We start from the raw sequence: 52,897 nt of genomic DNA on the forward strand, positions 1-52,897 counted from the left end.
GATTGCAAAGACATACCGGAGCGCATTCATCCGGAGGTGCTATATCGATGCGAAGAACAAGTCCCGCATGGGGGAACCGTACTACGAAACGACAGTTCGTGATTACGAAGATGCCATGAAGTACATCGAGAGCTGGGTTCCTTAATGCTCGTATGACGGATACACCGGAACAAAAGCCTATATCAAGTATCTGAACGAAATGAGGAACGCGTGATGATCTACTGCAATTTATCTGATGGCAGCAGACAGACGAAGCTCGAGATCAAAGGAATGGGATCAGATATACGCGATGAGCTGACAGCAATCTTCACCGAGCTGGAGAAAACCGATGCGGGAGAGTCGCTGATCTACGCCGCATTAGTGCAGAGTGTGGATCCGGAATGGAAAGAGAAGTACGACAACGAGATCCGGCAGTTCCCGGATCCGAATAGGAGAAAAGCATGAACACAGAAATCACAGATAAAGACGCCAGGCTGATCATGGCAATGGCTATCATCATGATCCCGCTGGTCATTGATGCGACCATGCGGCTCGCAGAGCTGGGGAGGATGATCGGATGACTGAGAAATGGACCAAAGCCCGCTGCGAGCGGGAACTAAAGAACCCAGCGAACTGGGAAATCGATTTCGCAGAACGATATATCGTGGAGTCATCGTTTGAGTTCTACTCCCTGCGTTTCGTGAAATCCGTGATCAAGAGATCTAATTCTGACTGGTGCCGGAACAGCAGAGGAGCATACCTGCCCGTTGCAATGCATGGATATGAATACGATGAACGCGATCTCTTCGTTGTCATGCATGGCGAAGACGACACCACAGCACTGACAAGGATCGGAAAGGCAGACGCAGTGGAGATGATGATGGACGCTCTGAAGAAAGAAGGCTTATCTGTATGATATGGCATAAATGCAAGCCGGATAAATCGGGGCTCTATGCGGTAATCATTGACAACGACCGTCGCGCATATACCATGCTGCGGCAGAAGCGCAGTGTGCGGAAGGCACTGGGAATGGCAGATCAGCTGAACCTATTTGACCAGCTGGACCAGGAGGATCAGGGAGAAAAACGAGCATGACATACGTCAGAAGATACAGCTGCAAGACTCATTGTTACGAGAAGCCTGAAGAGCTTCCGAAGAACTGGCATACACCGCTGATTGCAGACAGCTTGAATGAGATCATCAACTGTGCATGCTGCGGCAAAGAGCTGAAATTCGGAAACTGTTTCACTTCAATGATCATCTGCGACATGAGCGGGGCATTTGGATTTCCGGTTTGTGAAGAATGCTACCAGAAAGAATGGAAAGACCGGAGAGATGCACAGATCTTCGAGAACACAGAGGATCAGAAACCGATTGAAGCCGATATGGTAAGTGAGCTGGTGGGCAAAGATGCTAACTGATTACAACCTGTTTGAGTATGCATTGGAACAGGATCAAGAAAAGAAGCATCCTGAATCAAATACAAGATCCATCATCTGGAAATGCAGGTCATGCGGATCTGAAACTACTGAACGGAACCTGGGCGTAAAGAGATACAGAAATCGTTTCAACGGAAGAGTTTATCGGGAGGCAGCGTGCCCGATCTGCGGGTCTATGGACGTTTATCCGACTAGGAGACATGAGAAATGATGGCTAGAGAAGAAACCTTGAACAGAATAGCAGGGAAGATCTATGAGCTCCTACGAAAGAATGAGGTCAGTGCAAATGAATTCAGTCATATTTTCCAAATTGTCAGAAAGGAAGTGATGAACAGTGCAAAGCTCAGAAATCACGCTTGATGATTGGAATGCTGCGCTAGATCGATGCATCCGGTTTGTGAATGAGAACAGATGCTTTGAGGAAGCATTTGACCGGCTGCCATGTTCTGAAACATATGTTCTGGAAAGCCTGATCAAGGAATTCCAGAATGGGAACCGCAGCCGGAAGCTATACGATCAGATGCTGAAGTACACGGCCAGGAAGGAAGACTGAAGAATGGGAGAGAATCGCAGATTTTACTGGATCAAGTTAAAATCAACATTCATGTCCAGCGATGCTGTTGATTTCCTGATGGGGCAGAAGAATGGATCACAGTATGTTGTTCTGTATCAGATGCTCTGCCTGATGACCATTCACAGCAACGGCAGGTTGGAACGTCAGCTTGGAGAAGTAATCATTCCATACGATGCCGAGAAAATTCAGAGAGACACGAAGTATTTCAGCCTTGATACCGTCAGAGTTGCACTTGAACTCTTCAAAAAGCTTGGTTTGATCTACCAAAATGAAGAAGATGGATGCTTATCAATTTCCGGATATGAAGAACTTGTTGGCAGTGAAACACAAAGCACAATTCGCTCTAGGAATTCAAGAGAGAAAACAAAGGCGTTGCAATGCAACGCTGAATGCAGCGCTGATGCAACAATATCGCATCAGATTTGCAACACAGATATAGAGATAGAGAAAGAGATAGATAAAGACTTAGAAAAAGAAAAAGATAAAAAAGAAAAAGCTTCGCCTGCTGAAGCAGTCGAGAGTGTTTCTCCTGAAGAAACACGAAGAACCACAGAGGCATCGGAGACGAGAGGACACAAAGATGGCTCTACTATCGACATTGAGCAGGCATTCGATACGTTCTGGCACGAATATCCGAGGCACGATTCCAGAAAAGCAGCGCTAACGGCATTCCGCCATGCGTGCACCAGCTCAAAGGTGCTTGGGGAAATCATGCGCGGCTTAAGGTTCCAGAACCGAACGAAATTTTCACGCACTGAAAAACAATTTGTTCCGTATGCATCAACCTGGCTACATCAGGAGCGATGGAAAGACCCTGTTGAAGATCCTGCGGCCAGAGCGGCACCAAAAGCGTGCATTGCAGAGGCAGATAGTCTTCAGAAAACAAAGATTGTGGACCAGCTTACCGGAGAGCTGATTGAAGTAACCACAGTGGGGCCGATGAAGTGATATGCCCATGCAGGTAAGCCAGGAGGCTTCGTTCAACCAGGCGTGGATCATCTCAACGATATTCCTGAGAAATGCGTATATTCCGAAACTCAGCATTCGCCCGGAGATGATGGATTATCCGTATAGCAAGTTCCTGCAGCTGTGCATCAAGTCCTACGAGCAGAAACAATACCTGGATCTGGACTATGTGCTGCAGAATCTGAATCCGCAGGAATCGTCAGATTTCCTTGGAGTACTCCAGGCATGCCCTAATGACGCGTATCCGGCATTCGTGCATTACGAGAAATCCGTCTATGAGAGCTACATCAAGCGGACGATCGACAAAGAGTGCGAGCGCTGGAAGAACGGTGAAATCTCGCTGGATGAATTCCGAAGAGAACTGGATCTGCCGGCTGCCTATGACACAGATGTTCTGAACTTCGATGACCTCAAGAACACGCTGACCACAGAGCAGAGAGCGCTGAAGCTAGTCGGATATACGAACATCCGGAACATGGCTAACCTGAAGGAAACAGATCTTCTGGTCATCGGAGCATGTACCGGCAAAGGAAAATCTGCCTTGGCTCTGAATCTGCTGGAAGATCTCAGCCGGAACTATCCATGCACGTACATCAACATGGAAATGGGCGTGGCAAGCGTTCATAAGCGGATGATCGCTATTCACACGGGTATTCCGATCGACGAGCTGGAACGGTTCAAATATCTTCCTCCAGTGAGGCAGGATGAGATCCTGAAGGCATCTAAGTTCATTAACGAGCGGCATATTACCCTGGTGAATTCCAGCCAGAATATCAATTCAATCCGGGAGATTATCTCTTCTCACAACAATGAGCATCATGTGATCTTCGTGGACCACATCGGACTGATCAGATCTCCTGGAAACAGTCTCTACGAGCGGATGACGTATACGGCCAAAGAGCTGAGAAAGATGAGCCTGGATTACAACGCGACGATCATCGCTCTATGCCAGCTGTCACGGCAGGCAGCACAGCAGAAGAAACCAGATCTGAACATGCTGCGGGATTCCGGAGAAATTGAGCAGTCCGCGACAAAGGTAATGCTGCTGTATTCGGAGGATACCGGATCAGGAGAGAAATACTACATCGACATCGCAAAGAACCGTGATGGACGGACCGGAACGATTCCGATCACATTCACGAAGAACAACCAGAAGATCATTGATGACTAAGCAGAAAGGAATGGTGAACATCATGAAAAAACAGAACAAACCAGCATGCATCTTCAAGAAAGCCAACAGAGGAGCGAAGGTATATCTTCCGAGAAGAGCAACTCCAGAATCTGCGGGGTACGACTTCTTCCTTTCGAGAAATCTGACAATCAAGGCAGGAGAAACGGCAACTCTGTCCACAGGCATCATTGCAGATCTCGCACCTGGATATGTGCTGATGCTGTTTCCGAGATCTTCTCTGGGAATCAAAGGACTTGAGATCACCAATACCGTCGGAATCATCGATGCAGATTTCAAGCTTCCGATCGCGGCTTTTCTGAGAAACAACGGAAACAACGATATCGTCCTGAAGCACAATGACAGATTCATGCAGGGAATCATTGTTCCGTATGGCATTGCCGGGAACGATAAACCGATTTCAGAGAAACGGACCGGAGGCATCGGGAGCACTGGAAGATAATGCCGAGACATTACAACACCTACGGACCTAACGCAAAGCATGGCCAGGAAGTCGTGCAACCGTTCAAATTCAACGATTGGCAGAAGATGGAGCAGATAAGCCTGATGGAGAAAGAAGCGGCTCCAGCAGGCTCTCTGGCCTATTATCGGGCATACAGAAGCTACATCCTTCTGCTGATCGGAGTAAATGTAGGCGCTCGAATCTCGGATCTGATCGAATTCACGCCTAGAACGTTTGCCGGAGGCAGATGTGAATTCCGGGCTCATAAGACCGGAAAGCTCGTTAGATATGAAATCGATCATGAGATCTATTCGGAGATCCAGAAATACGTGGATGAGTTCCATATCAGCATCAACACGTTTCTGTTCAGATCGACTTCCGGAAAAGAGATCATCAGTGACCGGATTTCCAGGCAGATGGCATGGAGAGAGATCCACAGGCTTGCAAAGCTGGCCAACGTGGAATACTGCGTCGGAACTCACAGCCTCAGAAAGAGCTATGCACGATGGCTGTATGATGCCGGAATGAATCTGTCAGATGTTGCAGCGCTTCTCCAGCACGAGGATCCAATGACTACGCTGAGGTACATCTGCATCGATTCCGAGTCCACAAAGGACAAGAGAGAGCACATCAGATTTGTTCCGAAATTCCGGCCCTAGTTAACATATCGATTTAAGTATAATGGCCGTTTCTGGAACGATACGATCAAAAATCGCCGTAAACCGCATCAGAGCATGCGATGCGGCACATCATACCCACCCGGAAACGCCTGGAAATCACGGTTAACATAGCCTATATTTCGTTAACTGGTCGCGAAAACATACATGCATGTGATTTTAGGAGGCTAAAATGACGAACTACGAGAGAATCATGAATGAAATGACACCGGAAATGTTTGTCGAAATCCTGGATGGAATGACAAACCCATGTCTCATGTGTTCATACCGGAAACAAGCGCACTGTCCGCGCCGCTGCCAGGAAGGTATCGAAAAATGGCTGAACCAGGAGACAGACAATGACTAAGGGAAAATGGATTTCAGCCAATGACCAGTGGCCAGACGATGATCGAGAGGTTCTTGCAGTAAGCGATGGGAGAGTGCTGATTGCCAATTATTTGGACGGATGGTTCAGATACATTGAAGATGAATGCGGCGATATGGTCCCTACTGATGACATTGATGTTTCTTACTGGATGGAATTGCCGAAACCGCCGGAGGAGGCAAAAGATGCTGTTGATTGACCCGAAAGAGACCGAGGTTGAATATGGAAAATGAAGCGAAAGACAGAATTCGTGTGTTAGAAATCAAAAATTCTGAGCTTTCCGAGAAACTTCGGATCGCTCAGGACATGAATCTCGAACTTTGGAAGCTGTACCAGAAATCATCTAAGCGGCTCCATGTGCTGGAGAGTTTATTGGAGGGCAATGAATGACGAACTACGAGAACATGATTCGTGATATGACACCAGAGAAATTGACAGAAATCTTGGACGGAGTTACAGACCCATGTCTCACGTGCGCATACCGGGAGAAAAAAGACTGTTTGTTCCGATGCATTGACGGTATCGAAACATGGCTGAAGGAGGAGGCAAAATATGAAGCTAATTAATCCGAATGATATCAGGTTTGCGATGGTTCCGATTGCCCCGTTTCTCGTAGGACATTCCGTACACTACGAGTGGGTGGCATTTCGGGATGAAGTAAATCAAATCCGGAGAATTGAAGCAGAACCGGTGAAGCATGCGCACTGGATAGAGCACAGAACCAGCAGCGGAAACGTGCATAATGTATGTTCGTGTTGTGGGAAAGAAGTGTCGTATCCGTATGCAAAAAAGAGGTGGAAATATTGCATAGAATGTGGCGCAAAGATGGATGAAGAAATAGAAGGAAAGAGGAAGAAATGAAAATGGATGATAGAGCACTTGAAATCGTAAGGAATTACATCATGGAGCATCTGGATAAGTCTGACCCGACGCCAGACTTTCAAGTATTTACCGTATGGAAGTGCAAAACTCTGCAGAACTGGAAGTACCTGCTTAGTTCAACTCTTTTTGATGGTATGTACTATGAACTGACATACAACGGTGATAAACGCGAGTGGTATCTTGATGCCTATAAGAAGTTCCAGAATGTGCTGGTGAAATAAGCAATGAATAAATATAACGACATTGAGATTCAGACAGCGCAGAACCTGCTGAAAGAAGGCTATAAGTGGATTACAAGAGAGAAAGACAGCAAGATTTGGGCATATAAAAATAAGCCACATAGAGATAAGGACCAACTTTATTGTGCATGGAATTACAACGGAGACTATTTTCAGATCTGTACAAAACATGTTCCTATTTTCCTAAATGTTACGTGTGCTGATAAAGAGCCTGTCAGCCTTGAGGACATCGTACATCCGCAGGTCCTTGATGATGCGGAAAAGCGGTATCTCAGTGCGGTCATTAGGCCGTTCAGAAAATCTGTTAATAGCATAAGAAAAGCANAAGTTTGCGGAGGCGATGAAGCTATCTGCATTGATACAGAAAAAAGGTATATGGTATTCCCACCGTTTGAAAAAGGAACCATGTACAAGGGAATGGAGGCAGGCAAGAGGTACACGCTTGAGGAGCTGGGGCTATGAGGGGGATTGATGACAATTGATGAGCTGGAAGAGCTGCGCTACCTGAATTCCGAGATCAGGGCTGTGCAGCAGGAAATCGAAGGCATGTACAACACCTACAGGTCCCCGGCATTTGAGAAGATCGGATCATCTCCACAGCTCGCTGGAGATCCGACTTCAGAAGCGGTGCAGAAGATCATGGCACTGCAGCAGAAGTACAACCGGATGCTGAACGACATGGCGGATCGGAGAGATCGTGTCAATGCCTGGCTGGTGTCTCTGGATACCGGCGAGATCAAGAGTATCATCCGGTGGCATTATCTTAACGGCAAGAGCTGGAAGCAGACATCAGGGCTGGTGTACGGCGCAAATAGCTATTACAACGCCAGGAAGGCGCTGATGCGGTGGTTTGGAAAGGAAAAATAGGGATTGACGGGAAAAGAAAATTTAGTAACCCGTATGCAATTTGTTTGAAAAGGCATTTCACTGGACGCTATAATTCAATAGGAGCAGGAGGGCGTCATGACAGAGCAGAATTATGAATACGTTAGATACGGCATGAAATACCCAAATCTAATGAATAAAAAAGTTCAATACATTGTTCCAAAGACTTCAACTGTCTATGAGGCTTGGAGAAGAACTGGAAAGAATTTGAAAGAAGCAATGGATGAATATGGCAAACAAGTCGAAGCATCCCGTAGTAAAGAACGATAACAATGTTCCAGAAAGTAATACGCAGGCAACTCTTGTTGCTCAGCAATACACAGGGCCAATTCCAATGGCTTCTGAACTCGAAAAATACGAACAAGTATTGCCTGGTGCCGCTGACAGAATTCTTAAAATGGCGGAAAAGAATAACGAGAATGAGATTGATTTGAGAAATAAAACGTTGAAGTACCAGGCAAGAGATACACTGCTTGGAACAATATTTACTTTCTTTACTGTTTTCGCATTCCTTGCGGTTGGTGTGTACCTTGTATCAATAGGTAAAAACGTTTCCAGTTTAGGAGAATGGGTTTCTCTTATTGCAGGTGCTGGAACTATTGCATCCAGTTTTCTTGAAATACACAGATTTCTTTTTCCAAAGAAAGACAAAAGCGATAGTGAATGAAAAAGCGGTTGGCTATTTGCCTTCCGCTTTTCTGATGGTCTCTTCCATTGCTGCCCTGATCACTTCAGACTGTGAGACACCGAGCTTCTTACAGGCTGCTTTGAATTCATCGACGAACTCTGTCTTGTAGGATCCTCCTACCTGTTTCATGTTTTGCTTCTTCCAGTCGTTCTGATACTTGATCTGGTTAAACTCTCCGGATGCTTTTCTTGACATTTTACTTCTTCCTAACGGAACTAATAAGACTTATTACGGCAAGAACTAGCGCAGTAATTGAGATGATAAGCGTGATCCAGTTAATTGTGTTCATTGAATTATTCCTCCTTCACTGATAATATGTAAATGCATTCGAAGCAGAGGAGCTTTCGCTCCTCATGCTGGTTAGCTCTTCTTAGATGATTTCAGCAGAACTATCGCTGTGGCTAGCTGGATAATTGCTGTGGTCATCTCAAGCAGGGCTTTTAATATGTTCGGGTCCATTGCTTGCGTTCCTCCTTTCTTTACATTGATATTATAGCATACTCACTATAATATGCAATAGATTTCCGCATATTTATGCGGTTTTCTGTGCTTTCTTTAATCTCGTCCAAATTGTCCAAATTGGTTCTGCTATATTGATATCGTGAAGAACGGCGGTCAGAAAGATGGCTGCCGTTTTTCTATGAGACCGGGTCCTCCTTCTTCTTAATTGCCAAAATGCCGCTGGCTGGCATCTGTTCATATTCCCGGTCTCTTTCTTTCGGAGAAAACTATGGACGACATCGACAGAGATCATGATCTATCACACATGACACGAGCTCAATACCTGGAAGAGATCAGGCATATTCAGCAGCTTGCTACATGTCCGTGTACAGAGTGCGAGAGCCGGTGCTGGTCCACGGATGAGATAACTGACTGCGATCTTTACCGCCGATGGTGGGACAAGCAGAATGGGATTATACGGTAATGGGACAGGGTAAGTACAAGCGAAATCGTCCTGATAAAGACGGGCACTTCCGTGCAGCATTTGACAAGAACAAGAAGATAATCTATGCGACGCAGACAGTATGTGCGATCTGTGGAAAGCCCGTCGATTTCTCACTGAAGTTTCCGGATCCAATGTCACCGACGATTGACCACATCATCCCGATTGCAAAAGGCGGACATCCTTCTGATCTTGCAAACATGCAGCTTGCCCATCTTGCCTGCAACCGAGCAAAATCAGACAAAGTGATTAACAAGAAGTATATCCCCGAGCAAACCCCGGATAACCGGGTGTTGCCACAATCGATGAATTGGGCACAATACAGATCTTCCTGATCTTGCTATTGAACAGGGGCGGGAGGGACCCCTGCCCCAGGGGTGGCTCGCAACAGCGCCCGATAACTGCGAATATTTCTCGCTGAGTTTTCATTCATTTACATTTTCGTTTTTCTGGCCGCTGTTTGGCGGCCTTTTTGCTGGAGGTAATAGCTGATGGATAAACAGTATAAAGGGATCGCTTATCTGCGCAGAAAGCTGTCAGTAAAGCGTGGGCGTGTACTGATCAGGTACAAGTACTATGAGATGAAAGACAGCCACCAGCCGCGCAATCTGATGGTTCCTCCGGCACTGAGAAACAAATTCAGATTTGTTTCCGGCTGGTGTGCGAAGTCGGTTGATTCTCTTGCAGATCGGCTGCAGTTCAGAGGTTTTGACAATGATAACTTCGACATGGGGACAATCTTCCAGATGAATAATGCCGATGTTCTGTTTGATTCGGCAATTCTTGGAGCTCTGATTTCTTCATGCGATTTCATTTACATTTCTCAGGATGAATTCGGAAACCCTCGGCTGCAGGTCATCGATGGAGCTAATGCAACTGGCATTATCGATCCGATCACCAACATGCTGGAGGAAGGATATGCAGTTCTGCAGCGTGATCCGGATACCGATAAGCCGATCCTGGAAGCATACTTTGTGGCTGGCGAAACCGTGATCTATCAGAATGGGAGGAACCCTTATTCGGTAAGCAATCCAGCTCCATATCCTCTGCTGGTTCCGATTATTAACCGCCCTGATGCAAAGAGGCCATTCGGACATAGCCGTATCTCAAGAGCCTGCATGAGCTACCAGGACAACACAAAGGATGCACTGATGAATATGTGCATCTGTTCGGAAGTGAATTCATTCCCTCAGAAATATATCCTGGGCATGGATCCGGATGCGGAGCCAATGGATGGAGAGAAAGCGTCGATGACCAGATTCCTTCAGATCTATCGAAGTGATGATCCATCTGCTCCGAACCCTTCCATCGGTCAGTTTGCTCAGGCTCAGATGACTCCATACATTGATGAGATCAAAACCTATGCGTCTCTGTTTGCTGGAGAGACCGGATTAACGACTGATGATCTTGGATTTACAACTGTTAATCCTTCAAGCTACGACGCGATCAGAGCATCACATGAAAGTCTCAGACTTGCAGCAAGAAAAGCGCAGAGATCTCTTGGAATCGGATTTATCAATGCCGGATATCTTGCAGCATGCCTGAGAGATAACTATTCATACAAACGGAATCAGATCTATCAGACAAAGCCATTGTGGGAACCTATCTTTGAACCGGATGCATCCGCTATCGGTCTGATCGGAGACGCAGCAGCGAAGGTTAACCAGGCTGTTCCAGGATATTTCGGCAGCAAGAATCTCAGAAATCTGACAGGAATGGATGCGGATAGCAGCGGATCCGGCGGTAGCTTTTGATGGATGTTAAAGATATTCAGGAATCATACCGACGCAGGCTTCAGAATGACAGCCAGATCAATCAGATCCGTAAGAAGGTGGCAGATGGTGATCTGGCTGCTCTGCAGAAATACAGTACGCGTGCTGGCAAGCTTTCTGTTGACTTACTGCAAGAGAGTTTTTCCGATGGAGATCAGGATGATATCAGGCAGGCATTAGAGGCCGTATTTCAGGCAAACTACCAAGCTGTGGCAAATGCATCAAAGGCTGCACAGAAAGCCGCAAATCAAGCCGCTGGACTTGGAATCCAGGCATCTGTGAGTGACTACGAAGATATTGCAGATGACATTGCAAACAAACTGGCCGGATATGAGGATGTCAGAGAAGGACTGGATAAGGTTGCCAAGGATATTGTGCTGCAGTCTCAGAAATATGCTGATGACAGTGAAAGGAAAAGCGCTTCTTTTGCGAATGATTCCGGCTTGGAAGTTCTGGTAAGTCGTGAATATGACGATGTAGGAGTGCATACCACGGATAAAGGTGGCGGTCAGCCGTGCCAGTGGTGCCTGGATCGCTGCGGCACAGATGTCCCGTATCAGGAAGCCTATGACAGAGGCATGTTTGAGCGCCATCCGGGATGCGGGTGCATCATTACCTACAAGACCAAGAGAGGGGTTTTCCGGCAAGGTAAAGGAGACTGGGAGAATAATCAATGGGCGGAGGAATCGGATCGGAAGCGTGAAAAACTGATTTCAAGCGATGAAAAAAGTAACAGCCCTGAAGATATCAAGAAACAGCTTGAGTATCGGAAAGCATACAGCATTGCTGGTGATCTAGTTACTCAGGCGTCTCAGAAAGAAAAAATAGTTACAGAAGATCTGAAGCAGGCTGTTTCGCAAGGAACAGGACATCTGGAAGGATTGCAGTACAGACTAAAAGGTGAGGAATCATTAGCAAGAAAACTTGTAGATAAATCGGCATCAAAAGGAATATCTATTGAAGAGTATGCTGGTAAGGTAACAGATGTTTTGAGGTATACAAGTGTCTCAGATAAAGAATCATTAACGAATGATTTTTTCGTTACTGAAGATAATCTTGGGAAAAATGGTTATACTGTAATTGAAGTCACAAATACATTTGCCCTAAAGAATGTTCCATACAAAGGAATAAATACTCTCGTTAAGGACAAAGAAGGCTATGTGTTTGAACTTCAGTTCCATACTCCGCAAAGTTTAGAGGTAAAAGAGTCAAACCACAAGCTTTATGAAGAGGTTAGACTCGCAGAAACCTCAAAAGAAATGAATAAAAAACTAACTAACCAAATGATTGAAAATGCCTCGAGTATTGGCGTGCCTAATGAAATTGAGCGTATAAAGGATGTGGTCAGATGACAGATTATAACTATTGTTTAGCCTATGACGACGGTAATATTCTCATTAGATATGCTTATAATAAACCTATTCAGCGCTATGATAGGCTGAAAGAGAAATGGGTAACGGACTGGGATATGACAGGGATTTTTTCGGGTGATATTCCTTGCAAAATGTTGACTGAACAGGAGGTTAACAAGCAGATCAGAAATGAGCAATATTCTTGAGAAAGCAAAAGAAATTGCCAGAAAAGCTCATCTCGGGCAAAAAGACAAAGCGGGAGAAGATTATATTTATCATCCGCTTTGGGTGTCTGCGCATGTTGATGGAGAGAAAACAAAGACTGCTGCACTTCTGCATGATGTGCTTGAGGATACATCAGTAACATCTAAGGATCTTCTCAATCAGGGAATTCCAAGGGAAATTGTCAATTCGGTGATTGTGCTGACACGCAAATCAGGAGAAGACTATTTTGACTATATTAAGCGGGTAAAAAAAGATCCTGTAGCGAGACAAGTAAAAATTGCTGATCTGAAGCACAATATTGATCTAAGCAGGTTACCAAAAGTAACAGAAGAAGATATTAAGCGCAACAAGAAATATCGGAAAGCACTTGAATACTTGGAGAATTGAGCACCTTCGGGTGCTTTTTCTATGGAGGAAGTGATAATGTCAGATACAATTTATGTTCTGAAATTAGGTAATTATCTATTTGGCGGAAATGTTTTGCATGGAGAAAAGACTATTTCGACAGTAACGAATAATCTATTTGAAGCGGAATACGACCACGATAGAAAAGAAGTGGAAAGATGGCGTGAGAAATTCGGAGGAGAGATTCTTCAGGTGGAAATAAAAAGTCATACTATGCCTGCTTTTGAAGAAAACAAGATGAGAAAAGTATCTGGCTTAGAAGCGTTATATGAATTAGAAAAGCTCGCAAATCCGTTACAAGAATGGCTGAAGGCAAATTATGATCCAATGTGCGAGATTATCATTAGTGAAGAAGAAATAAAAGTCCTGTCGGAAGAAACAAGTATTCCGACAGAATCAAATTGCTAAAGAATTCTAATATGCGGGTATTTTCGGATAAAAGTATTAAAGTACTTTCCTTTGGAATTACTCCTCATGAGATTCAGGTAGATCAATTCAGGAACTCCTGCAAACTGATAAATATGATGATCGACAAATTCAATCTCAAGAATCATTTTTGGCTTATCATATCCAACAGATAGCAGATGTGAAGATCTTACTAATGTACGCTGCATTTTATTTCCTTTCTAGCCGCTGGAACGGCAAGAAAAGTATAGCATCCAGTTTCGGGATGCTTTTTTGATAGAGGAATATGAGAAAGATATTCAGACCGCCGAAGAAGAGTGACAACGGATAGGAGGAGTCATGGCTGAACCTAACAGAATAGGTCGCCAGACTCCTACACAATCCGTTGTTCTTCCATATACGAAAACGCACGGTGAAGAAGCAATAAAGCTATACGAGAAAACCAAGCGAACTGCTCAGGACTGGCAGAAGCTGCTGATCTATGACATCCTGTCATACAACGATGATGGTTTATGGGTACATACAAAATTCGGATATGAGGTATCACGTCGAAACGGAAAGAATGAAGTAATTGCAATCCGGGAGCTATATGGGCTGATCAATGGCGAGCATATGCTGCACACAGCCCACCGGACAATGACTTCAAATTCTGCATGGGTACGGCTGTGCCAGCTTCTTGAAGATGCAGGATACAAGGAAAAAGAAGACTACACTTCATACAAGCAGTATGGCCTTGAGCGTATCGAGATGGCAGATGGAAAAGGATCCATTGCTTTCCGAACCAGAACCTCGAAGGGAGGCCTTGGCGAGGGATTCGATCTGCTGGTCATCGATGAAGCACAGGAATACCAGGATGATCAGGAAACAACACTGAAGTATGTTGTCTCATCTTCCGCAAATCCGCAAACGCTGTTCTGCGGGACGCCGCCTACTCCGGTATCATCCGGAACAGTATTCATGCATCTGCGGGGAGACGTTCTATCCGGTAACACGTATAACACCGGGTGGGCTGAGTGGTCAGTAGATCAGCTGACGGACCCGAATGATAAAGATGCCTGGTACGAGACGAACCCATCACTGGGAACGATCCTGACCGAGAGAAAGATCCTGGATGAGATCCCTTCAGGGAAATCAAATGAAGATATTCTTGACTTCAATATTCAGCGTCTTGGCTACTGGACGACTCAGAACCTTCATTCTGAGATCAGTGAGAACCAGTGGGATGAGCTGAAGGCTGATAAGCTGCCAAAGCTGAAAGGGAAGCTGTACGTCGGGATCAAGTTCGGAGCTGACGGAAGAAATGCTTCCATGAGCATTGCAGTGAAGACTTCCTCCGATAAGATTTTTGTTGAATCCATAGACTGTCAGCCTAAGCGAAATGGAGACGGATGGATCCTGCGGTTCCTGAAAGAAGCAGATGTTGAGAATGTCGTGATTGACGGGGCTAATGGTCAGAAGATTCTTACCGATGAGATGAAAGACTTCGGAATCAGAAAGGCTCCGGTTATCCCGAAGGTTGGAGATATTATCGAGGCAAATTCATTGTTTCAGCAGATGCTGGACGAAAAGATGATCTCTCACATGGGACAGCGGTCTCTGAAACAGTCTGTCTGCAATGTGCAGCGCCGTGCGATTGGATCAAATGGAGGATTTGGATACAAGTCCATCAGAGAGAACGTAGATGTATCACTGATGGAATCAATGATTBTTGCGCTATGGTCCTGCAAGAAGACCAAGGAGCGCAGGAAACAGAAATTCGTCTATTAAAGCGGAGAAATCCGCTTTTTTAGATATTTACGCATACCATGCGGATTGAAATGGGGAAAGGAGACTTAAATATGGATTTCACACCGATTACAACACAGGAACAGTTTGAATCAGCAATCAAGGAAAGAATTAATCGCGAACGCGATACCGTCAGCAAAAAGTATGAGAGTTGGGTTTCTCCGGATGATCTGAAGAAGGTCAAAGATGACTATGCAAAACAGATCTCCGATTTGACGAAAGCAGCAGAAGATAACGCCAAGAAATACGCTGATTATGACAAGAAGATTGCTGAAAAGGATGCCAAGATCAAGGGTTACGAGTCCGCCTCGGTAAAAACGCGAATTGCCCATGAAACAGGCCTCCCGTATGAACTTGCAGGCAGGCTTTCCGGAGACGATGAAGATTCAATCCGGAAAGATGCTGAGAATCTGGTGAAGCTGATCGGCAAGCAGCCGCATGTCACTACGCCTATGGCGGAAGGCAATGACGACACAGGAAAAGAATCGAAGAACAGCGCATTGAAGGCGCTGGCGAAAGGATTGAGAGGAGAATAGTAAATTATGGGACTGATCACGACTGGAACAGATGTATTTCCGAAAGAGCTTGTAACTGATGTATTCAGCAAGGTGAATGGGCATTCGTCTCTGGCAAAGCTGTCTGCTCAGAAGCCAGTTCCGTTTGCAGGAACTACACAGTTCACATTTGCAATGGATGGAGAAGCATCCATCGTTGGAGAAGGCGCTAAGAAGCCTGCCGGAGATGCAAAGTTTACACCGGTAAGCATTACGCCGATCAAGTTTGTTTATCAGCATCGTCTTTCCGATGAATTCGTGAACATGGCTGAAGAACAGCAGCTTCCGTATCTTGAAGCATTTACGGATGGATTCTCGAAGAAGATGGCACGTGCTCTTGATATTGCGGCAATGCACGGTGTAAACCCGGCAACAGGTACTGCTGTTGATTCTCTGGCATCCAAGAATTTTGACATGGATGCAATCGGAAAGGTCGAAACAACTGCAGGTGCAGAGGATGATGACATTGATTCCGCTGTTCAGACAATCATTGGGGCAGGCGGAGCAGTTACAGGTCTGGCAATTGCGCCAGCATTCGGTGCTTCTCTGGGAAAGATCAAAGTGAACGGTGTTGCACAGTATCCGGAATTCCGATTCGGGCAGAATCCTGATGCGTTCTATGGAATGAATTCTGATGTGAATAACACGGTTTCTTTCGGTGCTTCTAAGGATCTGGTTATCCTCGGCGACTTCCAGAATGCATTCAAATGGGGTTATGCAGAATCTGTACCGTGTGAGATCATTCAGTATGGTGATCCGGATGGCCAGGGAGATCTGAAGCAGATGAACCAGATTGTGCTTCGTGCTGAGGCTTACATCGGCTGGGGCATTCTGGAGAATTCCTTCTTCAAGAAGATCGTTCAGAAGGCAGGCTGATGAAGTATAGGAACATCAAAAGCGGAAACGTGATTGATATTCCATCTGTGCTGATTGATAGAGATTGGGAGGCTGTTTCAGACAAGCAGCCTCTCATTTCTTCTAATGTTACAGAGAAGAAAAAGAAGGCGGTGAGATCAAATGGACGAAAGCTTCGCGGCAGTCGATGACCTGAGCATCATGTGGCGGAAGCTCACACTGGATGAGCAGGAAAAGTGTGCTGCCATCCTTCCGGTTATTTCCGATCAGCTCCGCTATGAGGCAAAGAAAGTCGGAAAAGATCTCGATCAGATGATTGAAGCCGGCGACATTCCGAAGAATGTAGTTAAATCTGTCACGGTTGATATTGCTTCCAGGTATATCGAGCAGAGCGCTTCTGACAAATCGACTCTGCTTAGCCAGGAATCTCAGTCAGCGCTTGGATACTCCTGGTCTGGAACATATACAAATACAGGCGGCGGCATCAGCATCATGAACAAGGATCTGAAGCGCCTCGGTCTGAATCGTCAGCGCTATGGGATGGTAGATATCTATGGGCTTGAAAGGGATAACAGTTAAACTGATCCAGCGTAAAGAGACAGGAAGGGATGAGTTCAACGCTCCGATCTATCAGGAACTGGAACCTGTTTCTGTTGATAATGTGCTGGTCGCTCCGCTGTCTTCTCAGGAGCTTCTTGAAACCGTGAACCTTTATGGGAAGAAAGCAGTCTATCAGATTGCAATTCCGAAAGGGGATGAGCATTCCTGGGAGGATGCAATTGTAGAATTCTTCGGAAAGAGATGGCATGTATTCACGCTTTCGCAGAAAGGTATCGATTCCCTCATTCCGTTAGCCTGGAATGATAAGTATCAGGTGGAAAGATATGAGTGATGATTTCAAGCTGGTGCTGAATAAGTCTGGAGTAAATAAGCTGCTGAAAGCTGCAGAAACCAGAGCGATGGTGCAGAACCTGGCAAATCAGAAAGTCGCTGCAATGGGAGACGGATACAAAGTGAACATCAACTATTCCAGCAAAGACGGTCGTGTGACCGCTTATGTCTATCCGGAGACGGATAAGGCAAAGCAGGATAATCTTGATAACAATACCGTCCTGAAGGGAGTAGGCGGATGATCGCTGAGACAAAGATCATAGAACTTCTTCTGAAAAGCGGAATCGATACATATATGGAGCGGCCGAAAGATGCTCCGGAGGAATACTGCATCGTTGAGCGGACAGGATCTTCAAGCTCAAATTATGTGACAACGGTGACGATTGCGGTTCAGTCGATTTCCGGGAGTCTCGCAAAAGCTGCAAAGCTGAATGAGAAAGTAAAGAAGATCCTGCTGACTGCAGATATTGAAGGAATATCTTCAATCAAGCTGATGAGTGATTACAACTTCACGAATACTGCAGCTAAACAGCATCGTTATCAGGCTGTTTATTCGGTTGTGACGAAAGAACTTTAATGGAGGAAAGCATTATGCCAAATAACACAGATTACGTAACTACAGGGAGACCTAAATCTACAGGTGCCATTTTTTATGCGCCGAAAGGTACAACTCTTCCAACGAGTGCAGATACAGAACTTGATAAGGCTTTTACATGCGTCGGATTGATTAGTGAAGACGGACTGAAGCGTTCTATCAAGCGCACGACAAAGGAAATCAAAGACTGGGGAGGCAATACAGTTAAGGTTGTTCAGACCGAAGTTAAAGAAACCTTTGCGTTTGCAATGATTGAGGCCTTGAATGCAGCAGTGCAGAAAGCAACCTATGGAAATGCCAGCGTCAGCGGAGATCTTGGTACTGGTCTTACTGTAAAACACGATTCCAGTGAACCTGATGAGTTTGCATGGGTAATTGATCAGGTCATGTCTAATGGAGATCTTTTCCGGATCGTTATCCCGAACGGAAAATCAACAGATCTTGACGATATTAATTTTAAGCCGGATGAGCCAATCGCCTATGGTGTAACTATTACGGCAGTAGCTGACGGAGATGGAACTACATCGAAAGACTATATCAAAGCAAAGGCTTCTGCCTGAGGAGTAACAGATGAAGGGCAAGACAAAAACCGGATTCGAGTGGAAAGTTAACGCCGAAGCAATTGATAACTGGGAACTTGTTGAAATTCTGACGGAGGCCGATAAAGGAAGCTCTTCGGCACTGATCCAAGGAATGAAGATGGTTCTTGGAGATGAAGGATACAGCGCATTGAAAGAGCATGTTCGTGGTCTTTCGAAGGATGGCATTGTGCACAGTACATCTATGTCTTCGGAGTTTCTTTCATTCCTCAATTCGATCAACGAAGAAAAAAACTGATTGCCCTTGCCGGGGCGCTGCATGACTATCATGATGAAATCGTGTGTGATCTTGCAGAGGCATATCATTTATATGACATGAAGGCACTGCGACCGTCTCAGATCGCAGTGCTTGTTTCCGGTTTAGGGGCAAATTCAAGAGTATCAAAGAAGCGCAATGGAATAGTTCATGAGTTACCTGATCAGTTGCTTGAAGCAATTTTAATCGACAAGCTGACAAATGTGATATGGCTTCTTGCGGATCATTCCGAAAGAGAATATCCACCGAGAATCACTGACTGGGTCTTCGGAAAAGACCAGCAGCAGGATAATGCTCAGAAAAACGTCAGATCATTCGATAGTCAGGAAGACTTTTTCAAAGCGCGCTATGGAGGTAACAAATGGCAGAAGGAATCGAACTAGCGACCGCTTATGTGCGAATCGTGCCTACAACGGAGAATATATCTGACAACCTTTCTTCTGCTCTTGGAGATCCGTCAAAAAAAGCCGGTGAAGATGCTGGAAAGAAAGCAGGAAGCGGGTTCTCCGATTCCTTCGGGAAAAACCTTTCTAATGTTGGAGATACATTTTCAAAGAAGGTTTCTGTCCCGTTAACAGCTGGGATAACTGCGGCAATGGCTTCCTGGTCTAAAGTAGACGCAGGACTTGATACAGTTGTTCAGAAAACAGGAGCAACTGGAGAAGCGCTGGAACAGATGCAGAAGTCTGTTCAGAACATTGCGACATCAATGCCGGTCACTTTCCAGGATGCAGGTACAGCCATCGGTGAGGTAAATACCAGATTCGGAGTGACAGGAGATCAGCTGGAACAGCTTTCCACTGACTTTCTGAAGTTTGCTCAGGTCAATAGCGTTGATGTTAACGGGTCAATTGATAACGTTCAGAAGACTCTGAGCGCTTTCGGCCTGACTGCGGATGACGCAGGAGCAATGCTCGACACGCTGAACAAGGTTGGCCAGGATACGGGCATCTCGATGGATACGCTTGAAGCTGATATGGTATCCAATGCGACTGCGCTGCAGAGCCTTGGGCTGAATGCTGCAGATTCTGCGCATCTCCTGGGCGAACTGGAAAAATCCGGTGCAGATGTGTCTACAGTCATGATGGGACTGAGCAGAGTCCAGGCAAATGCAATGTCTGACGGTGTTTCCATGCAGGAAGAGTTTGCAAAGGCAGTAGGAAGCTCTGATGAAGCTGTATCAATCTTCGGATCAAGAGCCGGTGCAAAGCTGTATGAGCTCTTCAGCAACGGGACGCTGAATGCAGATATGTTTACCACCTCTCAGTATTCACTTCAGGATGCATTGGGATCGACCGGAGATACCTTTGATGCGATGCAGGATCCTGCTGATCAGTGGCAGACGGTGCTGAACAATCTGATGGTTCTTGGGTATCAGTTCGGAGAAGCGGTAATGCCGACCATTACGGGCGTTGTTCAGACGGCTATTCCGATTATCCAGAAGTTTACTGATCTATGGTCTTCTCTGTCTCCGTCAACACAGGACCTGATTGTCAAAGCAGCTCTTGTAGCTGCAGCTGCAGGGCCTGTGATGTCAGTAGGCGGGAAGCTGATCAGTGGTACTTCTTCCCTGGTTTCTCACCTTGGAAGTTTTGCTTCTAGGGCAGGAGGTGCGACTTCGAAGCTAAGCAGTTTCGGATCCACAGCTGCATCTGCATCCGGAGGAGTCGGATCCGCGGCAACGTCATTCGGACAGTTAGCAGGTCAGGCGTTGTCTCTGGTTGCTCTGGGGGCAGGAATTGCGCTTGCAGGCGTTGGCATTAAACAGGTTGCATCTGCGGCTGTACAGGTAACACAGGCAGGTCCGGGAGCTGGCGCAGCGATGGCATTGATGATCGCTTCGATTGCTGGATTGGCAGCAGGAGCGGCAGCATTGGGACCTGCTTTGACAGCTGGGTCTGTTGGCTTTGTAGCATTTGGAGCGGCAGTCCTTGGGGTTGGAGCTGGAGTTGATCTTGCGGCAACTGGAATCGCAAAGCTTGCAGAGCAGCTGCCGACGGTTTCTGTCTATGGGACGACTTCGGCAACAGCTGTGCTGATGCTCTCTACTTCAATGACAGCATTCGGGGCAAGCTCAGCTATTGCGGCTGCAGGCGCGCTTGCTCTGGCAACTGGGTTTACCGGGATGTCTGGGAGCATGACACTTGTATCTACTGCAAGCCTTGCATTCAATCCGGCGATCAAGAAGATGACAGAGCACTTTGACAAGCTGATTCAGCAGTTTCCGAAGATCAAAACCGGAATCACGAACCTGAAGGCGGATCTTTCGACCATGAAAACATCCTTCAGCCAGGCAAATGATGAAATCTCGAAAACAATGGATACCATGAAGAAGAAGGTCATCGACAGCATCGATGAGATGGCAAAGAAATTCAAGAATACAAAATTTGAATTCAACCATCATATCGAGATGCCGCATTTCTCGATGAGCGGGAGCTTTAACGGAAAAACAGGGGAAGTTCCGTCTGTTTCTGTTTCCTGGTATCGAAAGGCAATGGAACAGCCATTTGTTTTGAATGGGGCAACAATATTCGGGGCTATCGGTGATCATCTGCTGGGAGGTGGAGAGGCAGGAAAAGAAGTCATTATGTCGGAATCGTATCTTCGCAATCTGCTCTCAAGCGAGAACGAATATACGGCCAGAGGAGATTTCAACCAGTCTATCACGATCAATGCTCCTACAGAGCTGGATCCTAGCGAGATTGCTCGGCAGACCAGGAATGCAACACGAGAGTACATTCTTGCAATGAAGGGGGTCTGACATGGGAAACAGAGTTATCACCTGTGAGAACCAGTTCAACATCAAAGGAATATTCAGTGAAAAATCCTTTCCTTTTCTGCTTTCGGATGCAGACGGGCTGTATCAGATGGCAGCATCCGTCAATCTGTCGTCCAATACGATGAATGACGGAGCTGTTTATCACAGTTCGGCGTTGAAGAAGCGAAATATCGTGCTGACATTGTCTGATGTAGGCGATCATACCGAACATCGGGCATTTCTGAATGAACTGTTTGTTCCGAAAAGTTCTGGAGTTCTCACACTGGATGAAGGGAGTGAGCATCGGAAGATTGAGTACTATGTCGAAAGCATGAAATCAACCGGACTTGATGCTTACAGGTCCTATACCATTTCGCTGATCTGCCCGGATCCGTATTTCTATGATCTGGAAGATTCTGAGGTAACCATGTCTTCGTTCCTGCCGTCGTTCTATTTCACGCACTACTTCAAATCAGCGAAAGAAGAGTTCGGATATCGCCAGAAAGAAAAGATCCAGACGATCTACAACGAAGTTGGTATTGGCGGTACCGGAATGAAGATCGAGATCACCTGCAATGGTGACGTGAAGAATCCATCTATCACTCGTGTGGAGTCCACGCAGAGCATTACCGTCGGTACTTCAAGCAAGCCGCTGAATCTGGTGGCTGGCGATCGAGTGATCATCACGACCTATGACGCTGATAAGCAGGTTTATCTGGTGCATGAAGGGATTACTACGAAGATCAATCAGTATCTGTCCGAGGATTCCTATTTCATTCAGCTGGAGAAAGGCACAAACAGCATCGGATACAGTGCTGCTGCAGGAGTAGACAACATGATTGTTAAGATCACATATAAGATCAGGTATGCAAGCGCATGAATCTGGAAATCAGAGTTTATACGGCAGATATGCAGTTTCAGGGACTCGTGGAAAACGAGTCCTCTTTTCAATGGACCAGGAAATACTTTGAACCCGGAAAGTTTGAGCTGCACTGCCCGATTACTGACAGCAATAAGGATCTGCTGAGACGGGGAAATCTGGTATGGAAGCGGGGAGCCGTGGAGGCGGGAGTGATTGAATCTCTGACCTATCACGAAGACGCCTCCAAGGCGGAAATCACTGCCAGCGGCAGATTCCTTTCGTCGTACATGAGCAGGAGATTGATTAGGCCCTTTTATCACATTGAAAATGGCCTGGTCGAGACTGCGATCAGAGCGATCTTCAGCAATGCTGCAGCGATTCCGTTAGTGGAGCTTGGACCAGTAAGAGGATATACAGAAAAGGTAACTTTTCAGGCAACCTATAAGAATCTGCTGACATATGTAGAAAAGCTGGCGAAATACAGCGAGACCGGTTTCCGGTTTCGCCCTGACTTCGTCAATAAGAAGATCATTTTCGAACTGTACCGAGGAGTTGACCACACTGCAGGTCAGAATACAAACCAGAGGATTATCTTCTCTGACTGGTATGGNAATCTATCCAAAACGGATTATTCCGAGAATGATCAGGCATACAAGAATGTATGCTATGTCGGCGGGCAGGGGGAAGGAACGGCCAGGACGTATGTCACTGCTGGAAATGATTCTCTGACTGGCCTGGATCGCAGAGAAGTGTTTCTTTCTGCATCAGATATTCAGAATGAGAATCTGACAGACGACCAGTACAAGGCTGCTCTGATCCAGCGCGGAACCGACGAACTGAAGAAAGACAACCTGGCAGTATCAGTCAGCAGTGAAGTGGATCCGAACGGAAATTTCAAATACGGATCTGACTATGACCTTGGAGATGTAGTTACAGTCAGGAAAGATTCGTTTGGAGTATCGAAGGATCTGAGGATTACAGAGATCAATGAAATCTATGAGAACGGGATCTATAAGATCACCCCGACCTTCGGATCGCCGCTTCCTGACAGCATTGACTGGTCTGACAAGTGAGGAATTGAAATGACATTGAAGATATCAGAAATGCAGCCGGACAATGTATTCGCTCAGCTGCAGAAAGGAATCAAATGCATCGCAATTGATTTCGAGCGAGGCGAATATATCGACCTGTCCGGGCAGAACGTTAGCAATATTCAGCGGCTTACGGAAAATGAGAACGTGAAATTCTTTACGGTAGAGAGGAGTGAAAGCTGATGGCGGATCAGTATGGGCTTTTCTGGAACTCGGTTAACAATGACCGAGGATATACCGCTGATTCATTTGCTGAATGGCTGAATCACTTCTTTACGACTGGGGTTTTCTCCGGGGAGCTGCAGGTAACTGCGGTTTCTGGCATGGATATAAAAGTAGCATCCGGATATGCGAATCTGAAAGGTAAGGTTCGCTTTTTTGATTCTGCTACAACATATACCCTTGCCACAGCTGGGGCAACCTATCCGCGAATAGATACGGTCGTTGTAGAGCGAAATGACACGGATCGGAAGATCTCTATTAAGGTTGTGACCGGTACGTATAACGGCAGTAATCCATCTCCTACGGCTCCGGTCAGATCTGCAGCAATATATCAGATCGTTCTTGCACAGATCTATGTTGCAGCAGGTGCCACCAAGATCACGCAGGCGAATATCACTGATACCCGAAGCAATACTTCTATCTGCGGAATTGTTACCGGGACAGTTAAGGAAATGGATTACAGCCAGTTTGCCTCACAGTTCAACGGGTATTATTCACAGTTCAAGGCGTCGAACAAGGCTGACTTTGATGCATGGTTCAATGCCATGAAGGGACAGCTGACAACCGATGCTGCAGGTAAGCTTCAGACAGAGGTTGATACGATTAACTCGAATGTCAGCAAGCTGCAGACATCTGTGAACTCGCTGAATTCCAAGATGGCCACAACGAAAAAGAACATCACGCTCAAGGCATCGAGCTGGTCGAGCGGAACATATACGATCAGCGACAGTTTGATCACTGCTGCAAGCTATCAGGAAATCATTCCTGCAGAATCGATCACAACTGATCAGATGAATGCACTTCAGAGGGCGTCTCTTGTACAGACTGCTCAAGCAGCTGGATCAATCACGATCAAAGCGTTCGGAACTGTTCCATCAATCGATATTCCGATCATCGTTATTTTCAGAGGAGAGAAATAAATGAAACTGATTGTAAACACGCATGAGTACGAGATCAATGAAGGATCTACCTTTTCCGCTATCGGCATGACTGCAAAGACTATGGCAGAGTTCGATGCTATCTATGCAGACTTGAAAGATTGCACGCATGTAAATCTTGATGGAACCGAGCATACCAATCTCGTTCCGGAATCTGTGATGATGAATTGCAAGCTGTCTGGGGAAATCACGATGACATTTGTTCTCCGTGAAAAGACGCATGATGAGCTTGTCCAGGATCAGATCAACGAGCTGCAGAACGCTCTTGCTGAACTGGCAGGAGGTGAGATCTGATGGGATACATCTATGCAAGAATCATCCGCCGTGGAGCAAAAACACTGGAGGACGTTCCTGAAAAGTACCAGGAAGCCACGAAGGCAGCGTATTTTGAATTGTTTGGGCTGGAGCTGGAATAATGGCCAACGTCATAAATTTCGGGGGGGGTATGAACCCTTACCCTGTAGGTAGTATTTATCTTTCAGTTACCGACACAGACCCTTCAGAATTGTTCGGCGGGACTTGGGAGAGGATCAAAGGAAGGTTCCTAATCGGCGCCGGTGAGAATGATGCAAATTCAAATAACGATTGGGGAGAATATGCTTCAGGAACTATTAACTGGCCGGCTGGTGAGACAGGCGGATCACCGTGGCATCAGCTCACTCAGGCAGAGCTTCCTCAAGGTGTTGCTCTCACTAAGGAGCTATCGGCTGGAGATTGGAGCCTCGGAGTATGGAATGGTGACGATGCAAAAAGCGGTGGATATGGAGCCTATTTGCAGGGTCAATACAATTCTCCGAGCGGAGGGAATGCAGTGAATAAAATACCGCCATATCTGGCGGTTTACATGTGGAAACGAACAGCATAGGAGGATCAATGTCAACAATCATCAAAACCGGAGGCGGAGTCCCGGTTCAGGACTATGAGGCGCTGCAGGCGCAGCTTAACAGTCTGCAGAACCAATACAACAGTTTGCAGAGCGAACATAATACATTGGTTGGTGATTATGCCTATTACAGGCAGACGCATGCGCACACAAACGAAGAATACGAAGCACATGACATTGTTCGCAGCAAGACTATTGGAATTTGGTGCAGGTGGTATGGTGGAGAAAAAGGCCATCAGTTAATTGTTGATGGAAACGAAATTGGATATACAGGACAAAATGGGGATAGCAGCCGTACGGTATATTACACAGTTACAATTTAAAAGGAGGAAACCAATGCCAACAATAATTCGGTGCGGGGGGGGGTATCCCCGTGAGTGACTACGAATCTTTACAGAATGAATTCAACAATTACAAATCCAGTCATGCTCATACCAACGATGAATACAACAGCTACGGGTCAGAGCAGTACACGGCGGGAGCAAATGAAGAAAAAGTTCATTATAAAGGTATATACGTTTCTCAGGGTTATCATTATAAAAGTTATTATTCTTCAGTTCTGGATTCTGGGCACTCTTCTGCGACCATCGCTTATGCAGTCAGGAGTGGTACGGGAACAGGCACAGCTGAACTTCAGGGATCCACCGATGGCTCTACATGGAAAAATCTTGAAACCTGCTCTGGTGACAATGCGATCTATGGAATAAAAACATATAGCTATAGATATTATCGGGTTTCCTTTCAAGACTGGTACGACGGAAGCAAAAGCGGTGCAGTAATAGCCACAGTTTCCGGGAACTAAATGGAGGATTCATGACAGACAGCCAGGAGTTTGCGTATCTAATTGCATTATAAACTCACTAGACAGTGAGCTTTTTATTATGGAGGTAGAAAATGACACCAGCAGAATTTCATTCCCGGTATCAGGGCTGGGGGGAAGATATCGATGGCGTGGCAGGAGTTCAGTGCGTTGATCTGGCAAAAGAGTTTTTCCGGATAGTAGGAGTCCCGAACTACTCCGAACCGATCGGTGGCGATGGCTACGCTGACAACATCTGGTACAACCGCCAGAAATGGGCAAAGTGGTTTGACTTTATCAAGCCTGGCCATTTCCAGGACGGGGACATGGTACTATTCCCTCACGCAAAGCGAGGGGGCAAGACACACAAGAGTAGTCACGTCTGCTTTTTTTATTCCCCGGATATCGAGTTCGGTACTAACCAGAGCATATCCAGGAGAGCATGCGACAAGAGAACAAACTATTCCGATGCACTAGGTGCGTTACGGTGGAAAGGATGGGAGAAAATGGAACTGAAAGACGGATACCAGGAGATTACGATCTCCGGTGTCAAAGTCACGGCATACAAATCAGATAAGAAGGTCGGGCTGATCAATGCTGGCGGTCTGAAGCGATTGGATCAGATCGACATGGACGGCATCTTGATCTATGAGAGATCCGGCAACGATCTATTTGACGCTGCAGGTACAGTCTACGGACCACGGATCTGCCTGAATGGCAAGGTTGATGAACCGGAAGACAGCAAGAACTATCTATATTACGCGATCCTGAAAGACGGATCGCTTTCTTTTGGAGACTGGGATGGCAAGTACAAAGACCCGGCAGCATATCAGTGCATGTTCAGCCCGAAGGCAATCTACGCGGTCGGAAAGACTCCGAAGTACGCCCCGCAGTATGGAATCCGCGCACTAAGCGAATCAGTATGGCAGGCCTACGTTGCGCACCTGGCAGATGGATCATTTGTTAAGGGAGTCTCCAAAGGGCCGCTGAAAGCCGCTGCTCTCTGGGCGGGACTGCAGGCATACGGAGCAGACAGCCTGGCCATCATGGATGGAGGGTCCGGAGGGATCGGATCAGCACAGCAGAGATACTGGGATGGATCGAAAGCGGTAGACGCACAGACATCAGGAAGAGCTGTTGGGGATATCATCGTGTTCTATGAGCCTGCATCTGAGACCGAGAAACCAGATGATTCGAGCGAATCTGCGAAGGACGACTATCAGTCCATGTACCAGGAAAAATGCGCAGAACTAGCCACTCTGCAGGCAAAATACGAAGCCCTGCAGCAGACCAATCAGGAGAATCTGCAGACCGCAACCGATTTGAAGAAGAAATACGAGGAAGCGATCAATGAAGCCCTCGACATTCTCAAGGGCGTAACAGCTGGATGAGGATTTTAGGCGAGGATCCAGAACTGCGGCAGCAGCTGATGGGAGTGCTCATGGTAGCCGCCGCTGCGCCCGGATTCTGGGAATTTATCCGCTGGGTGTGCTCTGCTGCATATACTGCGCTGACCGGTAAACGACAGATCACGAACAAAGACCTGTCTGATCGGATGGATCAAGCGGATCGGCGAAGCGCCAAAATGCAGGACGACATCACAGCGATGGCGGAAGCGTTCAGGGCACACCATGACGAAAACCTGGAAGAGCGTGCAAAAAACAATAGATCTAAGATCCTCCGCTTTGACGATGAGCTCCGTATAGGCATCCGGCACAGTTATGAATATTTCGAGGACATCTTACGTACAGTCAAAGAGTACGAAGATTATTGTGAAGCGCATCCGAAGTTCAAGAACCGCCAGGCTGAATCCGCAATCAGTCACATTCAAAGCGCCTACGACAAAGCGCACGAAGAGAACTCGTTCATTTAAGGAGGAGACAATGAAACTACCGAATAATGTTTATGACGTATTGAAATGGGCTTGCCTGATCGCAGTGCCAGCAGTCATCACGCTGATCAGCACGCTGGGAACGATCTACGGCCATGACACGACTATCATCACTGCTACCATCGGAGCCGTGGCCACATTCGTTGGCGCTCTGATCGGTATCAGCAACAGCAATTTCTACAACGATAGCAGCGACTCTGGCGACGAAAACTGAAAGGGGGCGATCACATGTTCCGTGTAACTACGCCGGAAATCACGATTGCTCTGAAAAACTCTGACATTGATCTGTCTGCCGCGCAGCAGATTGAAGTGACGATCAAGCAGCGGAATCTGACCATTACCAAGATCAAGGAAAATCTATCTGTGAACAGCGAGCTAAGAACGGTATCGTTCACGCTGACTCAGGAGGAGACACAGAAGCTCTCTGTCGGTACTGCCAGCATTCAGATGCGAGTGAAAACGGAAGGCGGACAGGTTCTGACGCACATGCCGATCCCGTGCGAGGTGAACCAGTCACTGAGTGAGGCAATCCTATGACAGACAATGTGCTGGATGTGACGCTGGAAGAGGGCGGAGGAACACTCTCTGTTTCGCTGGAAGAAGGCGGTGGAACCAAGGATTACAGGTACCTCGCCAACAAGCCTATGATCAACTCCGTCGAGCTGATCGGAGATAAGACGGCGGAAGATCTGATGCTCCAGGGCACAATGGAAGCAATCGCAGAACACGACATTGACATTTTAATGTATGGAGGGAATTAACATAAAATTATGGCTGCTAAAAAGTATTTGGACGACACAACCCTATCGTATTTCTGGGGACGTCTGAAAACGTATTTCGTGCATCAGGAAACAGGCAAGGGTCTGTCTGCAAACGATCTGACCGATGCCCTGAAGAAGAGCTATGACGGAGCTGTTACAAACGTCAACAACCTGGTCTCTGGTGGAGCAGAGGCAAACAAAATCAACACGATTGCAGTAAACGGTACGGTCGTGAACCCTGACACCAGCAAGAAGGTATCCATCACGGTTCCGACGAACGTATCTCAGCTGTCGAATGATAGCTCATACCAGACGGCATCCCAGGTGTCTACGGCCATCGCAACAGCGGTCGGGAAAATCACTGGGATCTCATTCAGTATCGTTGAGTCACTGCCTACAACGGGGCAGAATGGCGTAATCTACCTGATTTCACATTCTCACTCCGACTCTGGCGACTCCTACGATGAGTACGCATGGATCGCGAGCGCATCGAAATACGAGAAATTGGGCAACACCGATGTGGATCTGAGCGGGTATCTGAAGATTTCGGACATGTCTGCAATTACGACTGCAGAAATTGACGCGATGATCGGATGATGGGTGTGAGCTATGGCTAACACCTTTTTAAATAAAGACGGTCTGTCTCACCTGGTCAGTAAGCTCAAGACCTATATCGCAAGCCAGATTTCAGCCCATACGTCCAACAAGAGCAATCCGCATGGGGTGACGAAATCGCAGGTAGGCCTGGGAAGTGTTACGAACATTGACCAGTCCAAGGCAATCAAGAGCATTACCAGGAGCGGGACTACGTTCACAGCCACGGCGCTGGATGGAACCCAAACCACATTCGACCAGCAGGACAGCAACACAACATACGGGAACATGAAAGGTGCTTCTACTAGTGCCGCGGGATCAGCAGGACTTGCGCCTGCTCCTGCTGCCGGTGCTGCTAATAGATATCTCCGCAGCGACGGCACCTGGGCTGTACCGCCGGATAGCAACACAACATACGGAGTAGCATCATCCAGTTCTAACGGACTAATGAGTGCAGGTGATAAAGCGAAACTGGATGGGATTGCTGCAGGAGCTAACAAGTACACTCATCCTGCATACACTGCTAAATCGAGTGGTCTGTACAAAGTAACCGTCGATGGAACTGGGCATGTAAGTGCTGCAACAGCTGTAACAAAGGCTGATATTACTGCATTGGGTATTCCAGGACAGGATACTAATACTACGTACTCTGACGCGACGACAAGCGCGCACGGTCTGATGACTGCGGCTGATAAATCAAAACTTAACGGAATAGCGAGCGGAGCAACAAAAAATATCTCGACTGTCAAATCCTTCACACTTTCTGCCTCCAGCTGGTCTTCCGGAGCTTACACCATATCCGACAGTCTGATCACGGCATCCAGTAACCAGGAAGTCCTTCCGGCCACCACCATCACAGCAGCACAGTACAATGCACTAAGTAAAGCGCAGATCATCGATGGCGGGCAGTCAGCAGGTAAGTTGACATTGAAAGCCCTGGGTACTGTTCCGACGATTGATATCCCGATAAGGGTTATTTTCAGAGGCACAATCTGAGAGGGGGTGATCCATAATCTATGGACGTTTTCATCTATGAAGACGGTCCATTTGAGCATCACTGCCCCGACGTACCGGAGAAAGACCGGGACCGGGCCGTCACGCCCGATCGTGACAATCGTAACTATTTGTGTGAACAAAGCATTCGACATCTAATTAATTCGGACAGCCGCTCGGATATCTCTGAGCGGTTTTTTTATTTTGGACGCGTAAAGGTGGCTAAAAGTTGACCAAAAGTTGACCAGGGTATTAAAAAACCGCATTGTTATGCGGTTTTTTAACGAATGGAGCAGATGAGCGGAATTGAACCGCCGTGTCCACCTTGGCAAGGTGGCGTTCTACCATTGAACTACATCTGCACTAGAATGGCGGTTCGGACGAGGATTGAACTCGCGATCTCCTCCGTGACAGGGAGGCATGTTAGCCACTACACCACCGAACCACTTGAATGGCGAAGAAGGAGGGATTTGAACCCTCGCGCCGGGAACCCCGACCTATGCCCTTAGCAGGGGCACCTCTTCGACCTCTTGAGTACTTCTTCAGTCTGCCAAGTGTGCTTCTGTCTTCACAGTGCCTACATAATATACCATGGGCAAATGGAGGAGTCAACCGGAAATTTTTCATAAATTTCCGGCTGACAGACACCATCAGATTCCGTCAGAAAACAGGAGAATCACCTGGCGGTTCGCTCATTCTTGATCCAGCTGAACTGCGGTTTCCAGAGCTACCTTCATCATCTGGGTGAATGAGTTCTGGCGTTCTTCGGCAGTAGTTTCTGCGTGGGTGACAAGGCTGTCGGAAATCGTCAGCAGGCATGCGGCGTTCTTGCCGAGAACCTTGGCATTGTGGAACAGTGCGAAGCTTTCCATTTCAGCACATAAGCAGTGCTTCTCACGGATGATCTTGTTCTCATCGACTGCGCCTGGCTCAGCATAGAAGACATCGCCGCTATGAATCGTTCCTTCATGCAGAGGGATACCAAGCTTTGCGGCTGCAGCGCGGATCGTATCATTCAGCTTCTCAGAAGGATACTGAGTGTCGTCAGGGTCGCCGGACTGACACAGTGCAAAAGTGGATTCAGAATAGCTTCCGGTTGCCAGAACGACATCGAACAGGTTCAGATCTGCGGTATAAGCACCGGCAGAACCGATCCGGATGATGTTCTCGACCTCATAGAACTTGTACAGTTCATAGGAATAGATGCCGATGCTCGGCATGCCCATGCCGCTGGCCATGACAGATACCGGTTTTCCTTCATAGGTGCCGGTATAAGCAAGAATGTTGCGGACAGAGCTTACAAGTTTCGGATTTTCCAGAAAATGTTCAGCGATGAATTTTGCCCGGAGCGGGTCGCCAGGCATCAGAACAGTCTTGGCAAAATCGCCTTTTTCTGCATTGTTATGTGGTGTTGACATGATTCAGATCACTCTCTTTCTTCTAAGGGAATTATAGCAGACCATCTTGAAAAGGGAACCCTCAGGCGTTCTTCCGGGAGTGCTTCTTCGAATCAGAGATGAAAATTCCGAGCGTCACCAGAATGATTGCAAGCATGGTGGAGAGCGTGAAGGCTTCCTCTCCTTCCTTCAGGAAAACCGCCGAAAGCAGAACCCCGAGCACCGGATTCATGAAGCCGAGAATCGAGATGCGGCTGACATCGTTATAGCGTAACAGGATCGACCAGAGCGTATAGGCACCGGCCGAGATGAACGCCATGTATGCAAGCAGGATCCAGGCAGAGAAGGAAACCGGATGCAGATGACCGCCGGAGATCAGACCGATGAGAATCATCACAGCACCACCGAGCAGAAACTGCCAGCCGCTGAGAATGGCAGGATCTTCTTTCTGACCATAGCGCTTGATCAGGTTGCCGGCTATGGATGAACTGATGGCAGCGATGACCATCGCTCCTTCTCCATCCAGACGCAATCCGCCAGTGAAGGCACTCTGATCGGCGATCACGCACATGACGCCGGCAAAGCCGATCAGGCTGCCGACCACTTTTCTGACCGTGAGTTTTTCGAAGCGGAACACGAAGGCAGAGAGGAAGATCGTGAAGAAGGTACCGGAGGCATTGATGATGGATCCGCGCACGCCGGAAGTATGAGCGAGACCCATGTAGAAGAAGATATACTGACCGATCGTCTGGAAGCACATGAGCTTCAGAACCATCGGCCAGTTTCCTTTCTTCGGAAGCGAAAAGGAGTGATTGCGGATGCTTTCATAGAGGACGACCATCCACCCGGCCAGGAAAAAACGAAGCCCGGCAAAGAGAATCCGGGAAGGCGTATCGTCAGCACCGATCTGAAAAAGGCTGTAGCCGATCTTGATGCATGGCGAAGCAGATCCCCATAGAAAGCAGGCCGCAAAGGCTGCTAAGAAAACAATGGATCTTCTGGTCCAGAATGGTTCCTGCATATTCTGTCTCCTTATTCTTCTGAAAAAGAAGCGAAGCTCAGCGCTTCGCTCCCTTGGCACTGTTCTCGCTGTAAGTCGAGAGCAGGTTGGTATCATACGAGAAAATCATGCGGGATCTGCGGCGTTCGCGGTCCAGCGCAAGCTGAACGAGCCGATCCATGAGATCCGGGAATTTCAGACCCGATTCTTCCCAGAGATAGAAAGACAGAGAGCCCGGAATGGTGTTGATTTCGTTGACATAGACGGTATTGGTCTCAGCATCCATCATGAAATCGATTCTGCAGACACCGGAAGAACCGAGCACTCGGAAGGTTTCCAGCGCATAGTTCTTAATGAGCTCCGTGACGCCGTCTGGAAGTTCTGCCGGAACTTTGCGGGAGGTGTTTGCCATGCCTTTGGATCCCTTGGCGCCTTTGGCACCCTTAGAGCCTCCTTGGTATTTATCTTTGTAATCCAGCAGTTCATCATCGGAAGAATGGAATACTTCTTCGAGAACTGATGCTTCGGCGTGGAATGAGTCTCCGAGCACGGAGCAGTTGACTTCCCGCATCGGCTTCACGACTTTTTCGGTGATGACCTTGAGATCATACTGAGCAGCGTTCTCGAAGCACTTCAGGTATTCTTCATCGTTATGAGCAATCGAGATGCCGACGGAAGAACCGGTACAGGCCGGCTTCAGAATGACCGGATAGATCAGTTTATGAACCTGATCCAGGATAGAATCCTTCTTTGTTTCCAGTTCGCTGCCATAGCACCAGAACCATTTTGTGATCGGCAGTCCTGCTCCGGAGAGAATATATTTCTGATGAACCTTGTCCTGGCCGACCGCCGCGGCGATCAGATCGCAGCCTGCATAAGGAAGCTTGAGCATCTCAAACAGTCCCTGGATCGTCCCGTCTTCGCCATTGGTGCCATGCATGACCGGAATTGCCACATCGATCGTGCCGAGATCTTTCTTTCCGAAAAGGCCGCTCTTCACCGGCTGGATCACAACCTGACTGCCGATGCTGGCCAGCGTGACCTGCGTGCACATCTTCTTCACTTCATCAAGATCGCGGAAATTTCTCATATCCCGCAGGGCATCTCCGGCATAGAGCTTGCGGTCTTTTGCGACATAGATCGGAATTACTTCATATTTATCCGGATTCAGAGCCTCCATGGCCTGATGTCCGCTGATGATGGAAACCTCATGTTCCACAGATTCCCCGCCGAAGAAAACGGCTGTTCTCAGTTTCATATCTTTCCCTCCTAGGAATTTGCTTCCTCATTATACTCAGTTTCCTGCTTCGAAACGACAGAAAGCGGCAATTGCAGAGAGACATTCGCAGGGCGTATGCTATCATACCCACGAGGGAGGATCTGGTATGAAGAAAGCACTTGTGCTGGCTGGCGGCGGTACCCGGGGCTCTTATCAGAACGGGGCAGTGCGAGCCCTTCGGAGAATCGGACAGGACGACTGGAATCTGGTGACCGGAACTTCGATCGGCGCCCTGAATGCAGCCTTGATCGTTCAGAAGGATTACAAAGCAATGGACACCATGTGGCATAATCTGAAGCAGGAACAGATTATCAATGGTTCCTTTTCCGTTGATATGGATCTGCAGGACATGATCAATGACCGGGCACAGATCATGAACTTCGCAAAAGATTTTCTGAAAGACAAGGGAGCAGATATCTCTCCGCTGATTGCGTATATCAGAAAGCTTTATCAGCCCGAGAAGTTCTTTGCAAGTCATATAGACTTCGGCTGCGTGGTGTGCAGGCACCGGACCAAGGAACCGGTATATGTGAATAAGGAAATGATGAAAGAAGACGGGGTGGACTGGCTGATTTCCACTGCCAGTGCCTATCCGGCCTTCCCGGTTCATAAGTTCAAGGGAAAAGAATATATCGATGGCGGATATTTTGACAACCTGCCGATTGATGAAGCATTGCAGATGGGAGCCGATGAGGTGATCGCACTCGATCTCAACAGCGAACCACAGCATCCGTGCTACATGGATCGCTCGCATATCACGTATATCTTCCCGAAAGTAGAAACCGGCAGCTTCCTGTCGTTTGATCCGAAGGTGATCGGGCAGCTGGAAGCCCTCGGATATTATGATACGATGAAGGCATTCCACGTCTTTGACGGCGTGAAGTATACGTTTGAACTGACCAAGCTTCCTGACTGGTTTGCCCGGTTCCAGAGAGATCTTCTGATTCTGGAAGCGAAGATCAAGCTTGCCGGGAATCTCAATGAGCGCTTCCGCAGCAGCCAGGTAGTCACGGACCGCCTGCTTGCCCAGCAGCATGCCCGGGTGCTTACAGACAAGGCGATGTTTTACGGTTTTCTCGACAACCTGATGGACTTTGCCGAAGCAGATCCGACCAGGGTGTATACGTATAAAGAGGGCAGAGACCTGATTCTGGCAAAGTTCGCGGATGCGGCGAAGGAAGATTATCCTTCGGCGCCTTCGCTGGCTCCGGATAAGCTGCTTGCCTATATGAAGAGTCTTAATATGGCGGGAGTCACGGCCAAGATGGTGCATACGATTCTGTACCCGGACCAGGAATTCCTGAGCGAGAATATGAAGCTTACGGTATATCCGTTTGAATATGCGCTGGCATTGTTCGTGAAATACCTGATGCTGGAACTGAAACAGGAGTGATTATGGAGCGGATCGCACAGTTTGAAAAAGTAAGTCTCAGCCAGTTCCTTGAGGACTGGCACGAGTTTTCCCCGGAAACCGGAAGCGCAGAAGCAGAGAAGATCTATGAATCGATCCAGCTGCCAAGGCGTGCAACAAAAGGATCGGCCGGCTATGACTTCCGTGCACCGGTCGCCTTTGAACTTGCGCCGGGGGCCGAGATCCGTATTCCGACCGGAATCCGTGCTAAAATGGATCCTGGATATGTGCTGATGCTGTTTCCGCGCAGCAGTCTCGGGTTCCGCTATCGTCTGCAGCTGAATAATACCGTCGGCATCATTGACAGCGATTATTATTCTGCCCGGAATGAGGGTCATATCTGGTGCAAGCTGACGAACGATACGCATGAAGGGAAGACCGTCAGCTTTTCGGCCGGAGATGGAATGGTGCAGGGAATCTTCCTGCCGTTCGGCATCACGCTTGATGACGAAGCAGAAGGAGAACGCGTCGGCGGGTTCGGCAGCACAGATCATTAGAAAGATTTGCTATGACAGAACAAGAACAGATTCAGAGTTATTTTGAAACCGAGCCGATTCCGGAACATATCCGGGAACGCATGGAAGAATGCCGCCGGAAACATATGACCGTTCCGTCGGAACGTCTCATCAAGCGTCCTTCCCAGATTGAAGGCATCCGGGAAAGCTCGAAGATCAATACCGGTGTCCTGGACGAAGTTGCTGCGAAGATCCATGAGGGCATGAGCACCCAGGAAATCGATGACATCGTCGTCGAATACACGCACAGCCATGGTGCCATCTGTGCTCCTTACCACTTCGAGGGCTACCCGAAGAGTGTGTGCACGAGCATCAATGATGAAGTCTGCCATGGAATTCCGGCAAGACACCGGAAGTTAAGAGATGGGGACATCATCAATGTCGATGTCTCGACAATCTACAAAGGCTATTACTCCGATGCCAGCCGGATGTTCATGATTGGCGAAGTGAGCGAAGAGCGGCGCAGGCTCGTCGAAGAGACGAAGAAGTGTCTCGATATCGGCGCTGCTGCCGCAAAGCCATGGGGCACGGTCGGCGATATCGGCTACGCGATCTCGAAGTATGCTCATTCCAAGGGCTACAGCGTCGTGCGCGAGCTGGGCGGACATGGCGTCGGCATCGAATTCCATGAAGATCCGTTCGTATCGCATGTCGGCAAGGCTCATACCGGCATGGTGCTCGTACCGGGCATGATCTTCACGATCGAACCGATGATCAATGCCGGCCGGGCAGGCGTCACGATTGATCCGTATAATGAATGGACGATTTATACGGAAGACGGCAAAGACAGTGCCCAGTGGGAACATACGTTCCTGATGACAGAAAACGGAGTTGAGATTCTGACCTACTGATGATTCTGAAGAAGGTGATTGCATGGAACAGAATCAGGAATTGCTGAAGAAGCGCAGAAGAACCTTTCATTATCGGAAAGAACAGATTTCCGATGCCCAGCTTCATGATCTGGAAGCTTATGGAATCAGCGTTCAGAGCGAAGAACAGCCATGGTTCTTCGCAGTGATTCAGAATCAGGAGATTCTGAATCGCATGGCAGAGATGACGGGTCTGGATGATCCGTTCTACGGAGCGCCGACGCTGATTGCCGCATTTGCGAAAGACAATGCGGTCAGTGCTGTGGTGGATACTGCATTTGCCCTTTCCTCGATGATGAATGCGGCCGTGAATGAAGGACTCGGGACCTGCATGATCGGCAGTCTGAAAGACCTGCTCAATCATCCGGAACACATGGATCTGAGAAATCTGTGCAGAGTTCCGGATGGCTATACGTGCATCGGCTCGATTGCGATCGGCTTCCCCGATGAGGAAGAAGACCTGCCTGACCATCAGAATACCGACGTATTTTCTTATATCAGATAACTAAGGAGTTCTATGAATCCGACAATCTATGTGACCGGGCACCGGCATCCGGATACCGACAGCATCTGTGCAGCCATCACGTATGCAGATCTTCTGAACCGCTGCAAAGAACCTGCACAGGCATGCCGCCAGGGACCTCTCAATGAAGAGACCAAGTTCGTTCTGAAACGATTTCACCAGGAAAATCCGCTTCTTCTGACGGATGCCAGAACGATGGTGAAGGATATCGATATCGACCAGCCTGCCATCATCTCCCGCCATGCGACAGTTCATCATGCATGGCACGTGATGCTGCAGACCCAGAACCGGTCGCTGTTTGTGACGGATGATGACGGCAAGCTGTGCGGCATCTGCACGACTTCCAATCTTTCTTATGTCCGTCTCAAGCCGGAAGGGGATCTGAACCAGCTGATGTCTACCGCAAAGCTGGAAGACATCGCCCGCACGATTGCCGGAACGATCGTATATCGGCCAGAGGACTTCCATTCGACCGGAATTGTGCATGTGATCACGCTCGATGAGAATGAAGCCCGCATGTTCAATCTCAATGGCGGCATCGCAATTCTGAGCTCCGATCCTGCCAAGCAGAAGATGGTCATCGATGCCGGCTCCAGGTGCCTGATTCTGACTTGCGGTCATAAAGCGGGCAGCGAGGTCATCGCAGATGCCGCTGCCCATCATTGCGCCGTGATTGAAACTGATCACGATACCATGCATGTCGCCCGCATCGTGACCGAATCCTATGCGGTGGAGAATGTGATGACCACGGACCTCGTGACCTTCAGAGAAGATGAATTCGTCGATGATGTCGCTGCCAAGATGACGAAGACCCGTGTACGCTCCTATCCGGTTCTTGATCATGAAGGCAATATTGTCGGTGCGATTTCCAGATTCCATACCGTGAATTATCCGCACCGCCGCTTCGTGCTCGTCGACCACAGTGCCACGAATCAGTCGATCGGACATGTAGAAGAAGCCCGCATCGAAGCAATTATCGATCATCATCATATCGGCGATATCCAGACCGACTATCCGATCATGTATCGCAATGTCCGCTGCGGCTGCACGTGCACGATCATCTCGACGCTGTATCAGGAAAACGGTCTGCTGCCGGATGCGGATATGAGCGGACTATTGCTGTCGGCAATTCTCAGCGATACGCTGAACTTCAAGTCGGCAACGACGACGAAGCAGGACCGTGTGGCAGCAGAATGGCTGGCAAGAAGAGCTGGCATCGACAATATTGATGCCTATGCAAGAGAGATGCTCGGCGCATCGGTAGCGCTGAAGGATTCCACGCCGCATGAGATTCTGAACCGTGACCTCAAGAGCTATGCGATCGGTTCCTACAAGTTCGCAATCGGTCAGACCAACTACAGCCATATGGAAGACGTGCAGAAGATCCTGCCGGAATTCAAGGCAAACCTGGAGAAAGAACAGGAAGCTGACAAGCTGGATCTATTGGTCATGCTGTTTACCGATGTGATGGGAGAAGGATCCCTGTTTGTCTACTACGGACCACTCTCCTATGTCATCTCTGATCTCATCGAGACGAAGTTTGATGATCATTCCGGATTBGATCCGCATATCATCTCCCGCAAGCAGCAGCTGATCCCGAAGCTTTCGGAAGTGCTCAAATCAATCTGATAACGGCTTTCCTGTGATGGACAGGAGAGCTTTTTTTTTTTTTTTTTTTTTTTTCTCTCTGAAATTACGGAATATATCTTGGCACGATATATTGTAAATACATCGAGACTCGATATAACAAGAGAAACGCAATGGATGAAAAACTGAAAAAGAGCTATGTGCCGATGACGGAGACTGCCTTCTATATTCTGCTCTCCCTGCAAAAGGAGAGGCATGGATACGGAATCTCCCAGAGGATCCGGAAACTGACCAGGGACCATGTACGGAACTTTGCCGAAGATGGAGAAAGACAGCCTCATCGTTCCGCTGCTGATCCTGTTTGCGTTCACGCAGAAATGGTTCATTAACAGCATCGGCGGAGAAACCGGATTCAAGGGCTGAATTTCATTCAGCTCCGATCCGGTTAGCTGTATACTTTCCGTATGATGAATTTCTGAAAGGAGAATGCAGCGATGGATTATCCGAAGACTGTACTGCATCTGCATCTTGATGGTGCGATGCCAGCCCGCCTGTTTGCAAAGTGGAGCCGGGAAGACGGCATGATTCCGGAAGAAATGAGCGATGGGGCATGGATCAGTGCGCATCAGCTGAAAGAATCTATGAGTCTGGCAGAAGCACTGGCGAACTTTGATATTCTGCTTGCGCTTCTGAACCGAGAAGAAAGACTGTCTGAATGCACGGAAGAACTGCTTGAGGATCTGTATCAGGAGGGAGTCAGGGTTGCAGAAATCCGCTTTTCTCCGCAGTCTCATCATCCGCTTTCGATGGAAGCGGCGGTGCAGGCAGTGATTGCCGGACAGAAGAAAGCCGTTTCGAGACACCCGGATCTCTGTGCAGGCATTCTGCTCTGCATGATGCATGGCACTGACAATGAAGCAGAGAACCGGAACACGGTTCTGCTGGCTGGAAAGTATCTGAAGGAAGGCGTTGTCGGCATCGACTTAGCTGGCAATGAAACAGGCAATCCGCTGTCTGACTATGAATCCTGCTTCATTCTGGCCAAGGAGAACGGAATTCCGTTCACGATTCATGCCGGGGAAAGCGGGCCTGCATCCAATGTGCAGTATGCGATTGATCTTGGCGCAAAGCGGATCGGCCATGGCGTCAAGAGCATCTCCGACGAGAATGTCGTGAAGAATCTGGTTTCCCATGGCGTGACGCTGGAAGTATGTCCGACGAGCAATATCTATGCGTCTTCGTTTCCTTCTCTGAAAGAGCATCCGGTCCGGAAGCTCTATGATGCAGGCGTGAAGCTGAATCTCAATACGGATGATCCGTTCTTGATGAATCTGACGCTGGAGCAGGAATATCAGAACATGAGAGAGGTATTCCAATTCACCGAGAAAGAGCTGATTCTGACGAATCTGTACGGGGCAGAGGCGTCGTTTTGCAAGGGCAGCGAGAAGGTTGCTGAGCAGTTAAGAAGCATCCTTGCAAATATGAAATAGAAAACGGCAGGATCACTGCCGCTTCAATGCTTCGATGAGACTGAGATAATCGTCTGGCAGCGGTGCCGTGACGGTGATCTCTTTTTCTTTCTGGGGATGGAGGAACGTGATGGACTCCGCATGCAGCATCGCTGCTTGTTCTTCCAATAGATTGCATGGTTCTCCATACAGGGTATCGCCAAGCAGAGGATGGCCGAGATAAGCAGAATGAACCCGGATCTGATGGGTTCTGCCGGTATCGATGCGATAACGCACTTCTGAGGTGTCTTTGAAAGTCTGCAGACATTCATAATGCGTCAAGGCATGCTTGGAATCGATGTCCGTGACTGCCATCCGCCGGAAATTGTCCGGGTCTCTGCCGATCGGAGCGTCGATGATTCCGGACGGGTCCATGATGCCCTGTACGAGGGCAGTATAGGTTTTCTTCGGCCGGAATGGCCCTTCATTGACGGAAAGAAGGGCAGCGATGTGCTTGTTCTTTCCGACCAGGATGCAGCCGCTGGTCGTGCGGTCGATGCGGTGGATCAGATAGAACTTCTGATATCTGGCAAGCAGGGCATTGTGAAGGGTTCCGGTCCAGTTGCCCGGAGCTGGCGCAACGGTCATGAAGCGGGGCTTGTTCACGACGAGGATCTGATCGTCTTCATAGAGGATGTCCAGCGGAATGTCTTCCGGGAGACTTTTTTCCGGCCGCTGATCTGGAATGGAGACATCAAGCTCATCACCAGGATGGATGATCGTGTCTTTCACGAGCAGATGATGATTCACGCCAGCCAGATGGTATTTCAGCACAGTTCTGGTATCGGAGTCTGAAAGGCCGAGGGTCTTCTGCACATAGGAAAGGGCATTCTGTTCCCGGATCTCTGATTCTGCAGTCCATTGTCTCTGTTCCAGCATGTTTCTGATTCTCCTGTCCGGTTTTATCTTAACAGCGTAGAATGGAGAACGGAGAAAAAATCACTATGGAAAAACAGTCATATCAGGCACTTGTGGAAGCAGAGCTGCCGATTCACGGAACATTCTGGACGGTCGAAGCGGTTGCGCAGGATGGCGTGCATCTCAGCGCCCGGGGAAAGAAGGAATGCATGCCGCTGGAAACATTCATGAAGGAGGCCGGACTGAAGAACGAAGACTTCGATCCGGCAACCATTGCGGCATCTGCGGAAAGCCGCATGCCTCATCCGGAGCAGGAAGTTGCTTCTCTGGATGGCGTGAAGCAGTTTGAGATCTACCGGACGGATTCCGTCTATGAGCGGAAAAGTCCGCTCGATTTTCCTTCGTATCCGGAAATCCGGATCGACCGGAATTTCGATCTGCATCAGCTGGATCACTTCGTCGTGCTGGATACGGAGGCGACCGGTCTTTCTGCGTATGAGGACCGGCTGATTCAGCTGTCGGCAATCCGCTACGTGAACGGCAGACCGGAAGAGTCCTACAATACGTATCTGAATCCGCATAAAGAGATGACGGACGGGGCGGTATCTGTCACGAATATCCGCAGCGAGTTTCTCGAAGATGCACCGGACTTCTCCGAGATCGCAGACAGCTTCCGGGAATTCGTCGGTTCTGATCCTTTAGTCGGCTACTATATCCTGTTTGATCTGCGGATGCTGTGGTGCGCCGGGATGGATCTCATCAGCGGCCATACGATCTATGATGCGCAATGGTATGTATTCCGCCGGATCCCGAAGGGATTCCTGACGGATCGCAAGCTCGGCACGGTTGCGAAGTATCTGAATGTGGACTTTCCGGCTCATAATTCGCTCGGAGATTCCTATGCGACCGGAGAGATCTTTCTGAAGACTGTCCGGGAAATGACAGAAGGATGAAACTGTATTCAGAAAATGATTCTTTTATTTCATAAGCGATTGACGCTTTTTTCATTGCTGGATAAAATAATGGAGCAGCTGCTTTCTGACCGTAATGATCATCCTGATTCTGCCGCGTGATGTGTTCGTGCGGCTTTTTTTGACTGGGCGGAAGGGAGAGAACAACATGGAGCAGTATCACTCAGGGCTGGAACCTTGCTGTATGGAACACGATGCGTGCGGCATCGGCACCATCGTGAACATTGATGGACATAAGAACTATGCCGTTCTGGATGATGCTCTGAAGATCGTGGAACGCCTCGATCACAGAGCAGGCAGAGATGCGACCGGAAAGGTCGGCGACGGCGTCGGAATTCTTCTGCAGGTATCGCATTCATTCTTTTCAAAAGCAGCGAAGAAATGCGGAATTGAGCTGAAGGGAGAAGGCGACTACGGGGTCGGCATGTTCTTCTTCCCGCAGGATGAACTCAATCGGACCTTTTCGATCCGTACGTTTGAAGTCATTGCGAGAAAGAACGGGCTGAAGGTGCTCGGCTGGAGAAATGTCCCGGTTCATCCGGAAATACTCGGCGAACCTGCAGCTAAGTGCATGCCATGCATCATGCAGTGCTTCATCGAGCGGCCGGATGGCATTTCCAAAGGGCTTCCGTTTGACCGCAGGCTGTATGTGACCCGCCGGGAATTCGAGCAGGGCAGCGAAAATACGTATGTCTGCTCATTGTCGTCCAGGACGATTGTCTACAAAGGAATGTTCCTGGTCATGCAGCTGAGAAAGTTCTATGAAGACCTGCAGGACGAGGATTATCAGACGGCAATTGCCATCGTGCATTCACGGTTCTCGACAAATACGTCGCCGAGCTGGCAGCGGGCGCATCCGTACCGGATGATTGCCCATAATGGCGAGATCAATACGATCCGCGGCAATGCGGACCGTATGCTGGCCCGGGAAGAGACCATGACTTCTTCCGTGCTGGAGCCGGATCTTGGCAAGATATACCCGGTTGTCAATGCCAGCGGTTCTGATTCGGCGATGGTGGATAATACGCTCGAATTCTTCTGCATGAACGGCATGCCGCTGGCCAAGGCGATGATGCTGATGATTCCGGAATCCTGGCGCTATGAACAGGGAATCAGCCAGGCCGGAAAGGATTTCTATCATTACTATGCAACGATGATGGAGCCGTGGGATGGCCCGGCTGCCGTGCTGTTCACGGATGGCGAGGTGTGCGGAGCAACTCTGGACCGCAATGGCCTGAGACCTTCCAGATACTATGTGACCAGAGATGGCAGACTGATTCTGTCTTCCGAAGTCGGCGTGCTCGATATTCCGGAAGATCAGATCATCACGAAGAGCCGTCTGATGCCTGGCAGAATCCTTCTGGTGGATACGAAGCAGAAGCGCATCATCTCCGATGAAGAGCTCAAGGCATCCTGTGCATCTGAAGCTCCTTACGGAGAATGGCTCAGCCGGAATCTCCTGTATCTGAAAGATCTGAAGATCCCTGCACATAAGCCGCCGGTGAATACTCAGGATATGCGCGATCACCTGTATCAGGTGTTCGGCTATTCCTATGAAGACGTCAAGGACGAGATTCTGCCGATGGCCCGGAATACGATTGAGCCGACTGCTTCGATGGGAAGGGATATTCCGCTTGCCCTCATGCATTCGAGAAGAACCTCGATCTTCGATTATTTCCATCAGCAGTTCGCACAGGTCACCAACCCGCCGATCGATTCTATCCGCGAGCATCTGGTCACGGATACCACGGTCTATGTCGGCACCGACGGAAACCTGCTGCAGGATTCTCCGGAAAACTGCAAGGTCCTCGAGATTGCCAACCCGATTCTCTCCGAGACTGACCTGATGAAGATCAAGGCCCTGGATCGTCCGGGCTTTCAGGTCAAGGTGCTGCCGATTCTCTACTACAAGCACACCTCGCTTGCCAAAGCTCTTGAGGCACTGAATGTCGATTGCGACCGGGCGATCAGCGCCGGTGCGAATATTCTGATTCTCTCCGACCGGGGCGTGGATGAAAACCATCTGCCCATTCCGTCTCTGCTTGCAATCTCCGCGGCGGAACAGCATCTGATCCGCACGAAGAAGAGGACCAGAGTCTCGCTGATTCTCGAAAGCGGCGAACCGCGCGATGTGCACCAGTGTGCTGCACTGCTTGGCTTCGGTGCCCGGGCGGTCAATCCGTATCTTGCCCATGAGTGCATCGGTGAGCTGGTCTCTGCCGGCATCCTGGACAAGGATCCGCATGTGGCCATGGATGACTTTGATCATGCGCTGCTCAACGGCATCGTGAAGACCGCTGCCAAGATGGGCATTTCCGTTCTTCAGTCCTATCAGTCCGCCAGAATCTTCGAGATCCTCGGTTTGAAGAAAGAACTGACCGATCAGTATTTCCCGGGAACGACCGCAAGGTGCGGCAGCGTCGGCATTGAGGAGATCGAAGCAGATGTGCTGGCCAATCATGACCATGCCTTTGATTCACTCGGCTTAGGCGTCGATACAAGGCTTGACAGCGTTGGCTTCCACCGGCTGCGTTCGGGCGGGACCGCATATGAACATCTGTATTCCCCGGAAGTTATCGTTGCCCTGCAGAGAGCAGTGCAGGATGGTTCTTATGAGGAGTTCGAGCACTATTCTTCTCTGCTCCATGGCGAGCATCCGCATACGCTGAGGGACCTGCTGGACTTTGTTCCGGCTGGCAAGCCGGTACCGCTGGAAGAAGTGGAATCTGCGGATTCGATCGTGCAGCGTTTCCAGACTTCGGCAATGTCTCTCGGTGCTCTTTCCGAAGAAGCTCACAGCTGCATGGCGATTGCGATGAACCGTCTGCACGCATGGTCCAATACCGGGGAAGGCGGCGAAGATCCGGAACGCTATGGAACCGAATCGAACAGTGCCATCAAGCAGGTGGCAAGTGCCCGTTTCGGCGTGACCTCGGAATACCTCAACAGCGCAAAGGAAATCCAGATCAAGATGGCCCAGGGAGCCAAGCCGGGCGAAGGCGGCAACCTGCCGGGCACGAAAGTCTATCCGTGGATCGCGAAGATCCGCTATGCGACCCCGGGTGTCTCGCTGGTCTCCCCGCCGCCGCATCATGATATTTATTCCATCGAGGACCTTGCCCAGCTGATCTATGATCTGAAGAACGCGAATCCGGATGCCCGGATTTCCGTGAAGCTGGTCTCGGAAGCAGGGGTAGGAACCGTGGCCTGCGGCGTTGCCAAAGCAGGTGCCCAGGTGATTCTGATCTCGGGCTTTGACGGCGGCACCGGGGCAGCTCCGCTTTCTTCGATTCATCATGCCGGCATGCCATGGGAGCTTGGTCTTGCCGAGGCCCAGCAGTCGCTGATTGACAACGGTCTGCGTGGCCGCGTGATTCTCGAGACCGATGGCAAGCTGATGAGCGGCAGAGATGTCGCAATCGCTGCCCTGATGGGAGCAGAGGAATTCGGCTTCGGCACGGCTCCGCTGGTTGCTATGGGCTGCCGCATGATGCGGGTATGCTCGAAGGATACCTGTCCGTTCGGCATCGCTACCCAGAATGAGAAACTGCGCGGCAGATTTGCCGGCAAGCCGGAATATGTCATGAACTTCATGAAGTTCACAGCCGAAGAACTGCGCAGAATCATGGCATCGCTCGGCTTCCGCACCGTCGAGGAGATGATCGGCAGAACCGACTGCCTGAAGCAGAATGACCAGATGCCGCAGGCAGATCTCTCTGCACTGCTGGATCCGCATTATGCAGAAGCACCGGTCCGCAGTCATGATCCTTCCGACTGCTTCGACTTCCATCTCGAGAAGACGCTGGATGAATCAGTATTTCTGCCGGAGTTCGAACCGTACTTCAAAAAGAAGAAGACCCATTCCTGCAAAGCGAAGATCTGCTCCTCCGACCGTTCCCTCGGCACGATCATGGGTCATGAGATCACGAAGCGCTTCGGCAATTCGCTGAAAGATGATACGTATGTGCTGAACCTTACCGGAGGCGGCGGCCAGTCGCTCGGTGCGTTCATACCGAATGGTATGACGATCAGGCTTCATGGCGATGCGAATGACCATGTCGGAAAAGGTCTTTCCGGCGGAAAGATCGTCGTGATGCCGCCGGAGAACAGCACGTTCAACCCAGCAGAGAATATTCTGATCGGAAATGTTGCGCTGTATGGTGCAACTTCCGGAAAGGCTTATTTCGATGGCATCGCCGGCGAGCGGTTCTGTGTCCGCAACAGCGGCGCAACTGCCATCGTCGAAGGATGCGGCGATCATGGTCTGGAATATATGACTGGCGGCGTTGCCGTGATTCTCGGGAGTACCGGCAGAAATCTGGCAGCCGGCATGAGCGGCGGCATTGCTTATGTGCTTGATGAAGATCACACGTTGTATCAGCGGCTCAACAGCAGCCTCGTGACCATGCATGAAGTGAAGGAACGCTATGACATCCAGGAACTCAAGGCCCTGATCAGCGACTATGCAGAAGAAACGGGGTCCGTGAAGGCAAGAAAGATCCTGGCAGACTTTGAGAATTACATTCCGAAGTTCAAGAAACTTGTGCCGGATGACTATCAGACGATTCTCAGCATCACCGGCAAGTTTGAAGAACAGGGTATTCCGCATCAGAGCGCACTGCTCGAGGCATTCTATGAGCTGAAGCAGAAGGAGGCACAGAAAAATGGGTAAGACAGATGGATTCCTGCTGTATCAGCGTGAAGAAGAATCGCTTCGCTCGCCATCGGAGCGCATCAAGGATTATGGCGAATTTCATATTCCGCTGGATCCGAAGGACAGGAAACTGCAGGCCGGCCGCTGCATGAACTGCGGCGTCCCGTTCTGTCAGTCGGCGATCAGGATCAAGGGAAAAGTCACCGGATGCCCGCTGCACAGCCTCATTCCGGAATGGAATGATGAGATCTGGCACGGCAATCTCGAACATGCATTATCCAGACTTACGAAGAAGAATCCGTTCCCGGAATTCACCGGCAGAGTGTGTCCGGCATTGTGCGAGAAGGCATGCACCTGCGGCGTGGAAGATGAACCGGTCACGATTCACGAGAATGAGTTTTACATCATCGAATCTGCGTTTGCGGCAGGCATGATGAAGCCGCATATTCCGGCCATGCGTTCCGGCAAGAAGGTCGCGGTCATCGGCAGCGGCCCGGCTGGCCTTTCCGCAGCGGATCGCCTGAATCAGCGCGGCCATTCCGTGACGGTGTATGAGCGGGAACATGCTCCGGGCGGGCTGATGATGTATGGCATTCCGAACATGAAGCTCGACAAGAAAGTCATCACCCGCCGCATCGATCTCATGAAAGCAGAAGGAATCAGCTTCGTCTGCGGCGTCGATGTCGGAAAAGACATCAGCAGCGAAGAGATCCTGAAGCAGTATGATGCCATCGTGCTGGCCTGCGGGGCCAAGCAGGCAAGAACGCTTCCGCAGACCGAAGGATGCGGCCAGGTGTTCCCGGCTGTGACGTTCTTAACTGAAGCGACCAGATCCGTGCTGGATCCGGAACACCAGCCGGCAATCTCTGCCGGAGGAAAGCATGTGATCATCGTCGGGGGCGGCGATACGGGCAACGATTGTGTCGCAACCTGCATCCGTCAGCATGCGGCTTCGGTAACCCAGCTGGAGATGATGCCGAGCCCGCCTAGAGAACGGCGCAGAGATAACCCATGGCCGGAGTGGCCGGATGTGCAGAAAACGGATTACGGCCAGCAGGAAGCGATTGCCGTATTCGGCAGCGATCCGCGCATCTACCGGTCCACGATCCATTCGCTGATCACGGACAAAGAAGGAAACCTTGCTGCCGCAGAAGTGGAGCAGGGGAGCTTCATCGACCGGAAATGGGTCACGGACGAAGGATCGATCCGCAAGCTTCCGTGCGAACTGCTGATTATCGCAGCTGGCTTCACCGGCTGTGAATCCTATGTTCCGGAAGCCTTCAGCATAGAGCTCGGTCCTCGTCATACCGTGAAAACAGAACCGGGCAGCTACCGTACTTCCGTTCCGGGCGTCTTCACGGCAGGTGATATGCATCGCGGCCAGTCGCTGGTCGTCTGGGCAATTGAAGAAGGCAGAGAATGTGCCAGAGAAGTCGATCAGGCCTTAATGGGATATACAAATCTTGACTGAATGAAAACTGCACGCATTGCGGGAAAATCCCGTCATGCATGCAGTTTTTTCTCTGTTTCAGAAAGAAGTCTCCGCATACCAGCGCACGCTGCCATCCTGTCTCACTTCCGCAAACAGGTTCCGGCGCTTTCCGGAGACCGTGATCAGATAGCGGAGGATCGAGCAACGCCGTTCGGGGATCTTTGAAGCACTGCAGTATACCGCAGACTGAATCTGGTAGACTCTCTGGCCGTCTTCATCGCTCCACACAATTGCTTTCGGTACCATCGCTCCGCTTTTCTGCTGTTCTGCAATGACATTCAGATATCTGATTCCCGGACTCATGATCTGCTCCTTTATAAATGCTCACGGTTTTCTGGATTCAATGAACCATCTGGTCTTCTGCTCATACGGAGAAGGAACCTTCTCCAGGTACAGCCGGCGGGGCTGCCCGTGAATCATGACTTCATAGCACTCTCCGCATCCGCCCGCCTGCGAAGCCATGCGGGATGGCCCTTTCAGAATCTTATCGATCGGGTAGGAAGCAGGGCGGCCTTCTTTCCAGCACACTGCCAGCGGAATGACGGATCCGTCTGTCCGGAACAGCACATCGACATCTACATATTTCCTGAATAGTTCCATGGTCCTATTATAGCGCATAAAACACAGAAATATGCAACACTGCATTCAGCAAAGATCAGAAATGATGATTTTATGCACAATCATGCGCAGAAAGAAAATCTGCCGTTTCCGGCAGATCTCTCAATGGCTTGCGTAATAGTCCAGGATGCAGGAATAGTATTTCTTCCGCGTTTCTTCTTCGGCATTGAAGATCTCGTGTTTTGAATCCTCGAACTTCTTCAGTTCGGCAGCAAGGCAGTTCTTCACGAAGGTTTCCTGGCCCTGGGACTTGACCATCGTATCTTTTCCTGCCTGAAGCACGAGGACCGGCGTCGAGATCTCATCGGCATGCTTCACTGCTTCAGAAGCACCTTCTCTGGCAGCTTTCGCCCAGCTCCAGGTTGCACCCCAGGTCTGATAGGAAGGGTCTTCGCGCCGCTGTTCCATCTGGTATTCATACCGATCCCGGTCCATGGCAGAACTCGTCTCGAATTCATCTTCTCCGGTGAAGACATGCTGACCAGGCGCATACGGATCATCCAGGCTGACTGCTTTCGAATAGACTGCCAGCAGTCCGACTGCCTCATCCGGAACAGTACCGTAGTTCATCTGCAGCATCGGCGAGCTCAGAACCGCCGCCTGGAATACGCCCGGATTCTGCTCCAGATACAGCGCTCCGACCGTGCCGCCCATCGAATGCGCAAACAGGTAGAGAGGAAGCGAAGGATGCTGTTTTCTGGCATAGCGGACAAGCGCTCTTGCGTCCAGCACATAGTCCTGGAATGAACGCACATACACCCGCTCATCCGGGTAATATCTCATTCGCTCGGATTTGCCATGCCCGCGCAGTTCCGCAAAGCAGATCGCATAGCCTGCTTCATAGAACCGGTAAGCTGTTTCGTGATACTTTCCGAAGAACTCGCAGAATCCGTGGATCATGACGATGCAGCCCTTCGGATTTTCCGGAACTGCATGGCAGTAATGAAGACGGACCCCGTCTTCGGTGACCAGATTTCCCTGCTCGACATGATCTCTGACCCAGGGCTTCAGGACCGTATCGATATAAGAACGATATTCCGGGCTCATTCGGTTTCCTGACTGACTTTCCAGGCAGTATCCGGGTAATTCGTGATGATCGCGTTCACGCCCATCTTCGTGCAGAGAGCCATATGCTCAGGCTCATTGACCGTCCATACATTGACTTCCAGACCTTCTGCTGCCGCATCTTCCATGAAGTGATCAAAGCGCAGATTGTACAGAGCAGGGTGCAGGGCAGATGCCTTCAGCTTCTTTGCATAAGGCGCAATTCCGACCGGACCGTCTTCATAAAGAATGCCGGTCTTCACAGAAGGGTCTAGAGATTTGATCCGGACCATGGAATAATGATTGAAGGAGGAGTACATCACGCGGTTTTCCATGCCGAATTCATGGACCAGGGCAAGAATCTTCTCTTCAATGCCTTGATAATCAACAATGCCGGTCTTCAGCTCGATATCGATCGTGAGCGCAGAAGGCTGAATCACTTCCAGCACTTCCCGCATCGTCGGAATCTCCACTTTGCCTAGCTCCGGGTAAGATGCACAGAAATTCAGTTTCTTCAGCTCTGCAAGCGTCAGATCGCGGATCCATCCGGATCCGGTCGAGGTGCGGTCTACCGTCTCATCATGGCAGACCACCAGTTCCCGGTCTTTCGTAAGCTGGATATCCAGCTCGACGCCATCGGCACCTAACTCGATTGCTTTCTGAAATGCAGGCAGGGTATTCTCCGGAGCATAGCCGCTCGCACCGCGATGCCCCCAGATCAAAGGTTTCTTCATAGTCAGACCTCTTTCTGAAGCTATCTTATCGATGAGATGAGATAAAGTAAACCGGAAGCCCTTCAGGAGAATCTGCAGATCCTCTTGTTTAACCAGAACTTTACATAAACTTGATGTTCCGCTGGTATCAGAACGGCCGGGTGTTTCCTAAGATAGAAGACGGAGAGAACAATATGAAAAGCAAGCTTACGAAGATTGAAAAGAACTGGGTAATCTATGATGTCGGAAATTCCGCATTCACACTGCTGGTTTCGACCATCATGCCGCTGTACTTCAACAGCCTGGCAACTGCAGACGGTATTTCTCATGTTGACTATCTTGCCTACTGGGGATATGCAGTCTCGATCTCAACGCTGATTGTCGCAATACTCGGACCGATTCTCGGTACCGTTACCGACAACAAAGGCTTCAAGAAACCGATCTTCATGTGGTCAGTGATCTTAGGCGCACTGCTCTGTGCCTTGATGGGCGTCATCACGAAATGGATGCTGTTCCTGATCATTTTCGTCACCGCAAGAAGCTGCTATCAGGCCAGCCTGATCTTCTATGACTCCATGCTCGTAGACGTCACTACCGATGAACGCTCTGACTATGTTTCTTCCCAGGGCTATGCCTGGGGCTATATCGGTTCCTGCATTCCGTTCATCCTGTCGCTCGTTCTGATCCTGCTCGGCCCGAATGCCGGCATTCCGACTTCGGTATGCATGGGCATTGCCTTTGCGATCACGGCAGTCTGGTGGGTGGTATTCACACTTCCGTTATTGAAAACCTACAAGCAGGTCCATTATGTCGAAAACTCCACTGCTTCCATCGGCAGCACGTTTGCACGCCTTGGCCATACGCTGAAGAATGCCATGCATCATAAGAAGATTTTCCTGTTCCTGCTTGCATTCTTCTTCTATATCGACGGTGTCTATACCATCATCGATATGGCAACTGCCTATGGTTCTGCACTTGGCCTTGATTCCACCGGACTGCTGCTGGCATTGCTCGTCACCCAGTTCGTTGCCTTCCCGAGTGCCATCGCCTTCGGCAAGTTCTCGGGAAAATATGAATCCTCGAAGCTGATCACCATCTGCATCATCGGCTACTTCTGCATTGCGATCTTTGCGTTCTTCCTGAAGTATCAGTGGCAGTTCTGGGTTCTCGCAGTTTCCGTCGGCTTGTTCCAGGGCGGCATTCAGTCGCTGTCAAGAAGCTACTTCACGAAGATCATTCCTGCAGATCAGTCCGGTGAATACTTCGGACTGATGGACATCTGCGGCAAGGGTGCTGCATTCCTCGGCACGATTGTTGTATCCAAAGGCTCTCAGCTCACCGGTTCCGTCAATGCCGGCGTCGGATCGATCGCAATCTTCTTCGTCATCGGCCTGATTCTGTTCCGCATGGCGGTAAAGACCAAGGCCGATGACTTCAGCAAGGCTGAGGCAGAGGGGGAACTCATCTGACAGTTCATGAAACCGGAAGAAATTCAGTATGAAGCGGTGATCGAACCCGTTCCGGATCATGGCGGAGCCTATGTCAGGTTCCCGTATGATCTGAAGAAAGAATTCGGAAAAGGCCGCCTGAAAGTCCATGCCTGGTTTGACGGCGTTCCGTATGATGGCAGTATCGTCAATATGGGCCTGAAAAATGCAGATGGCTCCACCTGCTATCTCATCGGCATCAGAAAAGACATCCGGAA

At 49.1% G+C, this 52,897-nt stretch carries 74 protein-coding genes and 3 tRNA genes (2 of these 77 running past the window's edge); 64 read left to right on the forward strand and 13 right to left on the reverse strand.

Annotation, left to right across the window (positions count from 1 at the left end; genetic code table 11):
* The 18 genes from FYJ51_RS01665 to FYJ51_RS01755 form a co-directional block, all read left to right on the forward strand.
* Positions 1–145: the 3' portion of an ORF6C domain-containing protein gene (locus FYJ51_RS01665; protein ID WP_154502454.1), read on the forward strand. The gene continues 314 nt to the left of window position 1, outside the view; the window shows 145 of its 459 coding nt (coding positions 315–459); its start codon lies off the left edge, out of view; its stop codon occupies positions 143–145.
* 68 nt (positions 146–213) lie between these two features.
* The gene (locus FYJ51_RS01670; RefSeq protein ID WP_154502457.1) at positions 214–444 is read left to right on the forward strand and encodes a hypothetical protein; all 231 of its coding nucleotides are present in this window, start codon (positions 214–216) and stop codon (positions 442–444) included.
* Between the two features lie 112 nt (positions 445–556).
* Positions 557–895: a hypothetical protein gene (locus FYJ51_RS01675; RefSeq protein ID WP_154502460.1), complete on the forward strand. Its 339-nt coding sequence runs from the start codon at positions 557–559 to the stop codon at positions 893–895.
* Positions 892–1,074 carry a hypothetical protein gene (locus FYJ51_RS01680; RefSeq protein ID WP_154502463.1) on the forward strand — a complete coding sequence of 61 codons (183 nt, stop codon included), beginning with the start codon at positions 892–894 and terminating at the stop codon, positions 1,072–1,074. The genes FYJ51_RS01675 and FYJ51_RS01680 overlap by 4 nt, the downstream gene beginning before the upstream one ends.
* The gene (locus FYJ51_RS01685) at positions 1,071–1,400 is read left to right on the forward strand and encodes a hypothetical protein (RefSeq protein ID WP_154502466.1); all 330 of its coding nucleotides are present in this window, start codon (positions 1,071–1,073) and stop codon (positions 1,398–1,400) included. Before FYJ51_RS01680 ends, FYJ51_RS01685 begins: the two co-directional genes overlap by 4 nt.
* Positions 1,401–1,752: 352 nt before the next feature.
* Entirely contained in the window at positions 1,753–1,971 is a 219-nt protein-coding gene (locus FYJ51_RS01690) for a hypothetical protein (RefSeq protein WP_154502469.1), read from the forward strand.
* Between the two features lie 3 nt (positions 1,972–1,974).
* The gene (locus tag FYJ51_RS01695) at positions 1,975–2,940 is read left to right on the forward strand and encodes a phage replisome organizer N-terminal domain-containing protein (protein WP_154502472.1); all 966 of its coding nucleotides are present in this window, start codon (positions 1,975–1,977) and stop codon (positions 2,938–2,940) included.
* Positions 2,941–2,947: 7 nt separating this feature from the next.
* Positions 2,948–4,129, forward strand: a complete 1,182-nt coding sequence (locus tag FYJ51_RS01700) for a DnaB-like helicase C-terminal domain-containing protein (RefSeq protein WP_205946111.1) — start codon at positions 2,948–2,950, stop codon at positions 4,127–4,129.
* A complete protein-coding gene (locus FYJ51_RS01705) occupies positions 4,122–4,589 on the forward strand; it encodes a dCTP deaminase/dUTPase family protein (RefSeq protein ID WP_205946112.1) in 468 nt (155 codons plus the stop codon). Before FYJ51_RS01700 ends, FYJ51_RS01705 begins: the two co-directional genes overlap by 8 nt.
* A 104-nt stretch (positions 4,590–4,693) precedes the next feature.
* On the forward strand, positions 4,694–5,248 hold the full coding sequence (locus FYJ51_RS01710; protein WP_205946113.1) for a tyrosine-type recombinase/integrase: 555 nt from the start codon (positions 4,694–4,696) through the stop codon (positions 5,246–5,248).
* Positions 5,249–5,438: 190 nt separating this feature from the next.
* On the forward strand, positions 5,439–5,612 hold the full coding sequence (locus FYJ51_RS01715) for a hypothetical protein (protein WP_154502484.1): 174 nt from the start codon (positions 5,439–5,441) through the stop codon (positions 5,610–5,612).
* Positions 5,605–5,829 carry a DUF551 domain-containing protein gene (locus tag FYJ51_RS01720; RefSeq protein ID WP_154502487.1) on the forward strand — a complete coding sequence of 75 codons (225 nt, stop codon included), beginning with the start codon at positions 5,605–5,607 and terminating at the stop codon, positions 5,827–5,829. The genes FYJ51_RS01715 and FYJ51_RS01720 overlap by 8 nt, the downstream gene beginning before the upstream one ends.
* 23 nt (positions 5,830–5,852) lie before the next feature.
* Complete coding sequence (locus FYJ51_RS01725; protein WP_154502490.1) at positions 5,853–6,020, forward strand: hypothetical protein; 168 nt, start codon at positions 5,853–5,855, stop codon at positions 6,018–6,020.
* Positions 6,021–6,182: 162 nt separating this feature from the next.
* On the forward strand, positions 6,183–6,491 hold the full coding sequence (locus FYJ51_RS01730; protein WP_154502493.1) for a hypothetical protein: 309 nt from the start codon (positions 6,183–6,185) through the stop codon (positions 6,489–6,491).
* On the forward strand, positions 6,488–6,733 hold the full coding sequence (locus FYJ51_RS01735; RefSeq protein WP_154502496.1) for a DUF6275 family protein: 246 nt from the start codon (positions 6,488–6,490) through the stop codon (positions 6,731–6,733). Before FYJ51_RS01730 ends, FYJ51_RS01735 begins: the two co-directional genes overlap by 4 nt.
* Positions 6,734–7,222: 489 nt before the next feature.
* Complete coding sequence (locus FYJ51_RS01745) at positions 7,223–7,618, forward strand: hypothetical protein (protein WP_154502502.1); 396 nt, start codon at positions 7,223–7,225, stop codon at positions 7,616–7,618.
* 96 nt (positions 7,619–7,714) lie between these two features.
* A complete protein-coding gene (locus FYJ51_RS01750; RefSeq protein ID WP_135358154.1) occupies positions 7,715–7,906 on the forward strand; it encodes a hypothetical protein in 192 nt (63 codons plus the stop codon).
* Positions 7,866–8,303 (forward strand): DUF2335 domain-containing protein, encoded by a 438-nt coding sequence (locus FYJ51_RS01755; RefSeq protein ID WP_205946114.1) that lies wholly within the window; start codon positions 7,866–7,868, stop codon positions 8,301–8,303. The genes FYJ51_RS01750 and FYJ51_RS01755 overlap by 41 nt, the downstream gene beginning before the upstream one ends.
* A 12-nt stretch (positions 8,304–8,315) precedes the next feature.
* On the opposite strand, the gene FYJ51_RS01760 is transcribed toward FYJ51_RS01755, so the two are convergent.
* Positions 8,316–8,519: a hypothetical protein gene (locus FYJ51_RS01760; protein WP_154502507.1), complete on the reverse strand. Its 204-nt coding sequence runs from the start codon at positions 8,517–8,519 to the stop codon at positions 8,316–8,318.
* Positions 8,520–9,248: 729 nt separating this feature from the next.
* Here FYJ51_RS01760 and FYJ51_RS01765 point away from each other — a divergent pair.
* From FYJ51_RS01765 to FYJ51_RS01790, 6 genes are all read left to right on the forward strand, one after another.
* A complete protein-coding gene (locus tag FYJ51_RS01765) occupies positions 9,249–9,602 on the forward strand; it encodes an HNH endonuclease (RefSeq protein ID WP_154502510.1) in 354 nt (117 codons plus the stop codon).
* Between the two features lie 156 nt (positions 9,603–9,758).
* Positions 9,759–11,021, forward strand: coding sequence for a hypothetical protein (locus FYJ51_RS01770; RefSeq protein ID WP_235897195.1), 1,263 nt, complete (start codon positions 9,759–9,761; stop codon positions 11,019–11,021).
* Positions 11,021–12,391 carry a hypothetical protein gene (locus FYJ51_RS01775; RefSeq protein WP_154502513.1) on the forward strand — a complete coding sequence of 457 codons (1,371 nt, stop codon included), beginning with the start codon at positions 11,021–11,023 and terminating at the stop codon, positions 12,389–12,391. The genes FYJ51_RS01770 and FYJ51_RS01775 overlap by 1 nt, the downstream gene beginning before the upstream one ends.
* Complete coding sequence (locus FYJ51_RS01780; protein WP_154502516.1) at positions 12,388–12,597, forward strand: hypothetical protein; 210 nt, start codon at positions 12,388–12,390, stop codon at positions 12,595–12,597. The genes FYJ51_RS01775 and FYJ51_RS01780 overlap by 4 nt, the downstream gene beginning before the upstream one ends.
* The gene (locus tag FYJ51_RS01785) at positions 12,581–13,003 is read left to right on the forward strand and encodes an HD domain-containing protein (protein WP_154502519.1); all 423 of its coding nucleotides are present in this window, start codon (positions 12,581–12,583) and stop codon (positions 13,001–13,003) included. Before FYJ51_RS01780 ends, FYJ51_RS01785 begins: the two co-directional genes overlap by 17 nt.
* Before the next feature lie 36 nt (positions 13,004–13,039).
* Positions 13,040–13,429, forward strand: a complete 390-nt coding sequence (locus FYJ51_RS01790; protein ID WP_154502522.1) for a hypothetical protein — start codon at positions 13,040–13,042, stop codon at positions 13,427–13,429.
* Here FYJ51_RS01790 and FYJ51_RS13905 read toward each other — a convergent pair.
* Positions 13,426–13,635 carry a KTSC domain-containing protein gene (locus tag FYJ51_RS13905; RefSeq protein WP_154502525.1) on the reverse strand — a complete coding sequence of 70 codons (210 nt, stop codon included), beginning with the start codon at positions 13,633–13,635 and terminating at the stop codon, positions 13,426–13,428. The genes FYJ51_RS01790 and FYJ51_RS13905 overlap by 4 nt on opposite strands.
* Positions 13,636–13,765: 130 nt before the next feature.
* Between FYJ51_RS13905 and FYJ51_RS01800 the strand changes: the two genes are divergently transcribed.
* From FYJ51_RS01800 to FYJ51_RS01930, 28 genes are all read left to right on the forward strand, one after another.
* The gene (locus tag FYJ51_RS01800) at positions 13,766–15,193 is read left to right on the forward strand and encodes a terminase TerL endonuclease subunit (protein WP_154502528.1); all 1,428 of its coding nucleotides are present in this window, start codon (positions 13,766–13,768) and stop codon (positions 15,191–15,193) included.
* A gap of 71 nt (positions 15,194–15,264) precedes the next feature.
* Complete coding sequence (locus tag FYJ51_RS01805) at positions 15,265–15,747, forward strand: capsid assembly scaffolding protein Gp46 family protein (protein ID WP_205946115.1); 483 nt, start codon at positions 15,265–15,267, stop codon at positions 15,745–15,747.
* A gap of 6 nt (positions 15,748–15,753) precedes the next feature.
* A complete protein-coding gene (locus FYJ51_RS01810; protein WP_154502534.1) occupies positions 15,754–16,641 on the forward strand; it encodes a phage major capsid protein in 888 nt (295 codons plus the stop codon).
* Positions 16,641–16,811, forward strand: coding sequence for a hypothetical protein (locus FYJ51_RS01815; RefSeq protein WP_154502537.1), 171 nt, complete (start codon positions 16,641–16,643; stop codon positions 16,809–16,811). The genes FYJ51_RS01810 and FYJ51_RS01815 overlap by 1 nt, the downstream gene beginning before the upstream one ends.
* Positions 16,783–17,199: a phage Gp19/Gp15/Gp42 family protein gene (locus FYJ51_RS01820; protein WP_154502539.1), complete on the forward strand. Its 417-nt coding sequence runs from the start codon at positions 16,783–16,785 to the stop codon at positions 17,197–17,199. The genes FYJ51_RS01815 and FYJ51_RS01820 overlap by 29 nt, the downstream gene beginning before the upstream one ends.
* A complete protein-coding gene (locus tag FYJ51_RS01825) occupies positions 17,174–17,512 on the forward strand; it encodes a hypothetical protein (RefSeq protein WP_154502542.1) in 339 nt (112 codons plus the stop codon). Before FYJ51_RS01820 ends, FYJ51_RS01825 begins: the two co-directional genes overlap by 26 nt.
* Positions 17,505–17,753: a hypothetical protein gene (locus FYJ51_RS01830; RefSeq protein WP_154502545.1), complete on the forward strand. Its 249-nt coding sequence runs from the start codon at positions 17,505–17,507 to the stop codon at positions 17,751–17,753. The genes FYJ51_RS01825 and FYJ51_RS01830 overlap by 8 nt, the downstream gene beginning before the upstream one ends.
* Complete coding sequence (locus tag FYJ51_RS01835; protein WP_205946116.1) at positions 17,750–18,088, forward strand: hypothetical protein; 339 nt, start codon at positions 17,750–17,752, stop codon at positions 18,086–18,088. Before FYJ51_RS01830 ends, FYJ51_RS01835 begins: the two co-directional genes overlap by 4 nt.
* A gap of 14 nt (positions 18,089–18,102) precedes the next feature.
* Positions 18,103–18,666, forward strand: a complete 564-nt coding sequence (locus tag FYJ51_RS01840) for a phage tail tube protein (RefSeq protein ID WP_154502548.1) — start codon at positions 18,103–18,105, stop codon at positions 18,664–18,666.
* 10 nt (positions 18,667–18,676) lie between these two features.
* On the forward strand, positions 18,677–18,943 hold the full coding sequence (locus FYJ51_RS01845; protein WP_154502550.1) for a hypothetical protein: 267 nt from the start codon (positions 18,677–18,679) through the stop codon (positions 18,941–18,943).
* A 41-nt stretch (positions 18,944–18,984) separates the two neighbouring features.
* Positions 18,985–19,344, forward strand: coding sequence for a hypothetical protein (locus tag FYJ51_RS01850; RefSeq protein WP_154502553.1), 360 nt, complete (start codon positions 18,985–18,987; stop codon positions 19,342–19,344).
* The gene (locus tag FYJ51_RS01855) at positions 19,323–21,722 is read left to right on the forward strand and encodes a phage tail tape measure protein (RefSeq protein ID WP_154502556.1); all 2,400 of its coding nucleotides are present in this window, start codon (positions 19,323–19,325) and stop codon (positions 21,720–21,722) included. Before FYJ51_RS01850 ends, FYJ51_RS01855 begins: the two co-directional genes overlap by 22 nt.
* 1 nt (position 21,723) lies before the next feature.
* On the forward strand, positions 21,724–22,599 hold the full coding sequence (locus FYJ51_RS01860) for a phage distal tail protein (RefSeq protein ID WP_154502559.1): 876 nt from the start codon (positions 21,724–21,726) through the stop codon (positions 22,597–22,599).
* On the forward strand, positions 22,596–23,654 hold the full coding sequence (locus FYJ51_RS01865; RefSeq protein WP_154502562.1) for a siphovirus ReqiPepy6 Gp37-like family protein: 1,059 nt from the start codon (positions 22,596–22,598) through the stop codon (positions 23,652–23,654). Before FYJ51_RS01860 ends, FYJ51_RS01865 begins: the two co-directional genes overlap by 4 nt.
* Positions 23,655–23,663: 9 nt before the next feature.
* Complete coding sequence (locus tag FYJ51_RS01870) at positions 23,664–23,855, forward strand: hypothetical protein (RefSeq protein ID WP_154502565.1); 192 nt, start codon at positions 23,664–23,666, stop codon at positions 23,853–23,855.
* A complete protein-coding gene (locus tag FYJ51_RS01875) occupies positions 23,855–24,814 on the forward strand; it encodes a hypothetical protein (protein ID WP_154502567.1) in 960 nt (319 codons plus the stop codon). The genes FYJ51_RS01870 and FYJ51_RS01875 overlap by 1 nt, the downstream gene beginning before the upstream one ends.
* On the forward strand, positions 24,815–25,126 hold the full coding sequence (locus FYJ51_RS01880; RefSeq protein WP_154502570.1) for a hypothetical protein: 312 nt from the start codon (positions 24,815–24,817) through the stop codon (positions 25,124–25,126). It begins immediately after the preceding gene.
* A complete protein-coding gene (locus FYJ51_RS13780; protein WP_268892631.1) occupies positions 25,126–25,248 on the forward strand; it encodes a CD1375 family protein in 123 nt (40 codons plus the stop codon). The genes FYJ51_RS01880 and FYJ51_RS13780 overlap by 1 nt, the downstream gene beginning before the upstream one ends.
* A complete protein-coding gene (locus FYJ51_RS01885) occupies positions 25,248–25,697 on the forward strand; it encodes a phage baseplate protein (protein ID WP_154502573.1) in 450 nt (149 codons plus the stop codon). The genes FYJ51_RS13780 and FYJ51_RS01885 overlap by 1 nt, the downstream gene beginning before the upstream one ends.
* A gap of 8 nt (positions 25,698–25,705) precedes the next feature.
* Positions 25,706–26,038 (forward strand): hypothetical protein, encoded by a 333-nt coding sequence (locus FYJ51_RS01890; RefSeq protein WP_154502576.1) that lies wholly within the window; start codon positions 25,706–25,708, stop codon positions 26,036–26,038.
* A gap of 50 nt (positions 26,039–26,088) precedes the next feature.
* Positions 26,089–26,517, forward strand: coding sequence for a hypothetical protein (locus FYJ51_RS01895; protein WP_154502579.1), 429 nt, complete (start codon positions 26,089–26,091; stop codon positions 26,515–26,517).
* Between the two features lie 92 nt (positions 26,518–26,609).
* The gene (locus FYJ51_RS01900) at positions 26,610–27,905 is read left to right on the forward strand and encodes a hypothetical protein (protein WP_154502582.1); all 1,296 of its coding nucleotides are present in this window, start codon (positions 26,610–26,612) and stop codon (positions 27,903–27,905) included.
* Positions 27,902–28,387, forward strand: coding sequence for a hypothetical protein (locus FYJ51_RS01905; RefSeq protein WP_154502585.1), 486 nt, complete (start codon positions 27,902–27,904; stop codon positions 28,385–28,387). Before FYJ51_RS01900 ends, FYJ51_RS01905 begins: the two co-directional genes overlap by 4 nt.
* 10 nt (positions 28,388–28,397) lie before the next feature.
* Entirely contained in the window at positions 28,398–28,619 is a 222-nt protein-coding gene (locus FYJ51_RS01910) for a phage holin (RefSeq protein WP_154502588.1), read from the forward strand.
* Between the two features lie 14 nt (positions 28,620–28,633).
* Complete coding sequence (locus FYJ51_RS01915; RefSeq protein ID WP_154502591.1) at positions 28,634–28,942, forward strand: hypothetical protein; 309 nt, start codon at positions 28,634–28,636, stop codon at positions 28,940–28,942.
* On the forward strand, positions 28,939–29,166 hold the full coding sequence (locus tag FYJ51_RS01920) for a hypothetical protein (protein ID WP_154502594.1): 228 nt from the start codon (positions 28,939–28,941) through the stop codon (positions 29,164–29,166). The genes FYJ51_RS01915 and FYJ51_RS01920 overlap by 4 nt, the downstream gene beginning before the upstream one ends.
* Positions 29,167–29,193: 27 nt before the next feature.
* Entirely contained in the window at positions 29,194–29,763 is a 570-nt protein-coding gene (locus tag FYJ51_RS01925; protein ID WP_154502597.1) for a hypothetical protein, read from the forward strand.
* A gap of 12 nt (positions 29,764–29,775) precedes the next feature.
* Positions 29,776–30,756, forward strand: a complete 981-nt coding sequence (locus tag FYJ51_RS01930) for a hypothetical protein (protein WP_154502600.1) — start codon at positions 29,776–29,778, stop codon at positions 30,754–30,756.
* A gap of 285 nt (positions 30,757–31,041) precedes the next feature.
* Here the strand turns inward: FYJ51_RS01930 and FYJ51_RS01935 are convergent.
* From FYJ51_RS01935 to FYJ51_RS01960, 6 genes are all read right to left on the reverse strand, one after another.
* Positions 31,042–31,115, reverse strand: a tRNA-Gly gene (locus FYJ51_RS01935).
* A 7-nt stretch (positions 31,116–31,122) separates the two neighbouring features.
* Positions 31,123–31,198 (reverse strand) — tRNA-Asp (locus FYJ51_RS01940).
* Positions 31,199–31,205: 7 nt separating this feature from the next.
* Positions 31,206–31,297, reverse strand: a tRNA-Ser gene (locus FYJ51_RS01945).
* Positions 31,298–31,445: 148 nt separating this feature from the next.
* Positions 31,446–32,171: a purine-nucleoside phosphorylase gene (deoD, locus tag FYJ51_RS01950; protein ID WP_154502603.1), complete on the reverse strand. Its 726-nt coding sequence runs from the start codon at positions 32,169–32,171 to the stop codon at positions 31,446–31,448.
* Between the two features lie 61 nt (positions 32,172–32,232).
* Positions 32,233–33,171, reverse strand: a complete 939-nt coding sequence (locus tag FYJ51_RS01955; RefSeq protein WP_105304267.1) for a DMT family transporter — start codon at positions 33,169–33,171, stop codon at positions 32,233–32,235.
* 37 nt (positions 33,172–33,208) lie between these two features.
* Positions 33,209–34,408 (reverse strand): D-alanine--D-alanine ligase family protein, encoded by a 1,200-nt coding sequence (locus FYJ51_RS01960; RefSeq protein ID WP_154502606.1) that lies wholly within the window; start codon positions 34,406–34,408, stop codon positions 33,209–33,211.
* A gap of 127 nt (positions 34,409–34,535) precedes the next feature.
* Here FYJ51_RS01960 and FYJ51_RS01965 point away from each other — a divergent pair, with 127 nt between their 5' ends.
* From FYJ51_RS01965 to add, 7 genes are all read left to right on the forward strand, one after another.
* Positions 34,536–35,822, forward strand: coding sequence for a patatin-like phospholipase family protein (locus FYJ51_RS01965; RefSeq protein WP_205946117.1), 1,287 nt, complete (start codon positions 34,536–34,538; stop codon positions 35,820–35,822).
* Positions 35,823–35,824: 2 nt separating this feature from the next.
* Positions 35,825–36,337 (forward strand): dCTP deaminase/dUTPase family protein, encoded by a 513-nt coding sequence (locus FYJ51_RS01970; RefSeq protein ID WP_154502612.1) that lies wholly within the window; start codon positions 35,825–35,827, stop codon positions 36,335–36,337.
* Positions 36,338–36,348: 11 nt separating this feature from the next.
* Positions 36,349–37,206: a methionyl aminopeptidase gene (locus FYJ51_RS01975; RefSeq protein ID WP_105304264.1), complete on the forward strand. Its 858-nt coding sequence runs from the start codon at positions 36,349–36,351 to the stop codon at positions 37,204–37,206.
* Between the two features lie 22 nt (positions 37,207–37,228).
* Positions 37,229–37,729 (forward strand): nitroreductase family protein, encoded by a 501-nt coding sequence (locus FYJ51_RS01980; RefSeq protein ID WP_105304263.1) that lies wholly within the window; start codon positions 37,229–37,231, stop codon positions 37,727–37,729.
* A gap of 12 nt (positions 37,730–37,741) precedes the next feature.
* Entirely contained in the window at positions 37,742–39,376 is a 1,635-nt protein-coding gene (locus FYJ51_RS01985) for a putative manganese-dependent inorganic diphosphatase (RefSeq protein ID WP_154502615.1), read from the forward strand.
* 258 nt (positions 39,377–39,634) lie between these two features.
* Positions 39,635–39,757: a hypothetical protein gene (locus FYJ51_RS13910; RefSeq protein ID WP_268892632.1), complete on the forward strand. Its 123-nt coding sequence runs from the start codon at positions 39,635–39,637 to the stop codon at positions 39,755–39,757.
* A gap of 71 nt (positions 39,758–39,828) precedes the next feature.
* A complete protein-coding gene (gene add / locus FYJ51_RS01995) occupies positions 39,829–40,824 on the forward strand; it encodes an adenosine deaminase (RefSeq protein WP_154502618.1) in 996 nt (331 codons plus the stop codon).
* Positions 40,825–40,836: 12 nt separating this feature from the next.
* On the opposite strand, the gene FYJ51_RS02000 is transcribed toward add, so the two are convergent.
* Positions 40,837–41,721: an RluA family pseudouridine synthase gene (locus tag FYJ51_RS02000; RefSeq protein ID WP_154502621.1), complete on the reverse strand. Its 885-nt coding sequence runs from the start codon at positions 41,719–41,721 to the stop codon at positions 40,837–40,839.
* Between the two features lie 65 nt (positions 41,722–41,786).
* Between FYJ51_RS02000 and FYJ51_RS02005 the strand changes: the two genes are divergently transcribed.
* The 3 genes from FYJ51_RS02005 to FYJ51_RS02015 all read left to right on the forward strand — a co-directional run bounded on the left by FYJ51_RS02005 (position 41,787) and on the right by FYJ51_RS02015 (position 48,796).
* Positions 41,787–42,653, forward strand: coding sequence for a 3'-5' exonuclease (locus FYJ51_RS02005; RefSeq protein ID WP_205946118.1), 867 nt, complete (start codon positions 41,787–41,789; stop codon positions 42,651–42,653).
* Positions 42,654–42,819: 166 nt separating this feature from the next.
* On the forward strand, positions 42,820–47,343 hold the full coding sequence (gltB, locus tag FYJ51_RS02010) for a glutamate synthase large subunit (RefSeq protein WP_154502627.1): 4,524 nt from the start codon (positions 42,820–42,822) through the stop codon (positions 47,341–47,343).
* On the forward strand, positions 47,336–48,796 hold the full coding sequence (locus FYJ51_RS02015; protein WP_154502630.1) for a glutamate synthase subunit beta: 1,461 nt from the start codon (positions 47,336–47,338) through the stop codon (positions 48,794–48,796). Before gltB ends, FYJ51_RS02015 begins: the two co-directional genes overlap by 8 nt.
* Positions 48,797–48,853: 57 nt before the next feature.
* Here FYJ51_RS02015 and FYJ51_RS02020 read toward each other — a convergent pair whose 3' ends face one another.
* The 4 genes from FYJ51_RS02020 to FYJ51_RS02035 form a co-directional block, all read right to left on the reverse strand.
* Positions 48,854–49,120: a hypothetical protein gene (locus FYJ51_RS02020; protein WP_105304256.1), complete on the reverse strand. Its 267-nt coding sequence runs from the start codon at positions 49,118–49,120 to the stop codon at positions 48,854–48,856.
* Between the two features lie 21 nt (positions 49,121–49,141).
* Positions 49,142–49,417, reverse strand: a complete 276-nt coding sequence (locus FYJ51_RS02025) for a hypothetical protein (protein ID WP_105304255.1) — start codon at positions 49,415–49,417, stop codon at positions 49,142–49,144.
* 120 nt (positions 49,418–49,537) lie between these two features.
* Positions 49,538–50,482, reverse strand: a complete 945-nt coding sequence (locus FYJ51_RS02030; RefSeq protein ID WP_105304254.1) for an alpha/beta hydrolase — start codon at positions 50,480–50,482, stop codon at positions 49,538–49,540.
* Positions 50,479–51,213 (reverse strand): glycerophosphodiester phosphodiesterase, encoded by a 735-nt coding sequence (locus FYJ51_RS02035; RefSeq protein WP_154502633.1) that lies wholly within the window; start codon positions 51,211–51,213, stop codon positions 50,479–50,481. The genes FYJ51_RS02030 and FYJ51_RS02035 overlap by 4 nt, the downstream gene beginning before the upstream one ends.
* 173 nt (positions 51,214–51,386) lie before the next feature.
* On the opposite strand from FYJ51_RS02035, the gene FYJ51_RS02040 reads away from it, so the two are divergent.
* On the forward strand, positions 51,387–52,661 hold the full coding sequence (locus FYJ51_RS02040; protein ID WP_154502636.1) for an MFS transporter: 1,275 nt from the start codon (positions 51,387–51,389) through the stop codon (positions 52,659–52,661).
* 6 nt (positions 52,662–52,667) lie between these two features.
* Positions 52,668–52,897, forward strand: the 5' portion of a protein-coding gene (locus FYJ51_RS02045) for a DUF1905 domain-containing protein (protein WP_154502639.1). Its footprint extends 58 nt past the window's final position; the window shows 230 of its 288 coding nt (coding positions 1–230); the start codon lies at positions 52,668–52,670; its stop codon lies off the right edge, out of view.

The organism is Stecheria intestinalis (genome assembly GCF_009696165.1).
GTDB classification, from domain to species: Bacteria; Bacillota_I; Bacilli_A; order Erysipelotrichales; family Erysipelotrichaceae; genus Bulleidia; species Bulleidia intestinalis.

What these genes read in the sequence shown, in the direction of transcription:
- FYJ51_RS01780 (WP_154502516.1), top strand. Translation starts at nt 12,388, where the DNA reads ATGACAGATTATAACTATTGTTTAGCCTATGACGACGGTAATATTCTC.
- FYJ51_RS02040 (WP_154502636.1), top strand. Translation starts at nt 51,387, where the DNA reads ATGAAAAGCAAGCTTACGAAGATTGAAAAGAACTGGGTAATCTATGAT.
- FYJ51_RS01710 (WP_205946113.1), top strand. Translation starts at nt 4,694, where the DNA reads ATGGAGAAAGAAGCGGCTCCAGCAGGCTCTCTGGCCTATTATCGGGCA.
- FYJ51_RS02015 (WP_154502630.1), top strand. Translation starts at nt 47,336, where the DNA reads ATGGGTAAGACAGATGGATTCCTGCTGTATCAGCGTGAAGAAGAATCG.
- FYJ51_RS01670 (WP_154502457.1), top strand. Translation starts at nt 214, where the DNA reads ATGATCTACTGCAATTTATCTGATGGCAGCAGACAGACGAAGCTCGAG.
- FYJ51_RS01730 (WP_154502493.1), top strand. Translation starts at nt 6,183, where the DNA reads ATGAAGCTAATTAATCCGAATGATATCAGGTTTGCGATGGTTCCGATT.
- FYJ51_RS01815 (WP_154502537.1), top strand. Translation starts at nt 16,641, where the DNA reads ATGAAGTATAGGAACATCAAAAGCGGAAACGTGATTGATATTCCATCT.
- FYJ51_RS01890 (WP_154502576.1), top strand. Translation starts at nt 25,706, where the DNA reads ATGTCAACAATCATCAAAACCGGAGGCGGAGTCCCGGTTCAGGACTAT.
- FYJ51_RS01845 (WP_154502550.1), top strand. Translation starts at nt 18,677, where the DNA reads ATGAAGGGCAAGACAAAAACCGGATTCGAGTGGAAAGTTAACGCCGAA.
- FYJ51_RS01840 (WP_154502548.1), top strand. Translation starts at nt 18,103, where the DNA reads ATGCCAAATAACACAGATTACGTAACTACAGGGAGACCTAAATCTACA.
- FYJ51_RS02005 (WP_205946118.1), top strand. Translation starts at nt 41,787, where the DNA reads ATGGAAAAACAGTCATATCAGGCACTTGTGGAAGCAGAGCTGCCGATT.
- FYJ51_RS01820 (WP_154502539.1), top strand. Translation starts at nt 16,783, where the DNA reads ATGGACGAAAGCTTCGCGGCAGTCGATGACCTGAGCATCATGTGGCGG.
- FYJ51_RS02025 (WP_105304255.1), bottom strand. Translation starts at nt 49,417, where the DNA reads ATGGAACTATTCAGGAAATATGTAGATGTCGATGTGCTGTTCCGGACA.
- FYJ51_RS01785 (WP_154502519.1), top strand. Translation starts at nt 12,581, where the DNA reads ATGAGCAATATTCTTGAGAAAGCAAAAGAAATTGCCAGAAAAGCTCAT.
- FYJ51_RS02020 (WP_105304256.1), bottom strand. Translation starts at nt 49,120, where the DNA reads ATGAGTCCGGGAATCAGATATCTGAATGTCATTGCAGAACAGCAGAAA.
- FYJ51_RS01900 (WP_154502582.1), top strand. Translation starts at nt 26,610, where the DNA reads ATGACACCAGCAGAATTTCATTCCCGGTATCAGGGCTGGGGGGAAGAT.
- FYJ51_RS01695 (WP_154502472.1), top strand. Translation starts at nt 1,975, where the DNA reads ATGGGAGAGAATCGCAGATTTTACTGGATCAAGTTAAAATCAACATTC.
- FYJ51_RS01870 (WP_154502565.1), top strand. Translation starts at nt 23,664, where the DNA reads ATGACATTGAAGATATCAGAAATGCAGCCGGACAATGTATTCGCTCAG.
- FYJ51_RS01810 (WP_154502534.1), top strand. Translation starts at nt 15,754, where the DNA reads ATGGGACTGATCACGACTGGAACAGATGTATTTCCGAAAGAGCTTGTA.
- FYJ51_RS01960 (WP_154502606.1), bottom strand. Translation starts at nt 34,408, where the DNA reads ATGAAACTGAGAACAGCCGTTTTCTTCGGCGGGGAATCTGTGGAACAT.
- FYJ51_RS01955 (WP_105304267.1), bottom strand. Translation starts at nt 33,171, where the DNA reads ATGCAGGAACCATTCTGGACCAGAAGATCCATTGTTTTCTTAGCAGCC.
- add (WP_154502618.1), top strand. Translation starts at nt 39,829, where the DNA reads ATGGATTATCCGAAGACTGTACTGCATCTGCATCTTGATGGTGCGATG.
- FYJ51_RS13910 (WP_268892632.1), top strand. Translation starts at nt 39,635, where the DNA reads ATGTACGGAACTTTGCCGAAGATGGAGAAAGACAGCCTCATCGTTCCG.
- FYJ51_RS01735 (WP_154502496.1), top strand. Translation starts at nt 6,488, where the DNA reads ATGAAAATGGATGATAGAGCACTTGAAATCGTAAGGAATTACATCATG.
- FYJ51_RS01885 (WP_154502573.1), top strand. Translation starts at nt 25,248, where the DNA reads ATGGCCAACGTCATAAATTTCGGGGGGGGTATGAACCCTTACCCTGTA.
- FYJ51_RS01975 (WP_105304264.1), top strand. Translation starts at nt 36,349, where the DNA reads ATGACAGAACAAGAACAGATTCAGAGTTATTTTGAAACCGAGCCGATT.
- FYJ51_RS01855 (WP_154502556.1), top strand. Translation starts at nt 19,323, where the DNA reads ATGGCAGAAGGAATCGAACTAGCGACCGCTTATGTGCGAATCGTGCCT.
- FYJ51_RS01830 (WP_154502545.1), top strand. Translation starts at nt 17,505, where the DNA reads ATGAGTGATGATTTCAAGCTGGTGCTGAATAAGTCTGGAGTAAATAAG.
- FYJ51_RS13780 (WP_268892631.1), top strand. Translation starts at nt 25,126, where the DNA reads ATGGGATACATCTATGCAAGAATCATCCGCCGTGGAGCAAAAACACTG.
- FYJ51_RS01825 (WP_154502542.1), top strand. Translation starts at nt 17,174, where the DNA reads ATGGGCTTGAAAGGGATAACAGTTAAACTGATCCAGCGTAAAGAGACA.
- FYJ51_RS01725 (WP_154502490.1), top strand. Translation starts at nt 5,853, where the DNA reads ATGGAAAATGAAGCGAAAGACAGAATTCGTGTGTTAGAAATCAAAAAT.
- FYJ51_RS01910 (WP_154502588.1), top strand. Translation starts at nt 28,398, where the DNA reads ATGAAACTACCGAATAATGTTTATGACGTATTGAAATGGGCTTGCCTG.
- FYJ51_RS01720 (WP_154502487.1), top strand. Translation starts at nt 5,605, where the DNA reads ATGACTAAGGGAAAATGGATTTCAGCCAATGACCAGTGGCCAGACGAT.
- FYJ51_RS01765 (WP_154502510.1), top strand. Translation starts at nt 9,249, where the DNA reads ATGGGACAGGGTAAGTACAAGCGAAATCGTCCTGATAAAGACGGGCAC.
- FYJ51_RS01760 (WP_154502507.1), bottom strand. Translation starts at nt 8,519, where the DNA reads ATGTCAAGAAAAGCATCCGGAGAGTTTAACCAGATCAAGTATCAGAAC.
- FYJ51_RS01680 (WP_154502463.1), top strand. Translation starts at nt 892, where the DNA reads ATGATATGGCATAAATGCAAGCCGGATAAATCGGGGCTCTATGCGGTA.
- FYJ51_RS01700 (WP_205946111.1), top strand. Translation starts at nt 2,948, where the DNA reads ATGCAGGTAAGCCAGGAGGCTTCGTTCAACCAGGCGTGGATCATCTCA.
- FYJ51_RS01860 (WP_154502559.1), top strand. Translation starts at nt 21,724, where the DNA reads ATGGGAAACAGAGTTATCACCTGTGAGAACCAGTTCAACATCAAAGGA.
- FYJ51_RS02035 (WP_154502633.1), bottom strand. Translation starts at nt 51,213, where the DNA reads ATGAAGAAACCTTTGATCTGGGGGCATCGCGGTGCGAGCGGCTATGCT.
- FYJ51_RS01770 (WP_235897195.1), top strand. Translation starts at nt 9,759, where the DNA reads ATGGATAAACAGTATAAAGGGATCGCTTATCTGCGCAGAAAGCTGTCA.
- FYJ51_RS01970 (WP_154502612.1), top strand. Translation starts at nt 35,825, where the DNA reads ATGGAGCGGATCGCACAGTTTGAAAAAGTAAGTCTCAGCCAGTTCCTT.
- gltB (WP_154502627.1), top strand. Translation starts at nt 42,820, where the DNA reads ATGGAGCAGTATCACTCAGGGCTGGAACCTTGCTGTATGGAACACGAT.
- FYJ51_RS01980 (WP_105304263.1), top strand. Translation starts at nt 37,229, where the DNA reads ATGGAACAGAATCAGGAATTGCTGAAGAAGCGCAGAAGAACCTTTCAT.
- FYJ51_RS01755 (WP_205946114.1), top strand. Translation starts at nt 7,866, where the DNA reads ATGGCAAACAAGTCGAAGCATCCCGTAGTAAAGAACGATAACAATGTT.
- FYJ51_RS01675 (WP_154502460.1), top strand. Translation starts at nt 557, where the DNA reads ATGACTGAGAAATGGACCAAAGCCCGCTGCGAGCGGGAACTAAAGAAC.
- FYJ51_RS01750 (WP_135358154.1), top strand. Translation starts at nt 7,715, where the DNA reads ATGACAGAGCAGAATTATGAATACGTTAGATACGGCATGAAATACCCA.
- FYJ51_RS01915 (WP_154502591.1), top strand. Translation starts at nt 28,634, where the DNA reads ATGTTCCGTGTAACTACGCCGGAAATCACGATTGCTCTGAAAAACTCT.
- FYJ51_RS01805 (WP_205946115.1), top strand. Translation starts at nt 15,265, where the DNA reads ATGGATTTCACACCGATTACAACACAGGAACAGTTTGAATCAGCAATC.
- FYJ51_RS01775 (WP_154502513.1), top strand. Translation starts at nt 11,021, where the DNA reads ATGGATGTTAAAGATATTCAGGAATCATACCGACGCAGGCTTCAGAAT.
- FYJ51_RS01905 (WP_154502585.1), top strand. Translation starts at nt 27,902, where the DNA reads ATGAGGATTTTAGGCGAGGATCCAGAACTGCGGCAGCAGCTGATGGGA.
- FYJ51_RS01715 (WP_154502484.1), top strand. Translation starts at nt 5,439, where the DNA reads ATGACGAACTACGAGAGAATCATGAATGAAATGACACCGGAAATGTTT.
- FYJ51_RS01685 (WP_154502466.1), top strand. Translation starts at nt 1,071, where the DNA reads ATGACATACGTCAGAAGATACAGCTGCAAGACTCATTGTTACGAGAAG.
- deoD (WP_154502603.1), bottom strand. Translation starts at nt 32,171, where the DNA reads ATGTCAACACCACATAACAATGCAGAAAAAGGCGATTTTGCCAAGACT.
- FYJ51_RS01880 (WP_154502570.1), top strand. Translation starts at nt 24,815, where the DNA reads ATGAAACTGATTGTAAACACGCATGAGTACGAGATCAATGAAGGATCT.
- FYJ51_RS01965 (WP_205946117.1), top strand. Translation starts at nt 34,536, where the DNA reads ATGAAGAAAGCACTTGTGCTGGCTGGCGGCGGTACCCGGGGCTCTTAT.
- FYJ51_RS01745 (WP_154502502.1), top strand. Translation starts at nt 7,223, where the DNA reads ATGACAATTGATGAGCTGGAAGAGCTGCGCTACCTGAATTCCGAGATC.
- FYJ51_RS01875 (WP_154502567.1), top strand. Translation starts at nt 23,855, where the DNA reads ATGGCGGATCAGTATGGGCTTTTCTGGAACTCGGTTAACAATGACCGA.
- FYJ51_RS01835 (WP_205946116.1), top strand. Translation starts at nt 17,750, where the DNA reads ATGATCGCTGAGACAAAGATCATAGAACTTCTTCTGAAAAGCGGAATC.
- FYJ51_RS01920 (WP_154502594.1), top strand. Translation starts at nt 28,939, where the DNA reads ATGACAGACAATGTGCTGGATGTGACGCTGGAAGAGGGCGGAGGAACA.
- FYJ51_RS02000 (WP_154502621.1), bottom strand. Translation starts at nt 41,721, where the DNA reads ATGCTGGAACAGAGACAATGGACTGCAGAATCAGAGATCCGGGAACAG.
- FYJ51_RS01705 (WP_205946112.1), top strand. Translation starts at nt 4,122, where the DNA reads ATGACTAAGCAGAAAGGAATGGTGAACATCATGAAAAAACAGAACAAA.
- FYJ51_RS01930 (WP_154502600.1), top strand. Translation starts at nt 29,776, where the DNA reads ATGGCTAACACCTTTTTAAATAAAGACGGTCTGTCTCACCTGGTCAGT.
- FYJ51_RS01790 (WP_154502522.1), top strand. Translation starts at nt 13,040, where the DNA reads ATGTCAGATACAATTTATGTTCTGAAATTAGGTAATTATCTATTTGGC.
- FYJ51_RS13905 (WP_154502525.1), bottom strand. Translation starts at nt 13,635, where the DNA reads ATGCAGCGTACATTAGTAAGATCTTCACATCTGCTATCTGTTGGATAT.
- FYJ51_RS02030 (WP_105304254.1), bottom strand. Translation starts at nt 50,482, where the DNA reads ATGAGCCCGGAATATCGTTCTTATATCGATACGGTCCTGAAGCCCTGG.